The sequence below is a fragment of the Micromonospora andamanensis genome, assembly GCF_016863495.1.
In the GTDB taxonomy this organism is placed as follows: domain Bacteria; phylum Actinomycetota; class Actinomycetes; order Mycobacteriales; family Micromonosporaceae; genus Micromonospora; species Micromonospora andamanensis.
Map to the genome: position 1 here is coordinate 57,672 of NZ_BOOZ01000025.1, position 57,334 is coordinate 115,005.

Below are 57,334 nucleotides of genomic sequence, written 5' to 3' on the forward strand. Positions count from 1 at the left end.
GAACCACAGTGGCCGCCACCACTTCAGCGCCAGCGCCGGCGCGAGATGCGAGGGGAAGGTCAGCGGCACGGTGCGGAGCATAGGGCTTGTCGTCCGCGTCGTCGGCCCGAGGCGGTTCGGTACGACGCGTCGACGGCGTACACCGCGAGGAGCCGGGCGCGGACCCGGGTGGGTCCGCGCCCGGACGGGACGGTACGGATCAGCTGACGGTGCAGGCCGCGCCGTTGAGGGTGAACGAGCTGGGTCTGGCGGTGTTGCCGGTGTGGGTGGCCTGGAAGCCGATGCCCACCGACGCGTTCGGGGCGATGGTGCCGTTGTAGGAGACGTTGCGGGCCGTCACCTGCCCCGAGGTCGGTGAGTAGCTGGCGTTCCAGCCACCGGTGATGGTCTGCCCGCCGGGCAGCGTGAAGACAAGCGACCAGCCGTTGATCGTCGAGCTGCCGGTGTTGGTGATGGTGATCTGCTCGGTCAGCCCGTTGTTCCAGGCGTTGACCTCGGCGGTGACCCGGCACGCCCCACCACCGGGCGGCGGGGTGGTCGGGTTCGGGGGCGGCGTGGTCGGGTTCGGCGGCGGGGTGGTCGGGTTCGGCGGTGGGGTGGTGCCGCCGCCGAACTGGGTGAAGAACCGCCAGGTCTCGCCCGGCAGCCAGGTCCGGGAGCCACTGTCACCGGGAGCGCCGTCCTGCGGTGCGGCGATGTGTCCCTCGTCGAACGCCGCCCAGACGACCGGGTAGCCGGAGGCGCAGCCCGAGTAGGTGGTGCTGCGGTGGGTGAGGCTGCCCTGCGAGGGTTCCGGCGGGTTCTGCGCGGTGCAACCGTTGTTGCGGACGAACCGGTCCCGCAGCGACCGACCGTTGGAGATGTTGAGGACGCTGTCGCGGATGCCGTGCGCCCCGAAGTAGGCGACCGGCTGGGTGCCGCCACTGCAGCCGCTCAGCTGCGCACCACCGTAGACGGCGACGGCCCGGAAGATGTTCGGCCGGGCACAGGCGACGGCGTAGCTCATCGCGCCGCCGTAGCTGAAGCCGAGCGCGAAGCGCTGCGTGGTCTCGACGCAGAGGTCGCCCTCGATCTGCCGGAGCATGTCGTCGACGAACGTCACGTCCTCGCCACCGGAGTTGGCCCAGCCGGCGTTGAGGCCCTGCGGCGCGACGAAGATGGTGCTGTTGTTCGACAGCGGCAACAGCCCGTAGTAGGCCCAGGTGTCGCGCTGCACGGTCTGGCCGGTGGCGACGTCGGTCGCCGAGCCGTTGAGCCAGTGGAACCCGAAGACCAGCCGGTACGGGTTGTTGTTGTTGTAGTTGTCCGGCACCCGCAGGATGTAGCTGCGGTTCTTGCCGCTGCTCTGGATGGTGTGGGTACCGCTGCGCAGGGTGGGTGCCTTGCCGCAGCCGGCGGTCGCGGCCAGGATGCCCGACTGGGCGGCCGGGACACTGCCGGGGTTGGCGCTCAGGGCCGTGCCGGCGGCGGCCAGCACCATCAGGGCCGCGAGCGCGACAGGCCCGACTATCGATAGACGCCTGGACATGGTGTACTCCATTCCGCGCCCGCTGTGGACGCGCGGCGGTGCGGCGCATCACTGTGGCGGCAGCGCCGGGAACGGCCGGCGTACCGCGGTGATGTGCCTGGATACGGTGCGACACCGGCCCGGGCTGTCGGATCAGGTGGGCGACCCGGGGCGGCGAGTTTCGACGTGTGCCACGGCTCCCGCGACGTACCGTCAGCCGCCCTGGACCGGCGGCGTGACCCGTCCCGCACGGGGCCCGCAGTGCCCGTCAGCCGGCGCCGGGCGCCTCGGCTCACCCGGTCACCGACCGGGCGGGGGACGTCGGAGCGTGCCCTTCGCTCCTGCCTCCGCAACGTAACCGGTGAGCGATAACATAGCAAGGCGTAAATATGTTGTCGCCCATCGAAGGGAGACGCCCGTGCGTCGGTCCCCCCGCCTGCTGGCCATCCTCGGCATCGGTCTGTCCGGCACGTTGACGTGGCACGCGGCGCCAGCGGCGGCACGGCCCGCACCCACCACCACCCCGGGCATCGTGGTCGTCGACGGCATGACCCAACCGGTGTTCCCGTTCGCCGACGCGATCGAGGAACGGGTGTACGTGCAGACCACCGTGGACACCGACCGGGACGGCCGGCTCGACCGGGTGGCGATCGACATCTCCCGGCCCCGGGAGACCGCCACCGACGGGTTCAAGGTGCCTGTCATCTTCGAGCACAGCCCGTACCGCAAGGACGTCTGGTACGACGTGCCGTACCCGAGCGTGCTTGTGGACGAGCTGCCGCAGAACGACGTCGACAGCCGGTCCGGCCTACGGACCGGCGACGTGACCGCGCAGCGGGCGACGGGGAAGGCCAACCTGCCCGGCTCGCTCGACGACTACTACGTGCCCCGGGGATACGCTGTGGTGCTCGGGCAGAGCGTCGGCACCGGCGATTCCGACGGCTGCCCGACAAGCGGCGACCGGGCGGAGACGCTCGGCACCCGGGCGGTGATCGACTGGCTGAACGGGCGGGCGAAGGGGTACGACGCGGCCGGCGCGCCGGTCACCGCCGACTGGACCACCGGGGCGGTCGGCATGACAGGCGTCTCCTACAACGGCACGCTGCCCAACCAGGTGGCCGCCACCGGCGTCCCGGGGCTGCGGACCATCGTGCCGGTGGCCGCCATCAGCAGCTGGTACGACTACTACCGCGCCAACGGTCTGGTGGTGGCGCCGGGGACGTACCAGGGTGAGGACACCGACGTGCTGGCCGGGTTCACCGCCGGCCGGGCCCGGGCCGAGGGGCGCTGCGCCGACGAGATCGCCGAGCTCACCGCCCGGCAGGACCGGGTCACCGGCGACTACTCGGCGTTCTGGCGCGACCGCGACCACCTCGACGCCGGCCGGGTACGGGCCAGCGTGCTCGTCGTCCACGGGCTCAACGACTGGAACGTGAAGACCGAGCACTTTGCCGGCTGGTGGGACGAGTTGACCCGGCACCACGTGCCCCGTCGGATCTGGCTGCACCAGGGCGGGCACGGCGGGCCGGGCAACACGGCCTCGGTGACCCTGCCCGACGGCCGCACCTGGACCTGGAAGCAGACCGAGCACCGCTGGTTTGACCACTGGCTGTGGCAGGTGCCCAACGGGATCATGGACGAGCCGACAGCGGTGGTGCAGCGCGAGGACCGCGCCTACACGACGTACGCCAACTGGCCCGATCCGGGCAGCCGGGAGGTGCCGCTGCGGCTGGCCGCCACCGACGCCGCCGCCGTCGGCACCCTCACCTCCGTCACGGCGCCGAGGCGCGCGGTCGAGCAGAGCTTTGTCGACGAGGGTCGCACCATCCATCCGGACACCCTGGTCGCCGACCCCGACACGGCCAGCCCGCACCGGCTGGCCTACCTCTCCCCCACGCTGGCCCGGGACGTCCGGGTCTCCGGCCGACCGGAGCTACGGCTGCGGCTGGCGATCGACAACAAGCCGGACGCGAACCTCTCCGCGTACCTGGTCGACTACGGGCCGACCGGTTCGACCGCCGCCCCGACAGTGGTGACCCGGGGTTGGATGGACCCGCAGAACCGCCGAAGCCCGTCCCGCACCGACCCGTTGCGCCAGGGCAGGCTGTACGACCTGCGGTGGACCCTGGAGCCCAAGGACCACGTCTTCCCGGCAGGCCACCGGATCGGTCTGGTGATCTTCTCCAGCGACCAGGAGTACACCCTGTTACCGCTGGGCGGCACCCGGCTGCGGGTCGCACCGCACCGCAGTGAGCTGCGCCTGCCGGTGGTCGGCGGAAGGTCAGCTCTCGGCTTCTGACCCCGACGCGCGGGCCCGGGCTCAGCGCCCCGGCTCGCGCTTCGTGGTGGCGACGGGCGGGCTGGAGGCACGACCGGCACCGAAGACCCGCTCGTAGCCGACGGGCACCACGAGGAAGGCGGCGAGCAGGGCGAGGGCGACCAGGCCGGGCAGGAACCGCCCGGCCGGCAGCAGCGCCAGCGCCACCACGGGTGCGAGCAGTTGCGCGGGGGGCACCGATCCGACGCTCAGCCCCCGGAACAACACATCTCCCGCGAGATACCGGGCGACCCCGCCGAACAGCGCGGCGAAGTCCACGGCGACCGCCGCCGTCCAGAGCCACAACTGCACGTCACCGCCGAGGACGGCACCGACGACGAACGGGATCCAGGACAGCGCGGTGGTCGTGGTGTAGAGGCGCAGCGTGCGGTGCAGCCGGCGGTCGCCCTCGGCCGCCCGACGGTAGAGGGCCAGATGAACAATCCGCACCACGAGATACGACAGCACCAGGATCAGGCGCGAGCCCAGGCCCGGTCCCCAGACGTTCGGGATGACCACGGCAATGAGGAAGATGGGGCCCATCGCGGCGGTGGTGCCGGCCCGGATCAGCCCGATGTCAGCGCGGGCCTGGTTACCCAGCCAGGCGTAGATCAGCCAGGAGATCCACAGCAGCAGGACGACCAGGCCCTTGAGCAGGGTCAACGGCGAGGCGTGACCAACCATGTAGGCGGTGATCCGGGTCAGGGCGAAGACGAACACCAGATCGAAGAAGATCTCGTACCGCGTCGTCCGGTGCGTCTCCGTGGTCGGCTCCACGCGCCCTCGGAGAAACGGCCCCATGGACCCATCTTCATGGCCGCGACAGTCGCGCTCACGGCGATTGGCCGAGCTCCACCCAGCGTGGCCCCTGCCGCAGGTAGTGATCGAGGGTGGCCCGCCCGTCGGGGACGAACGGCCAGGCCGGGTCGGCGAGCCGGGCGACCAGCTCGGCCAGGTCGAGCCACCATCCGTCGGCGACCTCGCTGGGCTGATGCACCACCGGGCCGCACCTGTGCCGTTCGTAGCGGGCCTCGAAGACGTACGCGAGGTAGTTGGTGCGCGCGTCGGTGTACCAGTACCGCAGGCAGGGCCGGATCTCGCAGTTCGTGACGCCCAGTTCCTCGGTGAGTTCCCGGGCCGCCGCCTCGGTCGGGTCCTCGCCGGCCAGCACCACACCCCCGGCGAAGGCGTCGTGCATACCCGGGTAGACGTCCTTCGTGTCGGTACGACGATGGACATAGACCCGGTCCCGCTCGTCACGCAGCAGCACCGCAGTCGCGGCGTGCGGCAGGTTGCCGGCCCGTACGGCACTGCGTGGTGCGGTGCCGGTGGCGGTTCCCGAGGTGTCACCTTGCCGGTAGAGCGCCACGAGTTCGTCCATCCGCCCACCGTAGCGTCGGCCTGCTCCGGCAGCAGCACCCGTCCCGGGCACGCCGTCACGCCCGGCCGGACCTTGGCACACCTGGCCGATCCCTCACCGGGGCGGTAGGCCGGCCAGCCAGTGTTCGAGGGCCTCCGGAGAGTCGAGCAGCAGCACCGGCGGCCCGCTCGGGTCGCCGTGCCAGGCTCGCAGCCGCCGCCGCTCCCGACCGAACTCGGTGAGATGCCACATCAGGACCGACTCGGTGGACAGCACACTCCCCAGCGACTCGCGGTTGCCGTTGCAGATCTCCTCCCCCGTCGACAGCCGGCGCAGCGTGCGCCGCAGCAACCAGCGGAAGGACAACCCACGCGGATAGTCCAGGCCGACGACCAGGTCCGCGCGGGCCAACGGCACGTCCCGCCAACCGTGGTACGCCCCGTCGAGGATCCAGCGGTCCTGTCGGCAGATCGTCTCGATCCGGCTGCGTTGCAACGCCACCGACACCTCGACCCAGTTCGGTTCCCAGAGCAGGTCGTCGACCGGGTACCAGGGCAGCCCGAGCCGCTCGGACAGGCACTGCGCGAGGGTGGACTTGCCGGAGCCGTGGACCCCGTAGACCAGGATGCGAGACAACCTCTTGCTCATCGCGCGGCAGCCTAACCGGCCGGCGCCAGCAGCCCGGCGGAGGTGCCCGGGCGGCCGGTGACCGGCCGCCCGGACCGGGATCAGCGGTTGCTGGTCAGGTCGCCGCAGTCGCTCTCGTCGGGCAGCAGTGGCCGCAGGGTCACCGTCCACCGCTTGCCGTCCGAGGTCCACGGGGTGGCCGCGTTCGCCGCCGCCGCGGCGGTGAGCAACCGCTGCGCCTCGTCACCGGTCACCGTGACACAGCCCAGTCCCACGCCCTCGCCGAGTTCAGGGCCGGGCAACGCCGGCCCGGGCCAGGCCACCTCGGGCTGCTGACCGACGTCGGCGTTGGCGACCCAGGGCTCCGCGACGGCCGCGACGGCGGTCGGCGCGTACGGCTGCGGGTCCGCCTGCGCGGCAGCGAGTGGGCCGGCCTCGGCGGTCAGCGAGTCGGCGAACTCGCGTAGCTTGTCCCGGCCCGCCCGCTGGTCGGCGGTGAGACCGGTCTCCGCGCCGCCAGACTCCGCGAGGGCGTACACCTCGAACTCCTCGACCCCGTTGTCCCCGAGGACGGTGAAGCGGGTCGAGGGGGCGTCGGCGACCGGTGGTCGGCCCAGGTCCACCGCGCCGCCCACCCCTGCGGCACGGGCCGCCTTGAGCAGATCCTCCACCTGGGTGGCGCTGATCGTGCCCAGCTGAAGGTTGGGCAGCGACGGCCCGGGATAGATCATCGGCACCGGCCCCTGCGTGATCACGCGACCGTCACCGTAGACACTTATCGCGGGTAGCCGGGTGGCCAGCATGGCCGGCGTCACGAAACCGCCTGTGTGATCCATCCGGAACACCACCGCGTCGGCGGAGTAGGACCGCTCGGGCTGGTCCGCCTCTCCCGACCCGACACCACCGGCCTGCTGGCCGCAGGCCGCGGACGTCAGCAACAGCAGGGGGACGACCGCCAGCCGTCCGCTTCGACGAATGCTCATGCCGATCGGACGTCGGCGGGCGCCGTTCGGTTGCACTGGACAGGCGTCGGCGCGGTCCGCCGTAGTCCGCGAGTGAGCAGCAGCGTCGTGACCAGCGACAGTCCGGCCATCACGGCCACCGCCCGGTGGGTCGGCAGCAGGTCGGCGACCGCACCGGCCAGCGCCGCGAACACCGCCTGTCCGGCCAGCATCCCGTTCTGTTGCAGGCCCAGCACCTGGCCCCGGTTCTGCGGCGGGGAGCAGGCGATCAGCCGCTCCTGCAACGGCAGCGAGACGGCGAACCCGACCGAGGCGACAAGCGCGAGAAGCATCGCCAGCGGCAGCGACGGGTGGATCAGGAAGACCAGGTAGGGAACCGGAAGCAGCAGCCGCAGCGGCAGCACGGACCGCTGCCGCGCGGCGGCCGGCAGGAACCGTCCCACCAGCACGTCACCGGCGAGCATGCCGACGGCACCGGCGGCGAAGAGGAAACCGGCCCGGTCGCCCGCGTACGGCAGGAACAGCGCCTCGCAGCCGACGATCAGCCCGTTGGGCAGCCACAGGTTCAGGTAGAGCGATCGGCGTCCCGGGTCCGCCCACAACTCCCGGTTGACCCGCATGGTGCGGGCCGTCGAGGTACGCTCACCGGCCCGCGCCGGCCGCTCCCGCAGCCCGAGCCAGGTCACCGCCACGGCCAGCGCACGCAGCGCGGCGGCCACCAGGAACACCTGATACGGGCTCAGCCAGACCAGCAGCAACCCACCCGCCCCGAAGCCGGCGATCTGCATGACGCCGACGCTCACGTTCATCGTGGACCGGCCCAGCACGTACGCGTCGGCGGGCAGGATGTCGTTGATCAGCGCCCATCGGGCGCCACCGGTGACCGAACCGACGTAGGCCACGAGCAGGATCAGCGCGAAGCGCACCCACAGCGGCAGACCGGGAACGGCCTGGAGCACCGCGCCGGCGAGGCCGACGAGCGCGGCGAGGGTCAGCGCCCGGCGCGGCGGCAGGCTGTCAGCCGCGGAGAGCAGGGTCAGGCTGCCGAGCACGCTGGCCAGCGGCGCGCCGAACATGCTCAGCGCGGTGAGCAGCGCCGAACCCGTCACTGCGTAGGTGAGCGAACCGAGGGCCAGCGACGACGTGGTGTGCGCCGCGATGGCGGCGCAGTTGGCCACGAAAAGGTGGCGGAATTCGGTCACGGCGAACAGTTCCGAGTACGTCCTCACGTCGACGATCGTCGGCTGTCGACGCGGCACGGCGTAGAGTTACGGCTGGGGGCGAAAGATGTCGATGTGGCGGGTGCCTGTTGATCTGCTCGCGGGCAGTCGTTTCGTCATCTCGCCGATGACGGACACGGTGGCGGCGCTGAAGGCGCTGCACAACCCCCGGCACCCGTGGCAACACTCCTGGCGGCGGCCACACCTCGCGGCGTACCAGCGGATGCTGGCCCGGCGGCCGGCGCTTCCGGCGCTGCTGGCGGCGGCCTTCGCGCCCCGCTGGATGGCTGATTTCCTCACCCTGCCGCCTACGACGGCGACGCCGACCTTCGCCGAGGAACCGGCAGTCGTGGCCGCCCGTTCCGACGAGCGGATCCGCACCGACCTGCGGGTGACCCGGCCGGGGCCGCTGGCCGAGGTGCTGTGCCACGACGGTCTGACCGAGCAGGTGGTGTATCTGCTCGACTGGGTCTGGACCCACACGGTGCGCCCGGAGTGGCCGGAGCGGGAGCATCGGCTGCGGGCCGACGTGGTCGCCCGGACCGCGCGGCTGAGCGCTCAGGGCTGGGCGGGGCTCTTCGCCGACCTCAACCCAGGGATGCGGTGGCTGGGCGACGGCTGGCTCCAGGTCAACGACCACCCCGCCGCCCCGCTGCCCCTCGACCGGGCCGGACAACTGGTGTTCGTCCCGGCGCATTGTCCCCGGGGCTGGGTGGTGTGGGACCAGGACCGCTTCGGCATGGTCTACCCGGCCAGCGGCATCCTCGCCGAGATGTCCCCGCCCACCCCGGACGGGTTGGACCGGCTGATCGGCCCGAACCGCGCCGCCATCCTGGTCCGGTTGGGCACGCCGCTGAGCACCTCGCACCTGGCCGCGCTCACCGGCCTGTCCCTGGGGGCGGTCGGGGACCACCTGCGGGTGCTGCTCGACGCGGGCATGGTGACCAAGCGCCGCTCGGGGCGCGAGGTGCTCTACTGGCACACCCCCCGGGGCGCCGCCCTGGCGACAGGTGATCCGGCGACCGCGGCCTCCTCGGCGGGCGAGGACGTCAGGCCAGGTTGATCGTGAACGCCGCGGTGTGCACCTTCCCGTCGACCTGGAAGTCGAAGAACGCCCGGTAACGGCCGGTGCTAGGCGCGGTCAGCCAGAACGTGACGGCACCGTCGACCAGCTCCGGTTGCGGGTGGACGTGCAGGTAGCCCAGGTCGCCCTCGCGCACCACGACCAGATGCCCGTACGCGCCCAGGTAGCGCTCCAGCCGCGCCGGCCCGGCACGGTCGACCCGGAAGGTCAACGGAACGGTCATGCCGATGGTGGGCGTGCCGGCCATGGAGACCGCGTACGGACCTGTGGTCGCCTGCGGCTGCGGCGGGGGCAGCCCGGCCGGTTCGTAGTTGCCCGGCACCTCGTGGTCGACGCCGAGCACCAGCGGCAGTTCCCGGCCGTCGCCGGTGATGACTGTGAAGTCCGCGTAGACGCGGTAGCCGCCGGGTCTGGTGAGTTTCAGCGGCACGCTCCAGGTGCCGTCGGTCGCCATCGTCGGGTGCAGGTGTTGGTATCCGCCGAGGTCACGACCGACCACGATCAGGTGCAGCGGCTTGTCGTGCACCACCGCGAAGCGGGTCACCGGCTGCCCGTCCACAGCCACCACCCGGAACCGGTAGTCCTCGGTCGCGCCGGCCCTCTGGGCACGCAGCACCGGCTTCAGCGTGTACCCGGCGACGCTCACCGTCGTACCGCCGGCCTGGTCCTGGCCGTCACCCGGATGCGAGTGCGGGCCGGTTCCCGGCGCGTGGTCGTGCCCGTCGCCGGCCGCCACCGCCTGGGCCGCGTCCGGGGTGGCACCGCCCGCTGCCGTGCCTGACGCTGGGGCGGTGGCTGTGGGTGCGTCGGCGGTGCCGATCCGGCCGAGGGCGAAGCCGGCCAACAGCGTCAGCACAAGTCCACCGACGAGCAGCGCGAGCCGGGTGTCGCCCATCCGGTGCCACCAGCCTGTCGGGGCGGATCCGCCAGTGGGTGTCTCGGGGGTGGCGGCTGCGGCTGCCGCAGGCGCGCCTGTCGGCACCGGTGCGGTGGTAACTGACCGCTGGGCCGGGGCCTCCGCCGGTGCCGCTTTGGCGCCACGCCGGGCGGCCGGTGCCGCCGCCGGGGCGCCGCGACTCGTGGCGGTCGCCGTGGTGCGGCGTCCCTTCGTGGGTGTGGTGGGCTTGACGCGCGACCGGGCGGCACCGCCCCGGCGTACCGACTTGCGACCGCGCTCGACCCGGGCCGGCCGGCGCCGCCAGGCGAGGAAGCCGGCGACCCCGACGACGGCCGCCGCCACGGCGGCCCAGGCCAACGGACCGGTGCCGCCCGAGTCGTCAGGGGTGGGCGCGGCGGCTACCGACGGGACCGGGGTGACGGGCGTGGCTCCGACGTCGCCGGTCACCCCGGGGACCGGCTGCGATCCGGTGTTCCCGTGCTGCTCGGCGGCGGCGAGCAGGGTCGGATCCGGCTGGCCGGTGGGCGGTTGCCAGTTCGGTGGCGCGTCCGTCGGCTTTCCGGTGTACCGGAAGGTGACTGTGCCGCGTACCGGGTCACCGTCCGAGGCCACCGACAGGTAGCTCACCGAGTACTGACCGGCCGCCGGCAGGTGGGCGAGGGCCAGCACGACGGGAAATCCGGTGGTGTACTCGCGCGGCTCGAACACGCCGTCGACCAGGAAGTACTCCCGCACCGGGCGGTCCAGCTCGCGGGGTTCGCCATGCGTCCAGCCGTTGTCGACCCGGTCCCCCCCGGGCGCGGTGACCGTGAAGTACGCGTCCTCGCGGACCCGCTCGGTGAAGGTGAGCTGCACGGCCGTCACGGCCTCGTCGACGGTGGCGCCGTCGGCAGGTGTGGACGTGGCGAGGGTGCCGTGTGCCGAGGCGGGCGTGGCCGGGCCGAGGAGGACGACGCCGGCAGCGAGGGCCAGAGCCAGCAGGCCGGCGGCCACGCGGGCGCGAGCCCGAGGGAGATGACGCATCGAATCATCCTCGCGATGACGGCGCTTTCCGCAATAGGCCGTCATCTTTTTGTTCAGATGGGAAAAGTTTCGGTTGTCCCGGCCGATTCCGGAATGGAGGTCCACCGCCGCCCGCCTGCTCAGTCGGCGGCGCGCACGGACTCGCGGCCCTCGACGCGGCCCTGGTCGCGAGCCTGATCGAGCAGCCGGGCGAGCTGCCGACGACGTCGGCGGACGATCGTTCGCCAGCCGAGCAGCAGCGCGCCGATCAGGACGATGACCGCCAGCTGTGCCCAGGGCACCGTCCACACGGTGACGGTGGTGGTCGTCGGCCGGATCTCGGCACCGCCCGGGTCACCGGAGAGCACCGCCGGTGTCACCTCGACCGTGGTGGTGATCCGTCCCAGCCCCCAGACGCCGCCGACGTGGGCCTCGACCTGTCGGCCGTCACCGGGCAGCAACTCCGGCACGGCGGCGGACGCGTTCCGATCCGCCAGGCCGAACATCTCGGTCACCCGCGCGGTGCTGTCGCCGATGACCGCGACGTTGCCGGTGTTGCGCGCGGTGTAGGTCAGGTGCACTCCGCCCGCGGCGAAGGGGTTCCACGACCTCTCGTACCTGACGGCCAGTCCCTCGACCGCCACCGCGGCGGCGGCGGTGCCACTGGCCCGCAGCATGACCCGGAAGCCGACCCGACTCTGCACCGCCACCGTGCCGCCGGTGCTCGTCACAGTGGCCGCGACACCGGCCGGGTGATCCCCGGGTGTCGCGTCCGGAGGCACGGTGATGGTGAACGGCACCACTGTCGTCTGTTTCGCCCCGACGGTCACCGTCTCGGGCAGCGTGATCCAGGTACCGCCGTCCACCGACTCCTGGCCGGAGGTCAGCATGTTGAACCGGCCCTTGTCGGTCAGGTAGCCGTCGGCAGCCTGCAGGGCGAACACCACAGGCGAGTCACCGAAGTTGCGCACCGCCAGGTGCTCGGTCACCACCGCGCCCGGATCCAGCGTGTGCTCGATCCACCGACGGCCGTCCGGCCCCTGCGCGTCCGCCGGCTGGACCGCCCAGGTCACCGTCGCCCCGGTCGGCTCCGCCGACGCGGCGACAGGTGCGACCGACACGATTGTCAGCACCGCGAGCGACACAGCCGACCACCGGGACAGAAATCGGATCATCACAGCCCTTCGAGGTTGCAACGGTGCGCCCCGGGGGCCGCCGAGCGGCGACCCCCGGGCGGTGCGGTGGTCCGGCCACCGCACCGGGACTCACTCGAACAGGGACAGGGTCAACGTCGAGGTGTACGAACCAGCCGCCACGTCCGCCGGGGTCCGCAGGAACAGGTCGGCGTCGACCGAGTACGCGTCGCCGGCCACCGCGCCGGATTCGAACGTCGAGACCAGCAGTTCCTGGTCGACCAGGCCCACGTTGTTCCCCGGCTGCGACGGCTCGTCAAGCACCGTCACGACCTCTTCACCCGCGCTGACCGAGCCGGTGTCCCCGCCGTCGAGCAACCGCGGTTTCCAGCCCAGATGCCCGGCACCGATAGGTGTCTGACCAGCGCTTCCGACGAAGTCGGTGGCGCTGCCCAGCACCGCCCACGCCGCGCCCTCGGGCACCTCGTCGGCGGTCCGGGTGTCGGTGACGGTGACCGTCGGCAGCCCGCCCACGAACTGGCGTACCAGCAGGGTCGACCCGTTCTCGGTCAACGCCACCGAGTCACCGGCGATCGACATCGCCAGCACGCCCGGCTCCCGGATCTCCTCGATGTCGACTGTCACCTCCACCTCGCCGCTGTCACCCGGCTCGGCCAGGGCCGGCGACGGCACCACCGCCGACCCGGCCAGGAGGACGCCCGCGGCCCCCGCCGCGACCAACCGCTTGCGATTCCATCTGCTCATCCGTTGCTCCGTTTGTCATCTGGTGGAAGGACCGGGAGTCAGCCGCCGCAGGTGACGGCGGGGTAATCGGCGGTACGCACTGTCGTGCCCGCGACGCCGTCGACGGTGACCCGGACGGTGGCCGCACCGGCTGGCACCGCAGGCGTCCGCGCGTTGAACTGCTGGTACGCGTTGGCGCCGGGCGCCACTCCGGTCACCGACCGCTGCCCGTACGCCGTCTCCAGCACCACGTCCACAGGCGCGTCATGGTCGTTGCGCGCCTGCACCGCCACGTAGGCGTTACCGCCGACGCACCGCGACTGGGCGCTGACCGTCACCGGCACCTCGGCCCCGGCGCCGGCCTCGAAGGCCCAGGTGTCCAGTTCGAAGAGGTCGACACCGGCCGGGCCGGCGTAGGTGAAGTACACGTCGTGCACGCCCGAGACGCCGTCGAGTTCGGCTGTCAGTTCCGTCCACTCGCCCGGTGGCGCGTCGACCGGGATGGTCGCGACGACCGGCGCGGTGACCTCACCCAGTCGGATCTGGATCGACCCGCCGCTGGCGAGCGGCCGGACCTTCGCCGTCACGCTGCCGGCACCGTCACCGAAGTCCACTGACGACAACGCCGTCCAGTCTCCGTCGTCGATGTCGCGCACGACCAGGTTCGGTGCGGCGTCGCCGAACTGCGCGGACCCGCCGTCGACCTTGGCGGTCGCCACGCCCTTGCTCCAGCCGAAGGTCTCCGCCTCGAACACCCGGTACGGGTCGAAGTCGCGGACCTGGTCGACACCGGCGTAGGTGCCCACCACCTGCTGGATCGTGCCGTCCGGGTTGAAGGCCAGTTCCTGGATGTGTGGGCTGCGGTACCCCTGGGTGGTGTTGCCGTTGATGCGCTTGTTCAACGTCGGGGCGTGGTACGTGAAGTAGTACCTGCCCTCGTACTCGAATACCGACTGGTGGTTGTTGCCGCCGGTGCCGGCGCCGAAGAACTGCGACTGGTTCGGGAACAGCACACCGGCGTAGGTCTCCTTCGGCCACTCCATCGGGTCGTCGGAGATCATGTAGCCGATCTGGCCACCACCGGGATAGCCGGGCAGCGGGGTCTGGTTGCCACCGAAGTCGTTGCCGCCGAAGTGCGACGAGTACGACAGGTAGTACCTGCCGTCGCGCTTGAAGACCTGGGCCGCCTCGAAGGCCACCGGGGCGTCCACCACCGCCGCAGTGCCCTCGGTCGACACCATGTCGTCACCGAGTTTGATGGCCCGCAGGTTCTTCGGGTTGTTGAAGCGCTCGGCCGGCGGCATGCTCGTCGACGCCGGGCCACCACCGAAGTAGAGGTACGCCTCTCCGTCGGAGTCCACGAGCGGCGCGGGGTCGAACTTCCAGGCGACGTCCTCGGCACCCGGGGTACGGCCGTCGATGAGCGTGCTCGTCCGCTCGCTGGTCCACGGGCCGACCGGCGACGCACCCGTGATCACGTTGCTCGAACTGCCGTTGTTGGCGTAGTAGAGGAAGAACTTCTCCTGGCCGTCGACCACCTTCTTGGCCATGCCGGGGGCCCACGAGTTGGTGGTGAAGGGTGCCACGCCGTTCGGCCCGGCGACCTGGACCTCACCGTGGTCGGTCCAGTTGACCATGTCCGTCGTGGAGATCACGGTGATCTGGTTGATGTCGCCGTAGTTGATGCCCGGCGAGACGCCGGTGCTCGGGTTCGGCGCGTACCCCTGGGTGTCGTTCGTCAGGTACAGGTAGACCCGGCCGTCGTGGACGAAGCCGAAGCCGTCAGCGCCGAACTTGTGCCCGATCAAGGGGTTGTGCTCGCCGGGCAGCTTGCCGACCACCTCGATGGTCTTCGACGGTGCCGGCGGCGGTGCGGCACCGACCACCGACACGCCGTCCAGCTTGAAGTCCATCAGGTGCACCTCGGGGTCCGACGACGGCGTGCTCGTCCACGGCGTCTCGAAGAACAGCCGGGCGGTCGAGACGTTCTGCCCGGCCGGGATGGTGAAGGTCCCGTTGAACTGTGCCCACTGCCCCTTCGTGGCCACCACGCTCACCAGGTTCGTGTAGTTCGCCGCGCCGTAGTGCATCGTGGCGAAGAACTGCTTCGTCGCCGGTCCGTTCGGGTTCTCGTACTTGATCCGGGCGGTCAGGGAGTAGGTCTGCCCGGCCTGCACCCGGCCGCTGAGGTCCTGCATAGGGCCGGACCCGGTGGTCGCCCGGTTGGTCACGAGCACGGCTGTCGATCCCGAGTGGGCGTCCGCCGTGAGCGACAGCGTGGCGCTGTCGGTCGCGTTGCCGTTGTTGACGAACCAGCCGGTGAGCCCGTCCTCGAATCCGCCGTTGACGACGAGATCGGTGTCGTCCGCCTGGGCCGGCGACCCGGCGCCGAGCCCCGTGGCCAGCATGAGCCCGACCGTGACGATAGCGGCGGCGCGTCGTACCGCCGCCCTTCGCACGCGATGTGTCACTGACATCCTCCTTGATCACTGCGGTGGATCCGGGGGTTCGGTAGCGACGGAGGTCGTGCCGGCCGACCGTCGTCGGGAAACAGGTCAGCAGTCCGCGGCCGGATGGTTCGCGGTACGTACGGTGGTCACCGGCCGGCCGTCGACCGTGCCACTGACCCGGACTGTCACGGTGCCGGCGGGCACCGCCGCCGACCGGGTGTTGAACTGCTGGTAGGCGTGGGCACCCGGCGCGACGTCCGACACCGACCGTTGGCCGTACGCGGTCTCCAGGACGATGTCGACAGGCGCGTCGTGGTCGTTACGGGCCTGCACGGCCAGGTACCCGCGGCCACCGACGCAGCGGGCCTGCGCCTCGACGGTCACCGGCAGTTCGGCCCGGTCGATCCGGAGTACGCCGAGCCGGGCGAGCTGGTAGCTCAGCGCCCGCTCCGGCGCGTCGATCTGGTTCTGGGTGCCGAACCCGCCGGCCTGTGCCGTTCGCGCCTCGGCCAGCCGGGCGAGCATCGCGGCCCAGGCGTCGGCCGGATGTGCGGTCTCGTCGAGTGACCCGGCGTACGCGATGGCGGCTTCGAGCCGACTGGTGTCCAACGGCCGGCCCTGAGCCGTGAGCGTGTCGCTGAGCAGGAAGTGGTCGAAGTCGACATGCCCGCCGGTCTGCTGCGTCGCGTAGTTGAACAGGCCGACCCGGTGCCCCATGAAGTGGGCGAGACTGCCGTCGAGGGTCTGCGGGCCGACCCGGCTGCCCAACTGGGACCACTGGCGCCCGTCGAGGCTGTAGTGGAAGGTGGTCCAGAGCTGACCTGTCGGCGCGGCGAAGTCGAGGTCCGCCTTGAGGTGCACCTCGGTCGCCTCGCCCAGCGGTGCGGTGCTGCCGGGCAGGAAGTTCTCAAGCGTCGCCTGGTCCAGGTCGACAGCGAACGGCTGCCCCCGGTTCACCACGCCTATGGTGTTGACGCCACCGGTCCGCTTGACCGCCACGTACGAGAAGCCACGGTTGTAGGCGGCCAGACCGGCGACGTCGCCGTCCTTCATCCCGGAGATGTCCATCCTGGTCTCGACCGACTGCCGTGGCCCGAACGTCCGCTGCGACAGGGTGTTGCGGGCCTCCTCGAACCAGGCGAGTTCGGCACGGTTGGCGAGCTTGGTGTAGACGTAGTCGCCGGTGACCACCTTGCCGGCGGTGAGCCGCAGCCAGCCGGCGCGCTCGGTCAGTGACCAGTACCTGTTGTCCGGGGCGTGGTTCCACTGCCACGCCAGGTCCAGCCGCGAGCCGTTCGGCGCGATCTCCGCCTCGCCTCCCGGCGGTGCCGTCCACTGCTCGTCCAGGTACGACTTGTGTGGTGCGTCGTTGGCGAAGTCGTCGGAGACCACGATGCTCTGCTGCCGGGCGAACAGTTCCTCGGCGGGGCTGAGCCGGATCGGCTTGGCGAAGGTGCCGTCCACCGCCACGACCCCGTTGGCTCCGAAAGTCGGCCACCCGCCTGACCAGGTGGCGGGGATGAGCGCCGGGATGCGGCCGATCGGGAAGGTGTCCCGGAAGAACATGCCGTACCAGTCCGTCGCCCCGCCGTCGCGCGCGATCGGGACCAGGCTGCCCTGCGCGAAGCCGTTGGAGTTGAGCACGCCCCGTGCCTCGTAGGTGTTCACGCCGCCCGCCGCGGTGTAGCGACCGAGCAGTTCCCGGGAGCGGAACATGACGACCTGCCGGCCCTGGCCGGAGGGCCAGGTGATGATCACCGCGTAGTACCAGCCGTCGATGTGGTAGAACTGCGCGCCTTCGAACAGCCCGCCGATGAACGGCTGGCCGGCGTAGTCACCAGCGGTGAAGATGTTCGGGTAGTCCGCCGTGATCGCGGTCAGGTCGGCGTTGAGCCGCACCGCGCTGGTACCCCCGGAGCCGTGGAAGATGTACGGCGTGCCGTCGACGTCGAAGAAGAGCGACGGGTCGTGCAGGCCCCGACCGAGCGCGGTGCGCTGCCACGGGCCGTTCTCGATGTCGTCGGTGCGGTAGAGGTACGCTCCGCCGAGGTTGTTGGTGTTGAACACGACGTAGAAGACGCCGTCGTGGTAGCGCAGCGACGAGGCCCACTGGCCCTGTCCGTACGAGTTCTGCCCGTTGCGCAACGAGAACGCGTCACCGACGCTCGCCCGGTTGAACACGTAGTTGACGATCTCCCAGTTGACGAGATCGTGGGACTTCATGATCGGCGCCCCCGGGCTGAGGTGCATCGTCGTGCTGATCATGTAGTAGACGTCGCGGCCCTCGTCGTTCTCGGCCGCCGGCACCCGTTCCACGCTGATGTCCGGCACGTCGGAGCGCAGCAACGGCACGCTGTACGTGCCGTCCCCCCGGTCGGTCGAGGTGTAGGACGACGGAGGGGACCACTCGTCGGCGGCGTGCGCCACACCACCTGGGGAGATGGTGGCGGCGCAGAGCAGCATGCCGGCCGCCACCCGAGGGATCCGGCGCGATGGGCGGAGGGCGGAAGGGCCGTCAGACACCTGCATGGAGGGGCTCCAGACGCGAGTGTTACGGGGAGCCTCCATGCTGTTAGCGCTAACATAGATCGTCAAGACCTTGGCCGAGATCGATCCGAAATATTCGGGAAACAGGCCCCGGCGGCGGGCGGCCCGGAGCGGCGCCGGACCGTCCAGTGGGGACCGCTCCTTCGGTCCGCCGGGGGCCCGGACGGCTCCGTCACCGTCGAGAGCCGACCGGGCCGCACCGGCTATCCGGGTTCAGCGGGAGTAGTACTCGACGACCAACTGCTCGTCGCAGAGGACCGGCACCTCGGCGCGCTGAGGCAGCCGGGTCAGCCGCGCGGTCAACCCGGACAGGTCGACGTCCAGGTACGCGGCGGGGCGCTGCGGGGCATGGGTACCGGCGGCGGCGATCACGAAGGGCGTCTTGGCCCGGCTACCCTCGCGTACGGCGAGCACGTCTCCGGGGCCCAGCCGGGCGGACGGCCGGTCGACCCGCCGGCCGTTGACGCTGACGTGCCCGTGACTGACGGCCTGACGGGCCTGGTAGATGGTGCGGGCGAGGCCGGCGCGCAGGACGAGCGCGTCAAGTCGGCACTCCAGGTCGATCATCAATTCCTCGCCCGTCTTGCCCGGGCGCCGCACCGCCCGGTCGAACGCCCGCCGCAGCTGCCGTTCCCGCAGGTCGTACTGAGCCTTCAGGCGCTGCTTCTCCAGCAGTCGGACCTTGTAGTCGCTCTCCTTGCTGCGCGCCCGGCCGTGCACACCCGGCGGGTAGGGCCGTCGCTCGAAGTAGCGCACGCACTTGGGCGTCAGCGGGATGCCGAGCCGGCGGGAGCGCTTGATCTTAGGGCGGGACTGGTTCATCATCACCTCTCTAGTAAGGTAAGGCTAACCTAAACGGAGGTGACACGTTGGACAAGACGCTCCCGACGGTGACGGCCGGCACCCCGGCCGAGCGGCTGCGTACGCTGCTCGCGGTCACCGAGTCACTGACCCTGCGTACCCCGCTGCACCGCGCGGGCCTGGTCGGACGGCACACCGTCGCCGCCGACGGACGGTTGCGCCTGGCCCTGCCCGCCCGGGCCGCTGTGGCCCGGAACCTGCTCGACCTGGGCGAGACACCAGCGCTCGTCGACCTGACCGACCTCGCTCCCCTGCCCGTACGCGACCGGGTCCGCGCCCGTGCCACCCTGACCGGCTGGCTCGCCCTCGACGATCTCGACGGTGGCGAGGTGACGGCTCTGCTCGACCTGGCCAGCGCCGAGCTCGTCGACCCCGACGGCGATGCCAGCGTGGATCCGGACGCCCTGGCCGACGCGCGCCCCGATCCACTCGCCCGGTACGAGGCGGAACTGCTACGCCACCTGCACCGACATCCGGACGCGATGCGACGACTGAGCAGACGGGCCGTCGTCGACCTCGGCGGCCACGCCCGCGCCGTTCACCCACTCCGGCTCGACAGGTACGGGATCGTGCTGCGTCTGGAGTTGCCCACGCACCACCGGGACGTCCGGATCGCCTTCGACAGCCCGGCCACCGGGCCCCGGGAGGCGACGGCGCACCTGGTCCGGTTGACCGGCGCCCACCTGTCCTGCGTCACCTCGCACCCGTAGCGCGTCACCACGTCCCTCCGCGAACGGAGTCTCCATGCCGCCCAGCCGAATGCAGCCCAGCCGAGCAGAACTGGCCCGCACCCTGGTCAGCAGCACGACCCTGGCCACAGTCGTGGCCGGGGACCTGCCCGCCGTCACCGGCGTACGACACGGCGCCGACGCCGACGGGCGCGTCCTGCTGATCTGTCACCGGGGCGACCCGCTGACCACCGGAGCCCGCGACGTGTTCGTGGAGATCGCCGATGAACCACCGTTGCCGTTCTCGCCCGGCTGGGGCCGGGTCCGGATCGGCGGTCGGGCGATCCCGCTGAGCGGGACCGCGGCCCGGGTCGCCGCCGACGTGGTCGCCACCACCTTGCCCGATCCCGACCTGCTCGACATCGGCCACGGCACCGTCATCGTCGAGGTCGTGCCGAGCCGCGTCACGCTCCTTCCCCGCCGGTCCGAACCGCACGAGGCCCACGGATCTGAGCTGGTCATCGACCTCGCCGACTACCGCGACGCCGGCCCGGATCCGGTGGCACCCATGGAACGGCCGCTGCTTGTCGATCTGGTCGACCACCACGGTCCGCAGCTCTATCCGTTCCTTCGACGACAACTTGTCGCTTCGGGCGTCGACCTGCCCGCTGACTGCCTGCCGTGCCTACTGCGGCTCGACCGGTACGGAATGCTGGTCTCCGTGCCCGACGGCGACGGAACCGCCTGCTACCGACTCTGCTTCACGCCACCGCTGGACGGCCAGCAGGATCTGCTGGACCGGCTGCACCCGGTGCTGTTCCACGATCGCTGCGACCACACCTGACGAGCCGCCCGCGCGACCACCCGGTAGACAGACGCAGCTGCGCCCCGAAAGCCGGCGCGACTGCCGCAGCTGCGAGGCCTGCAACGCCTTTGGGCTTGTGGATGCATGGCGTAGGGTGAGCGCCGTGACGATGTTTCGCATGGGCGAGGCGGCGGACCTGCTGGGCGTCAGCGCGGACACGGTACGGCGCTGGGTCGACGCCGGCCGCCTCAGCGCCGCCCGCGACGAACAGGGACACCGGGTCATCGACGGCGTCGACCTGGCCGCTTTCGTCCGAGCGCAGGCTGACGACCCGGACGACCGGGCGGACGAGTCCTCGGCTCGTAACCGGTTGCGGGGCATCGTCACCGCCGTGGTCAAGGACGCCGTGATGGCCCAGGTGGACATCCAGGCCGGCAGGTTCCGGGTGGTGTCGCTGATGAGCCGCGAGGCCGTCGACGATCTGGGGCTCACCGTCGGCTCGGTGGCGATCGCGGTGATCAAGTCGACGACAGTCGTCGTGGAGAAACCCCCGGCCCACCCGGACATCAGGAGGAACGGCTCATGACGGCACGACTGTCGGTCCTGTTCTCCGTCATGACGATTGTCGCGTTGGTCGGCTGCGGCGGTGGCCAGCAGAGCAGCGACCCGCGCCCCGGGGCCGGTGCCGTGGCCGGCGACGTCACGGTCTTCGCCGCCGCCTCGCTCACCGAGTCGTTCACCCGGATCGGCGAGGACTTCGAGGCGGCGAATCCGGGCTTGCGGGTCTCCTTCAGCTTCGCCGGCAGTTCCGCCCTCGCGACCCAGATCAACCAGGGGGCACCGGCGGACGTGTTCGCCTCCGCCTCGCCAGCGAACATGACCACTGTCATCGACGCCGGTAACGGCGACGGCAACCCGAGTGTCTTCATCCGCAATCAGCTCGTGATCGCGGTACCCGACGGCAACCCGGACGGGGTGAACGGCCTGGCCGACCTCAACCAGCCGGACGTCAAGGTGGCGCTCTGCGCCGAACAGGTCCCCTGTGGCGCGGCGGCGCGGAAGGCCCTGGACGCCGCCGGGGTGGCACTCACCCCGGTCACCCTGGAGCGGGACGTCAAGGCGGCGCTGTCCAAGGTGCGGCTGGGCGAGGTCGACGCGGCACTTGTCTACCGCACCGACGCACGGGCCGCCGACGACGACGTCGACGGCATCGAGTTCCCCGAATCGGCCGGGGCGACAAACGACTATCCGATAGTCGTGGTGAAGAACGCCCCGAACAGACCGGCCGCCCGGGCGTTCGTCGACCATGTGCGCTCCAGCCCCGGTCAGTCGGTCCTCACCGCCGCCGGGTTCCAGGCCCCGTAGTCGATGTCCCCGCGCGACGCCGTGGCGGCGCGGCCCGACCGGCCCGCGCCACCACCACGACCCCGGCGAACCGGTCCGGTACCCGTGGCACTGCTGCTGCCCGCCACCCTCGGCCTGCTCTTCCTGGTGCTGCCGCTGGCCGGTCTGCTGATCCGGACACCGTGGAGCACGCTCCCGCAGCGCCTCACCGAGCCGGGGGTGCTCACCGCGCTGCGCCTGTCCGTGCAGGCCGCCACCCTCGCCACGCTGCTCTGCCTCGTCCTCGGGGTGCCTCTGGCCTGGTTGCTCGCCCGCGTCGACTTCCCGGGCCGTCGCCTGGTGCGTGCCCTGGTCACCGTGCCGCTGGTGCTGCCGCCGGTGGTCGGCGGCGTGGCACTGCTGCTCGTCTTCGGCCGGCGGGGCATCGTCGGCGGCTGGCTCGACAGCACCTTCGGGCTCACCCTGCCGTTCACCACCACAGGCGTGGTTCTCGCCGAGGCCTTCGTCGCGATGCCGTTCCTGGTCATCGCCGTCGAGGGCGCGCTACGCGGCGCGGACGTGCGGTACGAGGAGGCGGCGGCCACCCTCGGCGCCGGCCGGTGGACCACCTTCACCCACGTCACGCTCCCGCTCGTCGCGCCGGGTATCGCCGCCGGAGCGGTGCTGTGCTGGGCCCGGGCGCTCGGCGAGTTCGGCGCCACCATCACCTTCGCCGGTAACTTCCCCGGCCGTACCCAGACCATGCCGCTCGCGGTGTACCTCGCCCTCGAAACCGACCTGGAGGCGGCGATCGTGCTCAGTCTCGTCCTGCTCACCGTCTCGGTGGTGATTCTGGTCAGCCTCCGCGACCGCTGGCTCAGCAGCCCGTGACCGCCGACCCGAGCGTGCCCGGCGCCGACCCACGGCCCGCCGGTGCGGTGCTCGACGCCCACCTCGTCGTGGACCGTGGCACCTTCCGACTCGACCTGCCGCTGACCATCGGTCCCGGCGAGGTCGTCGCCCTCCTCGGGCCCAACGGCGCCGGCAAGACGACAGCGCTGCGTGCCCTCGCCGGCCTGATCCCCCTCACCGACGGGCACCTCAGCATCGAGGGCCGTCACCTGGACGATCCCGCCCGTCGCCTGTGGACCCCGACCGAGCAGCGGCCGATCGGTGTCGTCTTCCAGGACTACCTGCTCTTCCCGCACCTGACCGCCCTGGACAACATCGCGTTCGGGCCGCGTCGCCAGGGCCTCGACCGGCACCGGGCCCGACAGCGGGCAGCGGACTGGCTGGCCCGGGTCGGGCTCGCCGAACACGCCCGACGCAAACCTCGGCACCTCTCCGGCGGGCAGGCCCAACGGGTGGCGCTGGCTCGTGCGCTCGCCGTCGAACCTGCCCTGCTCCTGCTGGACGAGCCGCTCGCCGCCCTCGACGCCCGTACCCGACTCGACACTCGCGCCCAGCTCCAACACCACCTCGCCGGCCACTGCGGCGCCACCCTGCTGGTCACCCACGACCCGATCGACGCCGTCGTACTCGCCGACCGGCTCGTCATCATCGAGAACGGGCAGGTGGTGCAGGAGGGCGACGTCGCCACCGTCACCGCCCGGCCGCGCACCGACTACGTCGCCCGGCTAGTCGGTCTCAACCTCTACCGAGGTCATGCCGACGGACACCGGGTCCTGCTCACCGACGGATTCCACCTCGTCACCGGTGACCAGCACGCCGGTGACGTCTTCGTCGCGTTCGCGCCGTCGGCCGTGGCACTGCATCCCGGTCGTCCCGACGGCAGCCCCCGCAACACCTGGCCGGCCACCATCACCGGGATTCAACGCCACGGCGACAACCTGCGGGTGCAGCTCGGTGGCCCGGTCACTGTGGCGGCCGACATCACCCCGGCCGCCGCCGCCCAGCTGAACCTGGCCCCCGGGCGGACACTCTGGGCTGCCGTCAAGGCTGCCGAAACCCGGGTCTACCCGGCCGCGGCGGCCCCCGCCGACGTCGCGGCCGAGCCATGAGACCAACCGGTCCCCACCGCCGCGGGGACACTGTCCGCCCCGGTCACCCGGCGGCAGCCGGTCCCGGGAAGTCGTCCGGGCCGGTGCCGGGTAGCGTCGCCAGCAGTTGGCCGGCGAGACCCCGTACGGTGGGGTCGGGCTGACCGGCCAGCCGGACGAGGATCGGCCGGGTCCGGGTGTCCGCACCGTAGTGCCGGGCGAGTGCGAGCAGCGAGGTACGGCGGATCTCCCAGTCCTCGTCGTCGACCAGCCGCATCAGCAGCTCCCGCACCCCGGTCCGGTCAGCCAGGTGGGCCGCGAGTTGCTCCGCGGCCCGACGCCGCACCTCCAGCGCCGGATCGTCACGCACCAGCCCCACCAACAGCACCCGGACCTCCGGGTCGTTGCCGAAATGCTCGCCGAGCGCCGCCGCGATGCGGGCCCGGATCGCCGGATCCCGGTCGGCCAGTCGGCGCATCAACCGCAGCGTCACCGCCATCGCGGTCTCGCCCCGGGCGATCAGGCAGCACACCGCAGCGTCGAACGCCGCCGGGTCGGTGTCGGACTCGATGCGCTCCAGCAGCACGTCGGTCACCACGTCCGGGCCGCCGTACGCGCTGAGGGTCTCCACGGCGGCGAGTCGGATGCCGGCGTAGCTGTCCCGGCGGGCCCGCCGGGACAGGGTCTCCACAAGCGCCTCGGTGCCACCATGGCGGGCCAGCGCCTGCGCGGCGGCACGCAGCACGTTCGGATCGGGATCGCGGCGGACCTGTTCGGCGAGGCACTCGACAACTGCCGTGTCGAGCGGATCACCAAGGCGGGCCAGGCTGCGGGTGACCCGCAGCCGCACGATCGGGTCCCGCTCCCGGGCGGCCCGGCTGATGAGCAGCTCACGCGTGGCGTGCCCGAGCGGTGGCCGGCCGGTGAGCAGGTCGACGGCGGCGAGCCGGACGCCCGCTGTGGGATCCTGGCGGGCCCGTTCCAGCAGCAGCTCGCCGGTGCGGTGATCCGGGTACGCCTCGGCCAGCGCACGAACCGCGGCGAGCCGCACCGTGGCGTCGTCGTCGGTCCGTGCCGCCTGCGCGGCCACCACCCACCCGCTGTCGTCCACCCGGTACCTGTCGGTCAGCGCCACCACAGCGGCCGACCGCACCGAGGCGTCCTCGTCCTGCTCGATCCGGTCCACCAGCCGGTCCCGGCACCGTCCGTCCGGGTCGTTGACCAGCACCAGTCGCTGTACCGCCACCGCACGCACCCGCGCCGAGGCGTCCGAGCCGGCAAGTTTGAGCAGCAGCTCGGTGCCGTCCGTGCCGCCCGGCAGCAGTTCGCACACCAGGCAACGTCGCACCTCGTCCTCGGAATCGCCGGAGATCCGCGACAGGGCCCGGCCACGGGCCGTCTCGCTCTGCTCGGGGAGGGTGAGCAGGCACCGCAGCGCGGACTGCACCACACCGGGGTCGGTGTCGGCGGCCAGCAGGCGGTGCAGCGTCTCGGTGACGTCGGGCAGGTCGAGGCAGCGACCCGCGAGCACCGTCACGGCGGCCCGCCGGACACCTGTGTCCCGGTCGTCCGTGGCCCGCGTCAGCAGCAGTCGTCGGACGTCCTCGGCCAGCTCGGTCCGCCCGCCGAGGGACTGCACCGCCAGGGCGCGGACCGCCGCGTCGGGCGAGCCGGCGAGGTCGCGCAGCACCTCGACCAGGTCGCCGCCGGTGCCGAAGTTGGCGACGAGAGCACGCACCGCGGCCTGCCGTACCGCGGTCGAGCCTTCCGCCCGCGCCTGCGTCAGCAGCAGATCCTGACAGTGGCGGCGACTGCGCCCGGTGGTGTCCAACCTCCCGGCGGCCTCGGCCAGGCCGGCGACCAGGGCGATCCGCGCCTGCCGCTCCCGACCCTGGCCGAGCTCCCGGACCAGCAGGTCCTCCAGCTGCTCATCGGCGGTGGACAGCACCGCCGCCGCCCGGGTGGCGAACGTCGATCCGGAGCGCCAGCTGGTACGCACCCCTCGTCGGCGGTACCAGTGCAGGAAGACGGCCCGGCCGGGCCACTGCGGTCCGAGCGCCCGGATCGAGGAGAGCAGTTCCTGCTCGGTGACCTCGACGAGGTTCGGATCGTCGGCCGAGATGCCGTGCTCGACGAGCAGCACGACCTGGCGCAGCACCGCCTCGCCGGCACCGGCCAGCCCAGCCGGCTGCGGCGCCTCCGCCACGCACTGCGCGGCCAGCACCAGGTTCCACGGTGGACTGGCCAGGTTCAGCGGCGGCCACGGCCGGTTGACCTCGGTGGCCAGCAGGGTGACCAGTTCGTTGGCGACCTCGGCGGGCAGCGCGCCGGCGACCAGCCGCAACACCTCCCGCCAGGACGGATCTGCCCAGTTCTCCCGGAACAGCGCACGCAACTGGTCGATCCCCCAGGTCTCCGGGTCGTGATCGAACCTGTCCACGATCTCCTCGGCACAGAAGAACTCCAGAAACGTACGGTGCACGAACCCGAACAGGCGCAGCCCGTACCGTTCCAGGATGAAACTGCGCTGGCGCAATTTGTCGATCATCGAGTACGCCATGGCGTGTGCGCGTTCGTTCTCGAAACCGTAGAACTCGACCAGATGGTCCCGGAAGATCCGCGACAGTTCATCCGCCTCGATGTAATTGCCGGCCGGCCCCGACTCCCGGCACTGCATCCAGAACGCCAGGTGGCGCAGCAGTCGCAGCTTCGCCTGCGGGTCCAGCGGCGGCACGTCGCCGTGGCTCTCCCGCAGTTGCTTGGTCACGTCCCATTCCGAGATCAGCACATCTGTGACGTGTGCGTAGAGGCGGCGACGGTTCCGGGGCAACGGGCGGTCCCGACCGACGATCGCCATGAGCATCAGCAGCAACGGGTTGCCGGCGATCTCGTGCATCGCCCTGGACCTTCGCACCACGTCGAGGATCTGCCGCCGTTGCCGGTCCGCCTCGACCGACGGGGTCGGCATCACGTACTCGTACCAGTTGCCGAGGAAGCGGGCGATCCGCTCGTCGTCGAGATCCTCCAGGGTGAAGTGGTCGAATCCGGCGTTGGCGAAGGTGTGCCGCAGGTACCCGGCCGCCCGCGAGGTCACCACGGTACGCACCCCGGGGTACTCGTTGGCGAAGGTGGCGATCTGCGCCGCCATCTCCTCCCGCTGCGCCGGGTCGAACACCTCGTCCAGCCCGTCGAAGAGGAACAGCGCCTGGCCGCCCTGCCGCAGGTACGCCTCCAGCACGTCCCGGTCGATGCCGGCCAGCCCCTGCTGGTGGCGGTGGCCTACGTAGTCGAGCAGGCCGTCGCAGCGGCCGTCACCGCGATGCGCCGCGTACGACCGGAGTTCGACGAGGACGGGAAGGTATCTGTCCAGCGCCGCCAGCCTGGGCTCCTCGCAGACCCCGGCCAGCGCGAGGGCGAGGTAGCGGGCGGCAGCCGACTTGCCGGAACCGGGATCGCCGAGCAGCACGATGGCCCGGCGGGCCGGGTCGCAGACCACGTCGAACAGTGGCGACGCCTCCTTGGCCGCGTACTCCTCCCAGAGCCGCTCGACGTCCCTCGGGTCCACCACACCGGGCAGCGCGCCCCCGTCACCGTCCGGGCCGGATCCGGCCCAGCGCCACCAGGCCAGCGGCATCTCCGGCCGGGCGTCCTCGTGCACCCTCGGCTCGACGAAGACGTTGGACAACCCGACGGTGAGGTAGCCGATGGTGGGCCGTGGCGCCACCGCGTCCAGCGGCACCGCCTGGTACCGCAGCCGGAGTTGCTTGTGGTACTGGCTGCGGGCCGCCTCCGGCAGGTGGGTGTCGGGGTCGCCCGGCTCACGCGCGGGTGACCGACCGCTGCGCACATCGGCAAGCGCCACGGTGACCTTCGCCGACAGATCGTCCACGCTGGAGAAGAAGGCGCACAGGTGGCGTTCCTTCAGCTCGTGCCGCAGGGCCACGATCTGCTGCCAGTCGCCGTTACGGTCGATCATGTCGACCGGCCACGGCGTCTCCTCGGCGAGCAGAAAGATCAGGCACGGTTTGCCGGCGGCGAGTGCCTCCCGGTATTCCAGCTCGGTGATGGAGGACTCCTGGCCGGCCGGCCGGTAACCGTAGCGCCAGGCGAAGAGACCCACATAGAGGTCACATCGGCGTACGTCGGTCAAACAGCGTTCCAGAGGTGGGCGGACGTCGGCCCCGTACGCCTCCATGGCGACGTCCTCGATCTCCAGGCGACGCGCCACCGCGTGCACGGCCGCGCGGTATTCCAGCAGGTCCTTTTGGGTGGCCGAAATGTATACCTTCATCGACGGCAAACTCCAGGGGTGGCTGGCGACCGCATTCTTCAAAATATCAGCCGTTGTCACATCCATCGGTCCCGTGAGTCCGCACCCGAGGGCACATATCGGCTTTCCCACCACGGATGGGCCTATGATGACCGCGGGACGGATTCGATCCGGTCACCGGCCGCAGGCCCATGCCCGCCGGTGTCCCCCGTGGTGCCGATGCGGAGGAACCATGCTCACGGTGGGCGAGGTGCACACCAGCCTGCTGCAGCACAGCACGGCGCTGGCGCAGGACCAGAGCGCCGAGGTGCTCAACCTGGTGGAGGGCGAGGCCGTGCTGACCTCGCGGCGTCCGTCGCTGTACGCGGTCTCGCCCGATGTCCGTACCGGTGTGGACTGCTGGCTGCCGAGCGCGAAGAACCGCCAACTGCGTGGGGTCGGTGCGGTGGTCACCCGGGCGGTCATCACCGGCGGGCGGATCGTGCAGGCCTCCTCCATCATCCAGGTGGTCGCCGGGGAGCGCCGCCGACCGTGGTCGCACTACCTGGCCAACTCGGGTGTGCTGGAGACGGTCGGCAAGCTGGACGCCGACGACCTGACAAACGGCTTCCTGCACGGCAACGCCGCCGACGTGCTGAACCTGGACGCGATCACCGGTCGGGTGCTCGACAGTGTCCAGATGTCCGACCTGCTGGACCGGCGTCCGCCGCTGCGTGCGGCGCGTACCCGGCTGCGCTGGACCGCGCAGGTGCACCGGCAACCGGGCGAGCACGCCACGGCTGACGTCGCGGTGGACTCACCGACGTTGCGCACCGTACGGCTCACGGTGAGCCCGCAGGACGTGCCGGCGGCGGTCGCCGGCCTCTGCGAGGATCTCGCCCTGCACGACTGGCTGCTCACCATGCTGTCCGCCCTGGTGGAAGCCGCGGTGACCCGCGCCGGCTCGACGCAGGAGCACATCGAACGGCTGCGGCCGGTGCTGGAGCACCTGCTGCACCTGTGGCTGCCAGGTGCCCGGGTCGACCCGCGACTGCGGCCGATCTGGGACCGGCTGGAGCAGGTTCCGGGGTTCAGCCGGCAGTGGCAGTCCTCGGTCAACTGGATCCGGGATCAGATCACCGTCGGCAACATGGCCATCCTGCGCGACCTGGCCGCCCGGGCGGCGAGTCAGTCGTACGGGTCGGCCACGCTCACCGAACCCTTCTCGACCGCCGGCAGCGGCCCGTCGGACCGCAGGGTCGGGCGCGGTGCGCAGGCACCACGCGGCTGATCACTCGCCGATGAACACGTAGCTCAGCCGGTCGACAAGTTCGTCGGGCAACTCCAGGCCCTCGCTGCCGGCCCGCTTGGCTACCTGCTTCGCGACAGCGGGTGGCACCGCCACCTGCCCGAGGATGGTCCGTACGGCCAACTCGACCGGGAGATAGCGGGTGTCCATGAGCGTCACCGTGCGGTACCCGCAGAACGGCGTGGCGTCCGGGTTCAACTGGACGATCGCGGGCAGCCGGTCCCAGTCGGTCGGCAGCGGCTCGTCGGGAGGCAGCCGGTACGGCTGGGTGATCGTCTGTCCCCGGTGCCGCAGGACGCCCAGCCGGGTCATCTGCCACACCGAGGCGAGCAGCGCGCACGCCCACACCCGACGGTCCGGCTCGTCGGACCACAGTTCGATGTCGACGAAAATCGAGTGCGGCGCGTCGCCGGACTGCAACGGCGGGGACCACGGCACCGGCAGCGTCATCGCGGGCGCATCGGCATGACCCGGGGTCCGCTTGCCGTTGGACAGCCAGCCCGACTCACTCAGCGGTGGGCGACTCCCCGTGGTGTGCCGTGGCGGTTCCACCACGAGCGTGTCCACCACCAGCCGGGCCAGTTCGACGTCGTCGTAGCGGGCGAAGCTGGACTCGCGCGCCACGTAGTCGAGCACCAGCCCGTGCTCCGCTGCGGCCTGCTGCACCTGCGGGATCACCTCGCGCGGTGTGGCGAACCGGTGGAAGTAGTCGTCGACGAGGAAGCAGGTGCTGATCCTGGGTTGCCGGTGGGGGCGCAGCCCTCGACGGGCGAGCGCCGGGACCGCCTGCGCCCAGTCGGCGATCCGGGCGAACTTGCGCCGCAGATCCCGGCACCCGTCGCCGAAGTCCTCGGCGTAGACGTGCCCCAACTCGACCGACAGATGCGAGTACGGCACGCTCTCCGTACGACGCACCGCAGCTGCCTCCTGAAACCTGACATCCACGCTCATCACACGGTCTCCCATGCGGTCTCGTCGAAGAGCTTCTCGGTCAGCCCCACGAAGGCGTCCACGGTCCGGGCATTGGCGATCTTGGCCTGGACGTCGTTGTCGGAGATGAGCTGCTCGCGCCATTGCAGCAGCGGATCCAACGGCACCGCGCCGAGCAGCGTGGTCCGGCCGGTGCCCCGCCTGCGAGCCAGCTCCGCCAGTTCCGCGTCACACCTGCGCAGGAACGCCTGCTGCGCCAGGTCGAGATGGCCAACCTCGGGACCGCGTGCATCGATCACGGCGGTCCGCACGAACCGCAGCGACTCCCGTAGCCGGTCCGGCTCGTGGCCGTACTCCTTGCCCATGGCCAGGATCCCGCCGGACTCGAAGGCGAGGTCGGCCGCCGCCATCACGTGCTGCGGCGTCCAGCGATGAAAGACCAGCCACCGCACCGTCACCTTGCGCAGGGTCCGGTTGGCGGTGGCGGCAAGCGCGATCTGGCTGGCGTACGAGCGACCGGCGCTCAGATCCACAAGGGTCAGGTCGAACTCCTCCTCCAGCCGGAGGAACAGCTCGGCGCAGCGTCGGCCGATGTCGTCGGTGAAGCCGAACTCGCTGCCGCTGCGCTGCCCGGGCAGCAGCACCAACGAACCCGAGCCGGTCGGCCGTTGGCGCAGGCTGACCCGTTCCGAGGTGCCCCACACGTCCAGCTGCTCCGGTGACGGGATCTCACCGCGCAGGTACCGGTGCAGGCCGCCGCCGTTCGGACCGGCGCCCTCGATGCCGTTCGTCGCCTGGGGGATCTGGAAGGTGATGCCGGCCGTCGGCGAGCCGAAGTCGTAGTCCAGATAGCAGGTGGAGCGGCCGGAGAGCGCACTGCGATAGGCGATGTTCGCCGCGGTCACCGAGCGCCCGGTGCCACCCTTGTGCGACGTGACGAAGACCAGCATTCAGATCCCCTCGCTGGCCTTCTGTTGGCCGGTGGTGATGTCGTTGAGCTGGAGCAGCAGGGTGCTCGCCAGCGCGGCGGCCGTACCCGGCTGGTCGTCCACAAGCGACTGCGCACGGCGCAGCGTAGCCCGGATGCTGCGCATGCTGCGCTGCATGGGCTCACCGGCGAACGTGCCGCTCATCAGCTCACGGTCGAACACGTACTCGGCCTCGTCGATGAGGTCCTGGGCGTAGGTGGCAAGGTTCACCGCCCGGGGGAACTGCCGCTCCCAGAGCAGCTGACCGGCGTTGACCAGGGCCTGGACGACGCGCTCGGTCAGGTACCAGGAGGGTGCCTCGGGCAGCGGGGCCAACTCGGGGAACGCGCCGCCGGCATGGTCCCACAGCCCTCGGTGCCGGCCCTCGGGGATGCGCCGCAGCAGGAGGTGCTCCCACACCTCGTCGGCGAGTTCGAGCAGCTCGCTGCGGCGTCGGGCATTGTTCAGCAGGCCGGCGACGGTGGTCGCCCGTTGGAGCAGCACAGTGGAGAACTCGTTGACGTTCCACGTCATGATCGGCTTCGACGTGGCGTCGTTCAGGGTCACCTGCTTGCCGGGGGCGTGCACGACCAGGGCGGCCTCGTTGGGCGAGGCTCGGCGGGTGATCCGGCCCCGCTGCGCCAGCTCGACGAGCACGTTCGCGATCCGCCCGAACTCCTCGTCGCCGCCGCGCCCGCTGGCGACGAGCCCTTTGACCGCCAGCGAGGTGGCCTGCAACGTGTAGTAGTCCGTCCGGTCGCCGTCGGTGGTACGCCAGGGAATGTCCTCGATCGGCCACCGCCGCCGGTTGCCGAATGTCGCCACCGTCGCCCAGTAACGCCGGGTCAACTCCCACCGCAGTTGCAGAATCCGGAACAGCCGCTGCTGTTCCTCGTTGAGCAGACCGAGCAGCCGGGTACGTTCGGAGTTGAGATCGTCGATGGCGTCGACCGCGATCACCGTGAAGTAGAGATACGGGGCGTTCTCCGCGGTGCCCTCGCGCTGCCGGCCGATCGGGTCGGTCGTCGCGACCTCGTCGGCACCGGCGATGGTCCCCCACGACCAGCCACACTCGAAGAGCATCTCGCTGTTGTCCAGGTCCTCGGTGACCTGACCGGACCCGACCACCACGTTGCGCAGGCTCGCCATGGTGTCCCGCAACTGCGTACGCAACGCGGCCACCACCTCGCGGCGCGGCACCTCGTCCTGGTTGACCATGTCGCACAGCCGGATGCCGAACTCGTCGGTCGCGGCGAAGACCGAGGTGCTGAAGCTACGGAGCAGGCCGACCATGGCCGCGGTGAGGCGTACGCTCGCCATCTCCTCCAACGTGTCCAGTTGGGCGCGCAGGTCGGCCCGCTGGGTGGAGGGACGATAGATCTTGACGAAACCGATTGTCGCCAGGGTGAGCGTGACCGACACCGCGAAGGAGTCGACCACATCCATGGAGCGCTGCTCCTCGGTGAGATCCGGCCCACCCTCGACAGGGGTGAGGTAGCTGCCACCACCGAAGGTCGGCGCGCCGGTGTCGTCCGTGTAGCGGACGAAGTACTCGCTCATGATCCGGACCAGTCGGCGGGGAATCTCTATCGCGCCACCGATCGTGCCGAGGGCCTCGATGACCTCTTCGTCGATCCGGTCCGGGTCGTCCAGGGACAACACCGGGATCTTGGTCGCCGGCAGCAGCAGAGTCAGCAGTTGCTCCGCGTCGCTGATGGAATTGGAGCCGCTCCGGCCGCCCCAATCCCATTCACCGTCGCGTAGGCAGCTGCGCACCGTGGCTCGCCAGATGTCGAGAATCTCCTGGCGCGGCTGCATCCGCATGGTCCACCACCGTCTGCTGTAGTCGTCGAAACGGAGCTGCTGATGTTGCCTGGCTCACGATGATCCACGATGACGTGCACCCATCATCGTATCCCTGTCGGTGCGTGACCTGAACGGCCGTGCGTACCGATGTCCTGGGGAAACCAGGTGAGCCAAGCGTCCAGGTGAGAGCGATGCGGGGATCCCCGGCGGACAATGTGCGACGTCAGCCGCGACTACGTCCGGTGACCAGCAACATGCCCTGATAGCCGTCCCGCAGCGACGGCGTGGGTCGCACCTCGTGCATGTCCACGTCGTACGCTCCGGCCGCGATGCTCACCACCACTTCCGCACGGTGCAGTTGCACGGCCGGGAACCAGTGCTGTCCGACGCGGTAACCGTTCGAGCCCAGCATGAAGGCCGCGGCGAACGGCGAACCGGGGTGCAGGGCCCCCAGGAACCGGCCGATCGCGTGCTCGGCCTCGCTGCGGTCAGCCGAGATCGAGCAGGCCACGAAGAACATGGTGCCCGCGCCCCAGGCCCGTCTGGGCAGGTCGAAGACGCTGAGCTGGGACACGTGACCCACCCGGGCCAGGTGACTGCGGGGGTCGGCCAACGCCGCGTACGCCGGGTGCTCCGCGCACACCTGCCAGTACGCATCCCAGCACTCGTCATAGCCACTGATCTGGTGACGCAACCAGCGCACATTCGCCGTGGAATATTCGCACAGTTCGACGCTGCGCGCGAATGGCAGAAGGGACAGCGCCGGGTAGAGGTTCGCGCCCGATCCCACATCGACGCAGTGCGCGCCAGTAATCTTCGCTTCCGCGAAAAAGTCTCTGATCCGACAGAGAATTTCGCGATCATCGTCGCGCAGGACCGAGTAGTTGTGCTGGACGTAGGCGCGCGGGTCGAAGCCGTCCCACTCGACCTCGGAATTGACCGTTCCGGGGGACTCGACTCGTGGCGGTGGGGTCGACGGCCCACTACAACCTGCACCAGCCGCCGGAATCAATGCCATGGAGGTGCCTCCATTGAAGTCGGCAGATCACTTTTGGTACTTGCCCCGACGCGCTCAGCCCGTCGCCCATTATGCATCGGATGCGATACCGATTCGCAAGTGCCGACGCAGCTGCGAACGCGATCATCCGGTCAGGACGGTCTCGTCGACGACGATGACCTGTCGATAGGACGCGCTGATTCCGGTGGCCGGTAAAGTGGATCAGCCGGGAGGCGGGTGGTCAGCCGCCGGTGCCCTCGGCCGAGCCGTCCGGACCGAGCGCACCGTCCACCTCGCCCACATCGAGGTGGACGTGCTTGTGGCCCTGGCCGGCGTCGATGTTGATCTGGTCGAGCTGGGTCGCGGCGACCGACCATGTGGTGACGGCGAGGGTCGCCTGGCGCCCCGCCAGTTCCATCGCCTCCGCGCGCCCGGCACTCGGTCCGGCCAGCGCGAGAACGACCGAGTCGACAGCCACGGCCGCCTGGTCGACGGCGCTCCGCAGGCCGCCCCGGGCGACGTTGGTGGCGGTCATACCCGACGGCGGGTCGGCGAACTGGGCGGTCAGCCGCCGCATGGTCTGCTGCCACGTGTCGACCTGGGCCTGCTCAGGCGTACGTCCCGCCTCGGCATCCTGCCGCACCGCCCGGATGATCGGCGCGAGTTCCTCGCCCGTGCGTTGGGCCATCTCGGTGAGCTCGACGATCTGCTGCGCGTCCCGCTCGGCGTCCGCCTGGCGCAACTGCGCCACTGTCGCCTCGGTCGGATCCGGTCGACCGACAGCATGCCCGACCAGACCGCCGACCGGAGCCGCCACCAGGACCGCTGCCGCCGCGACCGCGACGATCCACGTCCTCGAGCGGTTCTGCCGCGCAGGCGGAGTGACCAGGTATGAGGGCTTTCCGGTTCGACGGGACATGACACCCCTCGCATCGACGGCTGTTGCCTGGGAGCGTAGCCCTTGCAACCAGCGACGTCGATAGTTTCAGAACCGTGGACCGAACTTTCGCCTGGAGCAACGAAAGCCGGTCAGGATGTGCCGCGGACGACACCGGGTGGGAAGCTGACCCGGTCGGCCTCGGTGTCGAGGTCGCCGCCGACGGCGACGTCGTCGCACGGTACGACCCGCAGTTCCGCCGCCCGCCGCCGCAGATAGCCACGGGCTCCGGTGTCGCCGACGGCCGAGGCCGCCACCTCCGTCCAGTGCGTCCGGCCGAGCAGGACCGGATGACCGCGCCCGGCACCGTAGCCCGCCACGGCGAGCGCGTCCGGGGCGGCGAACGCGGCCAGCCGGCGTACCGCCGCCGCGGTGACACCCGGCATGTCGACAAGCAGAACCACCACGGCGACCGCCTCGGTCGCCCGCAGCGCGGCGAGACCTGCCCGCAACGACGAGCCCATGCCGCTCGCCCAGTCGGGATTGTCGACAGGCACGGCGGCGGCGAGGTCGGCCCGGGCACGCACCACCGGCGCCTGCGCACCGAGGACCACCTGAACCGGCCGACAGCCGGCCGCGCGGGCAGTGTCGACAGCCCGCTCCACGAGCAGCCGGCCGCCGAACTCCAGCAGGGCCTTGGGGCGTCCGTAGCGACGGCCGGCACCGGCGGCGAGGATCAGCGCCGCCGGCTGTCCCACGTCCACCGTCGCACGCTAACACCGCCGCTGAGGGTGACCAGCACGATCCTGACGTCCGGCGGGACCGGAGCGGGAAGGTCGGGCGTGGCGGATGTCGACGCCCGGGTGAGCCGGCGGTCGGCTACCCGTCGACCGGCGCGCCCAGCCGGGCGAGCGCGCCTCGGGCACGAGCCTGCTCCTCGGGTCTGTCGATCTCCGTGGCCAGGGCCAGCGCCTCGACGTGCCGGGCGACCGCCTCGTCCCGTACACCCTGCCCGGTGAGCGCCCGCCCCAGTCCGTTGAGTACGCACGCCTCGCCGTACCGTTCGCCGATGTCCCGGAAGAGGGCGAGGGCCGGTTCGTAACACTCGACGGCGTCCGCGAACCTGCCAAGTGCCACGTAGGTGTCGCCCAGGTTGTTCAGTGCGGTCGCCTCTCCGCCGAGATGCCGCAGCTCACGGAAGATCGCCAGGGCGCGGCTGTTCTGTTCGACAGCGGTGCCGGGGCGGCCCAACCGTTCGTGCACGGCGCCCAGATTCGTCAGGGTGTTGGCCTCGCCGACCCGGTCGCCGATCTGGACGAAGCGGTCGAGCGCCAGCTCGTGGTACCCACCGGCACGCTCCCAGTACCCGGCCGCACTGTGCACGACGCCGAGGTTGCCCAGCACCCGGGCCTCACCACGCCCGTCACCTGCCGCGCGGAACAGCGGCAGCGCGCGTTCCAGATGCCCGATCCCCTCCGGATAGCGACCCAGCTGCCAGCACACCACGCCCAGGTTGGTCAGGGCGGTGGCCTCGGCGACGGTGTCGCCGAGCAGCCGGGCAGCGCGCTCGGCCTCGGTGTGCACCGTGATCGCGTCGGCCGGGTACCCACCGTTGTCGAGGTAGACGTACAGGGTGCCGGCGAGCCACACGGCGTGCTGCGGCCAGCCGTTACGCGCCGCGTGTACGCACACCGCGACGAGGGTCGCCCGCTCCGCGTCCAGCCAACGCAGTGCGGTCCTGGGCTTGTCGAGCAGCGGACCGGCCGGGGGGCGCGGTGGCAGCGGTGGCCGGCGGTGTCGCTCGGCGGGGTACAGCGCCTCCATGGCCGCCGCCGCGCTGTACAGGTAGTGATCGAGCAGACGGGTCAGGGCGGCCCGCCGGTCCGCCGGCCGGTCCTCCTCCCGGCCCCGCTCCCCCGCGTAGGCGCGGACGAGGTCGTGCAGCGCGTACCGGCTGAGGACGGGCTGCTGGACCAGATACTCGGCGGCGAGATGACGCAGGTCGACGGCGGCGGTGGCCGGTTCGCTGTCCAGCAGGGCGGCGGCACCGTGCTCGTCCAGATCCGCGCCGGGATGCGCGGCCATCCGGCGCAGCAGCGTCTGCCGGCGCTCCGGCAGATGCTGGTACGACAGGTGCAGCGCCAGCTCGACACCGCTGTCGAGCCGGCGGTGCCGGTGACGCTCGTCCAGCCGGTCCGCGTGGTCGGTGACCGTCCATCCGGGCCTGGTCGCCATCTGCCCGACAACCACGCTCAGCGCCAGCGGCAGGTAACCGCAGCGCAGCGCGACCCGCGCGGGTGCCGACGGGTCGCTGCCCACCGGCACGCCGGGGTTCGACCTGACGAGCAGCCGCGCCGCCTCCTCCGGGCTGAACAGGTCGAGGTCGAGATGGACCGCCTCATCCAGGTCGGCGAGCCGACGACGGGAGGTGACGAGGGTCAGGGTGCCGGCCGACCGGGCCAGGAGCGGACGCACCTGCTCCGCACCGGCCGCGTTGTCGAGCACCACGAGCACCCGCCGGCCCGCCAGCCGCTCCCGGAACGCCGTCGCACGCTCCACCAGGCCGTACGGGATCTCGTGGCCGGACATGCCGAGCAGACGCAGGAAGCCGTCGAGCACCGCGCCCGGCTCGGCCGGCGGCTGCCCCGGATCCGGATGGTAGCCACGCAGGTCGACGAAGAGAGTCGTGTCGAAACGACTGTCGTCGACAAGCGACTGGCCGGCGTGGACCGCGAGGTGGGTCTTGCCGACCCCGGCCATGCCGGCGATCACGCAGACCTGCGCGCCGTGCCCGGTCCCGGAGGTGGCGGTGTCCGGCGCCGCGGTCAGCGCGGCAAGTTCCCGCAGCCGGGTCAGCTCCGCCTGGCGGCCCGTGAAGGCGCCCGCGTCGTCGGGCAGCCGGTCGAGCACTCGCACCTGGGCGGCCGCGGTCGTCTCGGCGAGGCTCACCCGCAGCGCCTGTCGCCAGTGCGCGAGGTAACCCGTCTCGTCGTGCAACGCTTGCACGACGGCGAGCACCAGGTCGACGTTGATCCTCCGGCGCCCGGTCTTGAAGCAGTCCACGACGGTGCCTCGGCGGGCCAACTCGTCGGTGGGCCGACGGTCGGCCTGCCACCGCTCGTTCACCCGCCGGGTGATCGTCTCGAACGAGGGATCACCGGCCCAGAGTTTGAGTGCGCGCAGGCAGCCGATCAACTCGTCGAGGCTGTGGGCCGTGCCCGGGTCGGGTGGCCCATCGGACACGGCAGCCTTCATGACACCCACGAGTTGCGACGATAACAATCGATGCCACGCCACCCCGTACGGGATCGTTTGGACTTCACCTGGCGGACAGACCGTCGTGCTGGGATCAGGCGGGGTGACGGCCGCCACGGGGTACGGGGGCGTGGCGGCCAGCCGTCGTCCGGCCGCCGTCGGCGCGGCCGGACGGCCCCGCCGGAACCTCAGGCGAAACGGGCCGGGTCACCAGCGCCCACCCGGACGATCTCCGGCTCTCCGTCGGAGAAGTCGACGACAGTTGTCGGTTCGGTACCGCAGTCGCCCGCGTCGACCACCGCGTCAACGGCGTGGTCGAGACGCTCCTTGATCTCCCAACCCTGGGTCATCGGCTCCTCGTCGTCGGGCAGCAGCAGCGTGCTCGACAGCAGCGGCTCACCGAGCGCGTCGAGCAGCGCGCGGGTGACCGGATGCGCGGGGATGCGTACCCCGACTGTCTTCTTGCGGGGGTGCCACAGCCGCCGGGGCACCTCCTTGGTGGCGGGTAGGATGAAGGTGTAGCGCCCGGGGGTGGCCGCCTTCACCGCCCGGAACACCGCGTTGTCCAGCTGCACGAACTGCCCGAGCTGGGCGAAGTCGCGGCAGACGAGCGTGAAGTGGTGGCCGCTGTCGAGCTGGCGGATCTCCCGGATCCGGTCCATGCCTTCCTTGTTGCCCAGCCGGCTGCCCAGGGCGTAGCAGGAGTCGGTGGGGTAGGCGATCAACCCGTCGCCACGGATGATCTCGACCAGCTGGCCGATGATGCGCGGTTGCGGGTTGTCCGGGTGCACGTCGAAGTACCTCGCCATGGGCCGAAGCTTAGGCCGCCCGGGTCCGGTGTCGCGTTGCCGACAGTGACACCCCCGGGCGGACGTAGACGTCCATCGTTGTCTTTATGGTCGTACGCGCACCCGGCGGCGGCTACGGGGACATGCTCCGACCCCCCACGACGCCGACCCCGGTACGGGTAACCGTGCTCGCCTTCGCCCTGCTGTCACTACTGTTCGCCCTGGCGACCGCGCACCGGGCGCTGGCCGCGACCGGCTCCCTCGGCGCGGTCGCCTTCTTCGCCGTGATGGCCGCCGCGTGCGCGCTTGTCGCGGTGGGCCTGGCCACCCGCCGCCGCTGGTCGCCCTACCCCGCGTACGCCCTGGCGGGCCTGTTGGCCGCCGCCTCGCTCGGCCTTTTCGGCGCGATCACGATCGTCGGCCTGGGCCTGCTGGCCTGGGTGGTCGTGGCGCTGAACACCCGCGTCTCGCGGGACTGGTTCAGCGGGCGTCGTCGACTGCGCTGACCTCCTCGCTCCGTCACCGGCTCAGAGCGGTCGGCCCTGCGTGTCACGCGCCGAGATGCCGTCCAGCCGCCGCCCCGGCTTCACCGTCTGCGGGTCGAACCAGAAGATCACCACGTCGGTGTCCATGCTCCACCGCGCCAGTCGGGCCGTGACCCGGCGACCGTCGACGGTACCGATGATCCCGTCGGCGGGCCCCACGAAGTAGCCGAAGGTCGGCACCGGGGCGTACGTCGGAGCGGCCGGGGACGATTCATAGCCGATCTCGTGGAAGCCGGGCCGGCGATCCGAGCCCGCGACATCGTTGACCAGATAGTCCGCGATCAACGTGCCGTCGGCCAGTCGGCGGCCGGCGACCAGCCCGATCGTGACGTCCGGCACCGCGGGCAGGTCCACCGGCACGAAGTAGAAGACCCGTTCCTCGGTGCCGTACCTGATTCCGCTCGACACCACCTCGCCGATCGGTTTCCGGCTCTCGGTGCCGGGAATCGGGGTGGACGTCACGGGAGCGGAGGTCGTCGGCGCGCTGACCGCCGGAGCCGGCGGTGGAAGCTGCCCGGGTGGACGAGCGAACCGGACGCCGACCGTGACGCCGACGACGACGAGCGCCGCCGACAACACCACAGCTCCGCCGGCCGCGGCCCGGCGACGGCGACGCAACGACCGGCCCTGACGCATCACCGCGTCGAGGTCCAGCGATTCCCACAGGTCAGGTTCCGTCGCCCGCATGGCCGCGCGCAGCCGCTCCACCTCGTTCACCTGCGCCTCCCCTCGACGGTCTGCGGCTGTCCGCCAGCGGTACGCAGCTTCTCGAGGGCCCGGGAGCTGGTGCTCTTCACGGTGCCCAGGGAGACATCGAGTTCCCGGGCGACCTGCGCCTCCGGGAGGTCGAAGTAATACCGCAGCACCACGATGGCCCGTTCCCGGGGCGACAGGGCGCCGAGGACACCGAGCAACCAGCGCCGGGTGGTCACCTCGTCGGCGACGTCGCCACGGCGCTGCTCCGGAATGTCGTCGCTCGGGTACTCCCTGATCGGACGTCGCCAGCCGTCGACGAGGTGGTTGACGAGCACGGTGCGGGCGTACCCGTAGGCATCGTCGTCGCGTACCCGTGACCATGCCGCGTAGGTGCGTACCAGGGCGGTCTGCGCGGCGTCCTCGGCCTGATGGTGGTCGCCGGTCATCAGGAACGCCGCGTGCACCAGCCGTCCGGACGCCACCCGGGCGAACTCCGCGAACTCCGTGTCACCCCGGGCCATGGCCACCTCTTGCGCACCTCACGCCGGACAGGACGGGTGAGACGACGAAAAGGTTGAGCGCTCGGTAGATCAACTCTTCGGACCTGTCGGCCGTCCTTCCTCCTGCGTGCCACCGGTCGGCGGCGCGTGCCGAGGGAGGAATCATGTCGCGGAACCCTACGCGGGCCCGGGCCGGCGGCTGGCGGGCCCGGCCGCTGGCGGCGGTGCTGCTCACCGGACTGTTCGCCGGTTGCGCCCCACCGGCCACCGCCGAGTCGAACCCGCCGTCGGCCGGCGCGACGAGGAGCGGGTCGGTCGCGTCGACCCCGGCCGGGCCGGTGCGGTCGTCCCCGGTCGCGCCGCCGCCGGTGAGCTATCCCGCCGATGGCGGTGGCCGCTGGGCGGTCGCCGACGGCGAGCCGCCGACCGCGGCTGGTCCGGGGCGTCTGTTGCGCTACCGGGTCGCCGTGGAACGCGACATCCGCGGCCTGCCGGTGGCCGATTTCGCCGCCGAGGTCACCCGGACGCTCGCCGATCCTCAGGGTTGGACCGCCGGTGGGGCCTGGCGGCTGCGCCGGGTCGGGCCGCGCCAGCCTGCGGATTTCACCGTCTACCTGGCAACCCCCGGCACCCGGGACGTGCTGTGCCAGGACACCCCGGACGGCTACACCTCCTGCCGCAACGGCGATCGGGTGGTGATCAACGTGGCTCGCTGGGTCAAGGGGGTGCCGGACTACGGCGCGAGCCTTGCCGTCTACCGGCGGTACGTGATCAACCACGAGGTCGGGCACCGGCTCGGCCTGGGCCACGAGCGCTGCCCGGGGCGGGGCAGACCCGCACCGGTGATGCAGCAGCAGACCCTCGGGTTGCACGGCTGCACCGCCAACGCGATGCCGTACCTGGACGGCAGGCGACACTCCGGACCTCCCGGTTCCTACGCCGACCCGATCCCGCCCCGGGAGCGCGGCCGGCCCGGCTGACCTTGGATGGTGACGTCACACTTGACGGCGGACTTTAGGTCAACAATAGTTGAGTCTATGGAGGTTGAGCTTTCTTCGTTGGCCGCGCGGGCCCGCGTCCACGCGGCGCTCGGCGATCCGGCGCGCCTGGCGATCGTGGACGCGCTCACCCTCGGTGACGCCTCTCCCGGCGAGGTCGCAGGCCGCCTCGACATGCCGACAAACCTGGTCGCCCATCACGTCAAGGTCCTCACCCAGGCGGGCCTGGTGGCAAAGGTCCGTTCCGAGGGTGACAGGCGTCGCACCTACCTCCAGCTGCTCCCCGACACACTCGCCGCGCTCGCCACTCCCCGGCTGACCGGAGTCGGCCGGGTGGTCTTCGTCTGCACCCACAACTCGGCCCGCTCGCAGCTGGCCGCCGCGCTGTGGCGACACCGCACCCGGGGTGCCGCCGCCTCGGCCGGCACCCAGCCCGCGGCCCGGGTCCACCCCCGCGCGATCGCCGTCGCCCACCGTCACCAGCTCGACCTCGACCCGGCCGGCACCGCCCACGTCGCCGATGTCGTACGCAGCGACGACCTCGTCATCGCCGTCTGCGACAACGCCCACGAGGGGCTGACCGACCAGCTACGCCCCCGGTTGCACTGGTCGGTTCCGGACCCGGCCCGGGTGGACACCGACGAGGCGTTCGAGTCCGCCTACGCCGACCTCGCCGACCGGGTCGCCCGGCTCGCTCCCGCCGTCCTACCCGGAGACCAACGATGACCCACCTCGCCCGTAGCCCCCGCCCCGACCTCTCGGTCGATCAACGTCTCGCCCTGCGTACCGCCGCGACCCGGCTCGCCGGGGAATTCCACGGCACGTACGGCACCGAGACGATCGAGCGCTTCCTGCACAGCAGCTACGACCAGTTCGCCGTCGACGGCCGGATCCCCCACTACCTGCCCCTGCTCGCCGAACGCTTCGCCCGTCAGCGGTTACAGGCGCTGGCCCGGGTCGAGGGCCACCACCGTGACGGCCGGCCGGTCGTCCTGTTCCTGTGCACCCACAACGCCGGCCGCTCGCAGATGGCCCTCGGGTTCCTCACCCACCTGGCCGGCGACCGGGCCGTGGCCTGGTCCGGCGGCAGCGAGCCGGGCACCGAGATCAATCCCGCCGCCGTGGCGGCCATGGCCGAACGCGGCATCGACATCTCCGACGAGTTCCCCAAGCCCTGGACCGACGAGGTGGTCCGAGCGGCAGACGTGGTGGTCACCATGGGCTGCGGTGACGCCTGCCCGGTCTTCCCCGGCACCCGCTACGAGAACTGGGATCTCGCCGACCCGGCCGGCCGCGACGTCGACGACGTCCGGCCGATCCGGGACGAGATCGAACGGCGGGTACGGCGTCTCCTCGACGAGTTGAACGTCCCCACCCGATAGCCATCGAGGAGAAGCACAACCGATGACCATCGCACTTCCACGGCGCCTGCTGGCCGAGTTCGCCGGCACCGCCCTGCTGGTCACCGCCGTGGTCGGCTCCGGCATCATGGCCGCCACCCTGTCCCCGGGCGACGTCGGCCTGCAACTGCTGGAAAACTCGATCGCCACGGCCTTCGCGCTGGGCGTGCTGATCCTGATGTTCGGACCGGTCTCCGGCGCGCACTTCAACCCGGTCGTCTCCGTCGCCGACTGGTGGCTCGGCCGACGTTCGGGCACCGGTCTCACCGCCGCCGACCTGGCCGGCTACGTCGCGGCGCAGGTGCTGGGCGGCATCGCCGGGGCGGTCCTGGCGAACCTGATGTTCGGCCTCAGCGCCGTCAACTTCGCCGGCACGGACCGTACCGGCGGGCACCTGTGGCTCGGTGAGGTCGTCGCCACGGCCGGCCTGGTGCTGCTGATCTTTGCGCTGGCCCGGTCCGGCCGCGCCACGGTGGCACCGGCCGCCGTGGGCGCCTACATCGGAGCGGCGTACTGGTTCACCTCGTCCACCTCGTTCGCCAACCCGGCGGTCACCGTCGGCCGCGCCTTCACCGACACCTTCGCCGGCATCGCTCCCGGCTCCGTGCCGGGCTTCGTGGTGGCACAGGTTGTCGGTCTCGCCGTCGGAGTCGGCCTGTTGGCGGCCCTCTACGCCGACGCCGGTGCCGCCGCCGACCAGGTGGTCGTGCCCGCCGACGACCAGGCGACCGGAAGCCGGCGCCCATGATCTGCCCGCACGCTCGACAGTCAGCCGCCACCCCCGTACCGCAGAGAGGCATCTCATGACCGACAAGCCCAGCGTCCTGTTCGTCTGCGTCCACAACGCCGGCCGCTCCCAGATGGCTGCCGGCTGGCTGCGCCACCTGGCCGGCGACGCCGTCGAGGTCCGCTCCGCCGGCTCCGCTCCCGCCGAGGCGGTCAACCCGGCCGCCGTCGAGGCCATGCGGGAGGTCGGCATCGACATCACCGATCAGACCCCCAAGCTCCTGGAGTACGCCACCGCCGAGTCCTCCGACGTGATCGTCACCATGGGCTGCGGCGACGCCTGCCCCGTCTTTCCCGGCAAGCGCTACGAGGACTGGAAACTCGCGGACCCGGCCGGCAAGGGCGTCGAGGCGGTGCGCCCGATCCGCGACGAGATCCGCCACCGGGTCGAACGGCTGCTCACCGAGCTGCCGGTGACCGCCTGACGGCTCCGTCGGCCTCAGCCACTGTGGCAGCCGCCCACCTACCGGTCAGCATCCGTCTGGTGTCCGCACACCGCGGACCATGCGGATCTCCCGTACCCCGTCCTCGACCTGGACCACTCCGTCGGCGATGAACCCGTGCTTACGGTAGAACGCCTGGGCCCGAGGGTTGGGATCGGCGACCCACAGCGCCGCCGACTCCGTCGGGTCGATGACGGCCCGCAACAGTGCCGGCCCCGCACCCGTACCGTGGTCGGCCGCCCGCACGTAGAGCAGATGGAGCTGCCGCACCCACTCGGCGGCGGCATCCGGCGGCGGGCCCGACATCGCGATTCCGATCACCTTGCCGTCCCGCTCGGCCACAGCCGCCCGGTTCCGGCGATATCGCTCATCGGAAAGTGCGACGGTCCAGAACCGCTCCCGCGCGGCCGGCAAACTCGGATCGTCGAGCACCGCATCCGACATGAGTCCGCGGTACGTCTCCTGCCAGCAACGAACATGCACCCACGCCATCTGGGCGGCGTCCTCGACTCGGGCCAACCGAACTGTCAGCGGGGATCCCACCACCGGAGCGTAGGCCGCGATCAGCTGCTCGCCGAACCTGACCCGTGGCGGCCGGTCGCCGCCGGGCCAGGTGGCGTGTCGGCCGACACCGCGAACGTACCCTGGTCGCCGCGGTTCCGTCGGCGCGTTCACGTGGCGTCCTGTCGTTGACCGTCGTCGGCGGTCGGCGCCGGAACACCGGAGGCGGTCGTCACGGCAGCCGGCTCGGTGTTCGCCTCGGCGAAGTACTCAAGCATGGCCAGGAGCAGGAACGCTCTCGTGAGCAATGCGAACGTCACGACGTACAGCACTGCGAAAAGGCCGTCGTAGAGGGCAATGCCGATCGCGCTGTCGGGACTTTCGGTGATCAGTACCCGGTACAGGCCACTGGGTGCCAGAACGTAGCCGGCGAGCGCGGCGAGCGCCCCGGCGAAACAGATCCGCGCGGACCGGGCGTAGCGTCCGCGATATCTCGGACCGGTGAACCGGTCCCGGCGGCTGAATGTGGCAAACGTCAGGAAGATGCAGGTCAGCATCGTCACCGCACTCACCACAGCCGGCGGAAGATCCTGGAAGGGCCGGCCGCCGTCGTCGACCGGGATGACGGCGAGGAATGCGTTCGACAGCGGGAACAGCACCGAAATTCCCGCGAGAACGCCCCAGAGACTCCGCAGGAACTGGAGGAAATCGCGCAGGTCCTTGAGGAACGTGTGTTCGGGCTCCACGTTGGTCCCCTACCTCGTGTCCGTGCTGTCGAGAATAGCCCCGCACAGGCGGGAACGGAGCACACGTTCCCGGGGCCTGGCGGTCGGTCCCTGGCGAGGCCGGGTCCGGGGACTTGCCCGACCGACGTCCTCCTGGTTAGGTATGCCTAACCAAACTAACGGGGAGGGCGCGATGGCGTCGCCTGTCGCCACGGCCATGACCATCAGCGGCCTGGCCAGCACTGTCGTCGTCACCGACCAGGTCGACGTCGAGCAGCTCGCCGAGGTCTACCGGCAGGTGCACGCGGCAGATCTGCACCTGCCCGACCACCAGGTGCCGAGCGTGCAGGATCGTCTCCGGTGGACCGTGGCAGCCCCGGGCTTCCAGGCGGCGCTCGGCTACGTCGACGGCCGTCTGGCGGGAGCGGTGCTGGGTTGTCCACTACCACCCGAGACCGTGTGGTGGCGTGACCTGTCGTCGACCGACGATCCCGACCTGGCCGTCGAGTGGGTCGGACGCACGTTCGCGGTGTGCGAGGCGTTCGTGCTGCCCGAGCACCGCCGGCACCGCCTCGGCCTGCGGATGACCACCCAACTGTTGGACGGGCGCGGCGAGGAACGGGTCGCCCTGGCGGTCGCCGAGACGAACACCCGGGTCTGGCACGCGCTGCAACGAATCCGGTTCGACCATGTCGGCGACCTCGTCCCGTTTCCGGGCTGGCGTACGCACCGGATGCTGGTGCGGTCGCTGCCGCTGAGCCCCACGGCGTGAGCACAGAGATCAACGCGACAGGCGTCGACCGGCACGGGGCACCGACCATCCGGCTCGTCGTCACCGGGACGCGCACACAGTGGAGGCACACGTGAAAAGGAACTGGGAAGCTCTCGTCCTCAAGGCGTTCGGGGGCCGGAGTTTCCAGCTGACCGTCCTGGAGAACGAACCCGTCGGCGACTGCTACCAACGGCTGCTCGTCGACGGGGGCGACCTCCTACGCGACTGCGGCGTCCACCCCACCATGTGGATCCGGTTGTGGTTCGACAACGAGGGCCGACCTCACCAGCGGGCCTACACGCTCGTCGACCCGGACGCCGGCAGCGGACGCTTCCACCTCGTGTTCGCCCTGCACGACGGCTGTGCGGCGCGCTGGGCCACGACCGCTCGGCCGGGAGACACCATCGAGGCGACCGTGCAGGGCAGCTCGTTCGCGCTGCCCGAGCCGACACCCGGGCGGCTCTACCTGGTCGGCGACGCGGCGTCGCTGCCGGCGGTCAACAGCCTGCTCGACGCCGCCGGGCCCGCGTCGGCGAAGATCTGGCTCGAGTACGCCCACGACGGTGAGCGCAATCTGCCGCTGCGTATCCGCCCGCACGACGAGGTGGTGTGGGTGCCGCGCCGCGACGAGGGTCAGCACCTGGTGGACACCGTCACCGCCGCCTTGACCACAGGGCGGGAGGACGGGCTGTACTGGGTGGCCTGCGAGGCGGCCAGCACCCGCAGCATCGTCAAGCACCTGCGACGCGGCCTGGGCGTCGGCAAGGAACAGGTGGCCTCGCTCGCCTACTGGCGCGCCCGGTGACGGCCCACCGCCGGGCCGGCTCGTGATGCTGTACCTGACCGCCCTCAATCCGACCGACTCCGTCCTTGACGGTCTGCTGCCGGCCGCCGACGCCCTCGGCGTGCCGGTGACCGTCCTGACCGACCGGCCCGACGACTGGCCCGGCACAGTGCCGGTGCGGGGCTGCCCGGTGCGGGACCCGCGCGCCGTCACCGAGGTGGTCCGGGACGGGCCTGCCGCGGCGGGGCTGTTCTCCAACAGCGATCACCTCCAGGCCGCCACGGCGCTCGCCGCCCGCCGCCTCGGCCTGCCCGGTAAGAACCCCGAGTCGGCCCGGCGCTGCAAGGACAAGGCCGCCACCCGGCGAGCTGTCGCCGACGCCGGTCTCGACGTGGTCCACGCCCGGGTGCTCGCCCCGGAGCAACCACCGACGTTCGACATCTTTCCGGCGGTGGTGAAGCCCCGGGACGGTGTCGCCAGCGAGGATGCCTACCTGGTGACCGACGAGGCCGACCTGGCCCGTCGGGTGACCGAGATCCGCCGTCGCCGACCGGACGCGCCGCTGGTGGTGGAGGAGTACCTGCCCGGCGACGTCCGCACCCACGACACCCTCGGTGACGCCGACACGCTCGCCGTGCTCGGCGGCTGGCGTACCACGCTCGGCCCACCACCCACCTTCACCGAGCTGCGCCTGGAATGGGCACCGGCCGACCCGGCGACTGTCGACGGGCTGCGGGCCCAACTGGACGCGCTCGGCGTACGGTTCGGCGCGTGCCACACCGAGTTCGTCGCGCACCGGGAACGGCCCCGCCTCATCGAGGTCAACGACCGGCTGATCGGTGACCGGATGGACCTCATCCTCGCCGAACTGCTCGGGGTGCCGCTGTTCGAGTACGTCATCCGGCTGCACCTCGGCGAGCCCGTGGCCACCCTCGGTCTGCCCAACCCGACCACTGTCGGTCAGACCGCCCGGGTCGAGTACGTCTGCGCCGACCGCGGCGGCACTCTGGTCGCCGCCCCCGGGCCCGTCGACGCGGTACGCGACGGGGTGCGACTCGGCTGCCGCCCGCTGCGGGCGGTCGGGACCACCGCCGAGCAGACCGGCACCAACCGCGACTACCTGGCCGTCCTGCACGCCATCGGGCCGGACCCGGTCACCGTCGGCCGCGCGCTCGTCGAGTTCCGCGCCGGACTCGACTGGGTGATCGCCAGGTGACCGACCCGGTAGAGCAGGACCTGTTCCGCCGGGTGCTGGACGCCCTGCTGCGCGAGGACCACCTCGGCCTGAGCAGCGGTGGCGGCCTCGTCGGCCCCGGCTGGTGGCAGGTGCCGCACCGCGCCGGCCGGTTACGCCTTCCGGTGCGTCCCGACGGCTTCCAGCACGCCGTCCGCCTCGCCCGCGCCGAGTTGCACGTGCAGCCGTCCGGTCCGGCGGAGGCCCGTCGGGTGGGCACCCTGGCGGAGCTGTTGGACCTGCTCGCGCCGCACGACGACGCCGACGCCGAGCAGGGATGGCACGCCTTCACCGACGAATGCCGGCAGGACCTGCTCGCCCGCCTCCTGGCCACGACCACCCGGTCGCACACCTACGCCCGGGTCGCCGCCGCCCGGGTCAGCACGCCCACCGGCTTCGGCGGCGCCCTCCTCGACGACGTACTCGCCGCCCACGCCGGCCACGCCGTGTACCCCACCGACAGGTGCCGGCACGGTCTGGACGCAGACGACCTGCTCCGGTACGCACCGGAGCACGCCCCCGCGTTCACCCTCCGGTGGCTGCCCGTCCCGGCCCGGACGCTGGAGCTGAACGGCCGACTGCCCAGCTGGTGGCCGACATCCCGCCGGGCCGGCGAGGTGCTGCTGCCGGTGCATCCGTTCACCGCCGACCGCTCGGCCCTGCCGGCGCTCGACCGGCCGGAGATCGTCGTGCGGCCCACGTTGTCGATGCGGACCGTCGCCCTGGACGGCGATACGACGACGCACCTGAAGCTGCCGCTGTCGACCGCGACCCTGGGTGCCCGCAACCGCCGTACCCTCACGCCCGACTCGCTCGGCGACGGCGCGGCGGTGGCGGCGCTGCTCGGCCGGATCGCCGCGGAGCAGCCGCGCTTCGCCGACCGGATCACGCACGCCGACGAGCGCACCTTCGGACACTGCGGCGACGACGAGCTGCGGTCCTTTCTGCTGCGCCGACTGCCCGCCGGGCTGGACCGGGCGACAGTGGTGCCGGTGGCCGCGCTCGCCGCCACGGATCCCACCGCCGGCACTGTCGCCCAGCGGGTCGGCGGCGACAACCCGACCCGGCTGCTGGGGTCCTATCTGGATCTCCTGCTCGACTGGCACGTGTGCCTGTGGTTACGGTACGGAGTGGCGTTGGAAGCACATCCGCAGAACATTCATCTGGTCCTGCCGGTCGACGGTCCGGTCGGACTGCTGTACAAGGACAACGACGGTGCCCGGCTCGACCCTCGGCACGCCGACCTGGTCCGGCTGCGTGACAAGCGGATGTGGATCCGCCACCCCGGGGAGTTGGCCGACATGTTCGTCACGATCACTCTCCACCTGGCGGCGGCGGCACCCCTGCTCGCCCTGGCGGAGCAGGGCGTCGCCGTGCCCTCCCCCGCCGAGGCGCTGGTGCCCCGGCTGCGCGCCGCCCGCGACAGGTGGGGCGACACACCCGACGCGCGACGGCTCGTCGACCGGCTCCTGACCGCTGACCGGTTGCCGGTGAAGGCGATGCTCACCGCCGGCACGCTGCTGCCCAAACAGCGGATCGGCTGCACCGACGTGAACAAGTTCTACCACCGCACCGGACCCAACTACCTGCGGAGCGCCTCGTGACGCCGCGCACGGCCGAGACCACCGCCCATCCGGCGGAACGCGCCGCCGACCGTGCCGCCGCGCACACCCTGCTCTCCTGCTACCTGCGGGAGGTCGCCGCGCCCGACGGTGCAGCCGACACCCTGGGTGGGCGTCTCCGGATCCGGTTGCCGCATCTCGGACTGACGCTCTCCTGCCGACTGGCGCGGGTCTCCCCCGTGCTGGCGCACCGCTACGTCGGGCCGGTCCACTGTCGGCAGACGGCGGGGTCCACCCCCCGCCGCCATCCGGCCCTCCCGGAACCGCCGGCCACCGACACACCTGTCGACGGCGGGCAGCTCGCCCGGCTGCTCGCCGCCGAGCTGGCCGCCCGCACCGGGCTGGCCAACGACGAGTTCGTCGAGCAGGTGCTCGGTAGCCGGGACGCACTGGCCGCCCTGCTGCGGCGACGCCCGCCGAGCGACCCCACCCCGACCGGTGACCCGGTGGTGGACAGCTACGTCGACTCCGAACAGTCCCTGGTGCACGGGCACCCGCACCATCCCAGTCCGAAGTGGCGCAGTGGTGATCCGGCGAGCTGGGGTCGCTACGCGCCGGAGCTGCGCAGCACCTTCCGGCTGAGCTGGCTGGCCGTGCCCGCCGAGCTGGTGGCCGGCGACGGGCCTGTCGACGAGCTGATCGCGCCGCTGGATCCGCCGGCCGCGCCACCCGGGCACCACCTGCTGCCGGTGCACCCGTGGCAGCTGACCCTGATGCCACCGGCCGACCCGAGGTTGCGCCAGCTCGGTGCGGGCGGCGTGCCGATCCGCCCGACCGCCAGTGTGCGGACGCTCTACGCCCCCTCGGTGGACCTGTTCCTCAAGACCAGCTTGCACGTACGCATCACCAACTGTCTGCGGAAGAACGCCAGGTACGAGTTGGCCGGGGCGGTGGCGCTCACCCGTTTCCTGGCCACAGTGCCGCTGCCGGGACGGGTCGGACTGCTCCGCGAGCCCGGCTACCGCACCGTCGACCTGCCCGGAGCTGACGAGGCGTACGGCACCATCCTGCGGACCGGGGTGTGCGAGCATCTGCGGCCGGGCGAACGGGTGGTGCTGGCGGCGGCGTTGGCCGCCGCGCCGCTGACCGTGCCGGATCCGTTCGACTGGTGGCGGGACTACGTCGAGCTGCTGGTCCCCACAGTTCTGCGACTGTGGCTCGACCATGGCGTGATTCACGAGGCGCACCTGCAGAACGTGCTCGTGGTCCTGGACCCGGACGGCCGCCCGGTGCGCCTGATCCTGCGTGACCTGGAGGGACTGAAGCTGGATCTCGGCCGGTTGGCGGCCTGGCCCGAGCGCGTGCCCCGGCAGGCCGCCTACACGCCCGCGCAGGCGGCCCGGCGCGTCATCTACTGCCTGTTCGTCAACCATCTCGCCGGGCTCGCCGGTGCGCTCGCCGACGGTCACCCCGGCGCCGAACCCCGGCTGTGGCAGACGGTCCGGCGCGCCGTGGAGACGGCGTACACGCAGCTGGATGAGCCGGCCGAGCTGACCCCGCTGCTCGACGGCACGCCGCTGGCCGCGAAGGCAAACCTGCTGGTCCGCTGGCACCGGGCGGCTGACCAGCAGGCACCCTACGTGGCGGTGCCCAACCCGCTGGGCGGTGCCGGTTGACCCGACCGACGTACGTCTACGATCTCGCCGCCCTGGCCACGCACGCCGCCGCCGTCCGGGCGGCGCTGCCGGACCGGGTCGAGCTGCTCTACGCGGTAAAGGCCAATCCCGACCCGGGGATGCTGCGCACCCTCGCGGCCACTGTCGACGGTTTCGAGGCGGCCAGCCGGGGCGAGCTGCGGCATCTGGCTGCCGTGCTGCCCGACCGGCGGGTGGCCGCCTTCGCCGGACCGGGCAAGACCGACGCGGATCTCGTGGCCGCGTTGGCCGCCGACGTGCACCGGGTGCACGTCGAGTCCGCCGCCGAACTGCACCGGCTGGCCGCCCTGGCCCGGGCCGCGGGGCGTACCGTCGAGGTGCTGTTGCGGGTGAACCTGCCGGTCGCCACACCCGGCGCGGTCCTGGTGATGGGCGGGCGACCGAGCCCGTTCGGGATGGACCCGCAGGAGGCGGTCCGGCTCGCCGCCGACCCGCCGGCCGGGGTCCGGATCCGGGGCGTGCACGCCCACCTGGCCAGCGGGCTCGACGCGGCGAGCGCCGCCGCGGTGGCGCGCGAGGTGACCGACTGGGCGGTGCGGCAGGTACGCGCCGAGGAGGTGAACGTCGGCGGCGGCATGGCCGTCGACTACGACCGTCCGGAGCGCCGGTTCGACTGGCCGGGCTACGGTCGGCTGCTCGGCGAGGTGTCGGACGCCCACCCGACGGTCCGGCTCCGGATCGAACCCGGCCGGGCCGTGGCCGTCTACTGCGGGTCGTACGTGACCGAGGTGATCGACGTGAAGCGGTCCCAGGGACGGTGGTTCGTGATCGTGGCCGGCGGCACCCACCATCTGCGTACCCCGGCGGCCAAGGGACACTCGCAGCCGTACGCGGTGGTGCCCCGGGGTGGCGACGGGCCGCGCACCGACGGCGGGCCGGTCACGGTGGTCGGTCAGCTCTGCACCCCGAAGGACGTCCTCGCGTACGCCACCGACGGCCCCGCCATCGCGGTCGGCGACGTCCTGGTGTTCGCGATGGCCGGCGCCTACGCCTGGAACATCAGCCACCGCGACTTCCTCCTGCACGAGCCACCCGAGTTCCGGGCCGGAGATCCACTCGCCGTCGCGCATGACTGGGGTCGTTGATCACCGTGATCCGGTGACGCCCTCAGCTCGACAGGGCCGACACCCGGTGTGACGACCCTCGGCGTCACCACGTCCAAGCGGCCACGTGCCACGCCGACCAGGTGGTGAACAACGACTCATCCGCTTTCCGCTGCCCTGATCTTGCTGGTAGCTTTTGCCAATACTTTGCAAGAGCCAAGTTAGTGCAGATGGAGGTGCGGTGACCACCACCGCCCTGCCCGAGAGCCGGGCGGACCTGCTCGGCGTCGCGGCGCAGCGCCGCCGCACCGGGATCTGGCTGCTCGCGCTGACGGTCGGGCTGATCGTCACCGGGGTGATAGCGGTCGGGTCCGGCGCGATCGGCATCCCGCCGATCACGGTGGCCCGGATCATCGGGCATCAGCTCGTCGGCCTGCCCGGCCAGGTGACCTGGACCCCGGCGCAGGAAGCCATCGTCTGGCAGGTACGGCTGCCCCGGGTGCTGCTCGGCATGCTTGTCGGTGCCGGCCTGGCCGCCTGCGGGGTGGCGTTGCAGGCCATGGTGCGCAACGTGCTGGCCGACCCGTACCTGCTGGGGATCAACTCCGGGGCCTCCAGCGGCGCCGCCGCCGCGATCCTGTTCGGCGCGGGCGCCGGCTTCGGACAGTACGCCCTGTCCAGCAGCGCCTTCCTCGGCGCGCTCGGCGCGTCGCTGCTGGTCTTCCTGATCGCCCGCAGCGGCGGACGGGTGACCTCGATCCGGCTGCTGTTGTCCGGCGTCGCCGTCGGATACGCCCTCTACGCCACCACCAGCTTCCTGATCTTCGCCTCGGGCTCCGCCGAGGGGGCCCGTTCGGTGATGTTCTGGCTCCTCGGCTCCCTGGGCCTGGCCCGGTGGAACGTCCTGCTGCTGGTCGCCGCGGTCGTGCTGGGCGGCATGATCTGCTACCTGACCGTCGTCGGCCGTCGCCTCGACGTGCTGGCCATCGGCGACGAGACCGCGCAGACCCTGGGCGTGTCACCCGACCGGTTCCGGCTCCGGCTGCTCGTGCTGGTGTCGCTGAGCGTCGGCGTGCTGGTTTCCGCCGCCGGCAGCATCGGCTTCGTCGGCCTCGTCGTGCCGCACCTGGCGCGCCGCATCGTCGGCGCCCCGCACGTCCGGGTGGTGCCGGTGGCCGCCCTGCTCGGCGCCATCCTGCTGGTCTGGGCCGACGTGCTCGCCCGGGTGCTGCTGGCCCCGCAGGAGATCCCGATCGGCATCATCACCGCCCTGCTCGGCGCCCCCTTCCTGCTCGTCCTGATCCGCCGTCTGCACGCCACCGGCGCCTGAGCGCCAGTTGAGCCGAGGAGCACCGATGAAGGCAACACGTCTCGCCGTCACCGCGACCACGTCCGCCCTGGCGTTGCTGGTCGCCGCCTGCGGCGGCGGCACCGACGAGCCGACGGCGGCCGGCCCGGGGTACCCGGTCACCGTCACCAACTGCGGCGTCGACGTGACATTCGACGCCGCGCCGGAGCGGGTCGTACTGCTCAAGAGCGCTGCGGTGCCGTACCTGCACGCGCTCGGGGTGATGGACCGGGTGACCGCCCGCGCCGGGCAGTACCCCAGGGACTACTACGACGCCGCGACCCTCACCGAATTGGACCGGATCCCGCTGCTGACCGACAAGACCGACACCAGCGGCCACCTGCAGATCTCCAAGGAGGTGGTGATCAGCCAGGAGCCTGACCTGGTGCTCGGGGAGGTCGACAACCTGTCCCGCGACACCCTCTCGGCTGTGGACATCCCGCTGCTGGAGGAGCCCGCCATGTGCCCGGGCAACACCGCCACCCCCAGCTTCGACGACATCTACCGGCAGATGGAAACCTACGGTCGGGTGTTCGGCCGCGAGGCGCAGGCGGCCACGGCGGTAGGCGCGCTCAAGGACCGGATGACTGCGGTCCAGACCGCAGCGGGTACGGCGTCGGGCCGTACCGCCGCCGTGCTGTACCCGACAATCGGCGGCGGCACCACGTACGCGTACGGCTCCGCCAGCATGGCCCACCCGCAACTGGAGGCGGCCGGCTTCCGCAACGTCTTTGGCGACACGTCGGAGCGCGTCTTCGAGGTCACCGTCGAGGAACTGCTCGGCCGTAACCCCGACGTGCTGATCCTGCTGTACAGCGACGGCGACCCCGCCGCGGTCGAGCAGGGTCTGACCGGACTTCCCGGCGCGGAGAAGCTCAACGCGGTCCGCAACGGCGCGGTGATGACCCAGCTGTTCAACTTCACCGAGCCGCCGACCCCGCTGTCGATCGACGGTCTGGAGCGGATCGTGCAGCGGTTCCGGGACGACTCGTGATCCAGGCGACCCAGGTTTCCTGGCGCTCTGGCACCAACCCGGTGATCGACGGGGTCAGCGTGACAGCGCGACCCGGCCGGGTCCTCGGCCTGATCGGCCCCAACGGCAGTGGCAAGACGACGTTGCTGCGGCTGCTCTACGGCGCGCTGCGCAGCGGCACCGGTCGGGTCGCCGTCGACGGTGACGACCTGACCACGCTGCCGTCGCGGGAGGCCGCGCGCCGGCTGGCCGTGGTGGTGCAGGAGACCGGCGGCGAGACCGCCCTCACCGTGGCGGAGCTGGTGCTGCTCGGGCGTGGTCCGCACCTGAACACCTTCCAGCGCACCGGGCCGGCCGATCACCGGATCGCGGCGGAGTGCCTGACCCGGGTCGGTGCCGCCCACCTGGGGTCACGCCCGTTCGCCGGCCTCTCCGGCGGTGAACGGCAACGCGTGCTGATCGCCCGGGCGCTGGCCCAGCAGGCCACCCACCTGCTGCTCGACGAACCCACGAACCACCTCGACATCCGCTACCAGCACGAGATCCTGCGGCTGGTGCGGGACCTCGGCACCTGTGCCGTCGTCGTCCTGCACGATCTGAACCTCGCCGCCCGCTACTGCGACGACCTGGTGCTGCTCGGCCAGGGCGGCGTCGCCGCCGCCGGCACCGTCGCCGAGGTGCTGGACCCCGCGATACTCGAAACCGTCTACGGCATCGGCATCCAGCGTCTCGACCTCGACGGCGCGATTCACCTGCTGTACCACCCGCACGATCAGCCCGCCGTCCAAAGGAGCGCCGCATGAGCCAAAGTCAGGAAAGTGCCGTCATGGGCGCACAGGAACGCATCAACACGTACTGGACCGGCCGGGCACCCGGTTACGACGAATACCAGCAGCGTCCCGACCGCCTGGCCGACGACACCCGGGCCTGGTCGAAGATCTGGGCCGAGGCGCTGCCCACGGCGCCACTGGAGGTGCTCGACGTCGGCACCGGCACCGGGCAGGTCGCCATGGTGCTGGCCGGACTCGGCCACCGGGTCACCGGTATCGACCTCGCCGAGGGCATGCTCGACCAGGCCCGCCGGCACGCCGCCGCGATCACGAACGGTCCGGTCATCCGGCACGGCGACGCCGTGCACCCGGACTTCCCACCCGCCAGCTTCGACGCCGTGGTCAGCCGCTACCTGATGTGGACGCTGCGCGAGCCGGAAACCGCGGTGGCGAACTGGGTCCGCCTGCTGCGCCCCGGCGGCACCGTCGCGGTGGTCGACAGCACCTGGTTTCCCGACGGCCTGGACAACGCCTCGGAGAACTTCGCCGACCACTACGACAGCCAGGTACGGGCGGCGTTGCCGCTGGCCGCCGCGACCTCCATCGACCAGACCGTGGCGGTGCTCGAACGGGCGGGGCTCACCGGCGTCACCGCCACGCCGCTGACATCGATCTTCGAGCTGGACCGGCGGTTCGGTGTCGCACCGAACCACGAACACCGGATGCAGTACCTGGTCAGCGGCTGGGTCTGACCGTCTCCTGGCTCGCGAAGATGACAGGTGCGTCGAAGGCAGCCCGCTGGCCGGCCACCACCTGGTCAGTCATCCGGGTGGACGGCCCGGCAACAACCGATCCGCGCCTCGACTCGCCCGGTGTCGCCAGAACCTGTTAGCCGGCCGGCCGGGAACCGTCCAGGCACCCGCCCGACTATCTGCGGTGAGTGGCAGTTTCCCGCCGTGCTGCGGCTGGCCGACTGTCTCGGGCGACACTGATCGGAAGAACATGACAATCGCGCCCCTTGCCGCCGATCCGGTCCCGGTGAGCCTCACCATCGCCGGACTGCTGGCGACGGTCGTCGCCCTGGTCTGCGTGATGCGGCAGTTCCGCCGACGCTCCGTGAGGTCTTCATTCACGCGGCGGGCGGACGGGAGCGGCGGGCTGTCGACCTGCTCAACAGGCTGCTGTCCCGTCAGCGGATCCGGCCGGCGATCGTCGGAACCTCCTCGACCGACAGGCAGCTGCGCCTCGGCACCGACCCCACCCACACCTGCGCCGGCTATCTCGCGGCGGTGGTGTGGGGACTGGCGACGTGGTCGTGTGAACGGGGGTTCGACCGACTCGGGGTCTGCCCCGAGGACGGGTGCCAGGCGGTGTTCCTGGACGAGGGCAGCAGCCGACGACGCCAGTTCTGCTCCGATCGCTGTGGCACACGCTCCCACGTCCGGGCGTATCGGGCCCGGCGTCGAGCGGCGTCGCTGACCGCCGCCGGGCAGTTGAGTCGGGCGGGCGGCCCGGCAAGATGAGAGGTGGACAGATGCCGGAGGAGCACAGGTGAGCAAGGCAGCCGCCACCCGGACAGTGTCGGCTCGTGCCGGTGCCGACTCCGTGGCTGATCCACCCTTCGCCGTTCGCGCTGTCAGCTGGGTACTGGCCGTCGGCGGCGGGATGGGACTGCTCGCCGCGCTCACCCTCACCATCGAGAAGATCAATCTGCTCGCCGACCCCGGCTACCGGCCGACGTGCAGCATCAACCCCATCCTCTCCTGCGGTTCGGTCATGACCACCCCGCAGGCGGCAGCCTTCGGCTTCCCCAACCCGCTGATCGGCATCGCCGGGTTCAGCGTGGTGACCA

At 71.4% G+C, this 57,334-nt stretch carries 53 protein-coding genes (2 of these 53 only partly in view); 27 read left to right on the forward strand and 26 right to left on the reverse strand.

Annotation, left to right across the window (positions count from 1 at the left end; translation table 11 throughout):
• A protein-coding gene (locus tag Van01_RS20525; RefSeq protein ID WP_204009963.1) for a DUF4184 family protein crosses the window boundary here: on the reverse strand, positions 1-69 show its 5' end (the start). Its footprint begins 690 nt before the window's first position; 69 of the gene's 759 nt are visible here — the first part of the coding sequence; its start codon is at positions 67-69; the stop codon falls past the left edge of the window.
• Between the two features lie 130 nt (positions 70-199).
• Complete coding sequence (locus Van01_RS20530) at positions 200-1,528, reverse strand: CE1 family esterase (protein ID WP_204009975.1); 1,329 nt, start codon at positions 1,526-1,528, stop codon at positions 200-202.
• A 397-nt stretch (positions 1,529-1,925) separates the two neighbouring features.
• Between Van01_RS20530 and Van01_RS20535 the strand changes: the two genes are divergently transcribed.
• Positions 1,926-3,806: a Xaa-Pro dipeptidyl-peptidase gene (locus tag Van01_RS20535; RefSeq protein ID WP_239099190.1), complete on the forward strand. Its 1,881-nt coding sequence runs from the start codon at positions 1,926-1,928 to the stop codon at positions 3,804-3,806.
• A 21-nt stretch (positions 3,807-3,827) separates the two neighbouring features.
• On the opposite strand, the gene Van01_RS20540 is transcribed toward Van01_RS20535, so the two are convergent.
• The 5 genes from Van01_RS20540 to Van01_RS20560 form a co-directional block, all read right to left on the reverse strand.
• The gene (locus tag Van01_RS20540; protein WP_204009977.1) at positions 3,828-4,601 is read right to left on the reverse strand and encodes a low temperature requirement protein A; all 774 of its coding nucleotides are present in this window, start codon (positions 4,599-4,601) and stop codon (positions 3,828-3,830) included.
• Between the two features lie 55 nt (positions 4,602-4,656).
• Positions 4,657-5,205: an NUDIX hydrolase gene (locus tag Van01_RS20545; RefSeq protein WP_204009979.1), complete on the reverse strand. Its 549-nt coding sequence runs from the start codon at positions 5,203-5,205 to the stop codon at positions 4,657-4,659.
• 93 nt (positions 5,206-5,298) lie between these two features.
• Entirely contained in the window at positions 5,299-5,832 is a 534-nt protein-coding gene (locus Van01_RS20550; RefSeq protein WP_204009982.1) for an AAA family ATPase, read from the reverse strand.
• Positions 5,833-5,912: 80 nt separating this feature from the next.
• Positions 5,913-6,794: a hypothetical protein gene (locus Van01_RS20555; protein WP_204009985.1), complete on the reverse strand. Its 882-nt coding sequence runs from the start codon at positions 6,792-6,794 to the stop codon at positions 5,913-5,915.
• Positions 6,791-8,002, reverse strand: a complete 1,212-nt coding sequence (locus Van01_RS20560; protein WP_204009988.1) for an MFS transporter — start codon at positions 8,000-8,002, stop codon at positions 6,791-6,793. The genes Van01_RS20555 and Van01_RS20560 overlap by 4 nt, the downstream gene beginning before the upstream one ends.
• A gap of 64 nt (positions 8,003-8,066) precedes the next feature.
• On the opposite strand from Van01_RS20560, the gene Van01_RS20565 reads away from it, so the two are divergent.
• Positions 8,067-9,056 (forward strand): ArsR/SmtB family transcription factor, encoded by a 990-nt coding sequence (locus tag Van01_RS20565; protein WP_239099197.1) that lies wholly within the window; start codon positions 8,067-8,069, stop codon positions 9,054-9,056.
• Here Van01_RS20565 and Van01_RS20570 read toward each other — a convergent pair.
• The 6 genes from Van01_RS20570 to rpsD form a co-directional block, all read right to left on the reverse strand.
• Entirely contained in the window at positions 9,043-10,998 is a 1,956-nt protein-coding gene (locus Van01_RS20570) for a copper resistance CopC family protein (RefSeq protein ID WP_204009994.1), read from the reverse strand. The two genes, Van01_RS20565 and Van01_RS20570, sit on opposite strands and share 14 nt — an antisense overlap.
• A gap of 119 nt (positions 10,999-11,117) precedes the next feature.
• Positions 11,118-12,152, reverse strand: coding sequence for a hypothetical protein (locus Van01_RS20575; RefSeq protein ID WP_204009996.1), 1,035 nt, complete (start codon positions 12,150-12,152; stop codon positions 11,118-11,120).
• 90 nt (positions 12,153-12,242) lie between these two features.
• Positions 12,243-12,875, reverse strand: coding sequence for a hypothetical protein (locus tag Van01_RS20580; protein WP_204009998.1), 633 nt, complete (start codon positions 12,873-12,875; stop codon positions 12,243-12,245).
• A gap of 38 nt (positions 12,876-12,913) precedes the next feature.
• On the reverse strand, positions 12,914-15,325 hold the full coding sequence (locus tag Van01_RS20585) for a family 43 glycosylhydrolase (protein WP_204010010.1): 2,412 nt from the start codon (positions 15,323-15,325) through the stop codon (positions 12,914-12,916).
• 84 nt (positions 15,326-15,409) lie between these two features.
• Positions 15,410-17,779, reverse strand: coding sequence for a glycoside hydrolase family 43 protein (locus Van01_RS20590; protein WP_239099191.1), 2,370 nt, complete (start codon positions 17,777-17,779; stop codon positions 15,410-15,412).
• 285 nt (positions 17,780-18,064) lie between these two features.
• A complete protein-coding gene (rpsD, locus tag Van01_RS20595; RefSeq protein WP_204010031.1) occupies positions 18,065-18,673 on the reverse strand; it encodes a 30S ribosomal protein S4 in 609 nt (202 codons plus the stop codon).
• A 47-nt stretch (positions 18,674-18,720) separates the two neighbouring features.
• Here rpsD and Van01_RS20600 point away from each other — a divergent pair, with 47 nt between their 5' ends.
• The 6 genes from Van01_RS20600 to Van01_RS20625 all read left to right on the forward strand — a co-directional run bounded on the left by Van01_RS20600 (position 18,721) and on the right by Van01_RS20625 (position 23,529).
• Positions 18,721-19,422: a DUF2470 domain-containing protein gene (locus Van01_RS20600; RefSeq protein WP_204010034.1), complete on the forward strand. Its 702-nt coding sequence runs from the start codon at positions 18,721-18,723 to the stop codon at positions 19,420-19,422.
• 34 nt (positions 19,423-19,456) lie between these two features.
• The gene (locus Van01_RS20605) at positions 19,457-20,224 is read left to right on the forward strand and encodes a hypothetical protein (protein ID WP_204010037.1); all 768 of its coding nucleotides are present in this window, start codon (positions 19,457-19,459) and stop codon (positions 20,222-20,224) included.
• A gap of 124 nt (positions 20,225-20,348) precedes the next feature.
• On the forward strand, positions 20,349-20,771 hold the full coding sequence (locus Van01_RS20610) for a TOBE domain-containing protein (protein ID WP_204010041.1): 423 nt from the start codon (positions 20,349-20,351) through the stop codon (positions 20,769-20,771).
• A complete protein-coding gene (gene modA / locus Van01_RS20615) occupies positions 20,768-21,550 on the forward strand; it encodes a molybdate ABC transporter substrate-binding protein (RefSeq protein WP_204010044.1) in 783 nt (260 codons plus the stop codon). The genes Van01_RS20610 and modA overlap by 4 nt, the downstream gene beginning before the upstream one ends.
• Positions 21,551-21,553: 3 nt before the next feature.
• Positions 21,554-22,399, forward strand: a complete 846-nt coding sequence (locus Van01_RS20620; protein ID WP_204010058.1) for an ABC transporter permease — start codon at positions 21,554-21,556, stop codon at positions 22,397-22,399.
• Positions 22,396-23,529: an ABC transporter ATP-binding protein gene (locus Van01_RS20625; protein WP_239099192.1), complete on the forward strand. Its 1,134-nt coding sequence runs from the start codon at positions 22,396-22,398 to the stop codon at positions 23,527-23,529. Before Van01_RS20620 ends, Van01_RS20625 begins: the two co-directional genes overlap by 4 nt.
• Before the next feature lie 43 nt (positions 23,530-23,572).
• On the opposite strand, the gene Van01_RS20630 is transcribed toward Van01_RS20625, so the two are convergent.
• A complete protein-coding gene (locus Van01_RS20630; protein ID WP_204010061.1) occupies positions 23,573-27,799 on the reverse strand; it encodes a HEAT repeat domain-containing protein in 4,227 nt (1,408 codons plus the stop codon).
• Positions 27,800-28,010: 211 nt separating this feature from the next.
• Between Van01_RS20630 and Van01_RS20635 the strand changes: the two genes are divergently transcribed.
• Positions 28,011-29,048, forward strand: coding sequence for an SCO2521 family protein (locus Van01_RS20635; RefSeq protein WP_204010064.1), 1,038 nt, complete (start codon positions 28,011-28,013; stop codon positions 29,046-29,048).
• On the opposite strand, the gene Van01_RS20640 is transcribed toward Van01_RS20635, so the two are convergent.
• From Van01_RS20640 to Van01_RS20675, 8 genes are all read right to left on the reverse strand, one after another.
• Positions 29,049-30,017: an SCO2522 family protein gene (locus tag Van01_RS20640; protein WP_239093118.1), complete on the reverse strand. Its 969-nt coding sequence runs from the start codon at positions 30,015-30,017 to the stop codon at positions 29,049-29,051.
• Positions 30,017-30,946: an SCO2523 family variant P-loop protein gene (locus Van01_RS20645; protein WP_204010067.1), complete on the reverse strand. Its 930-nt coding sequence runs from the start codon at positions 30,944-30,946 to the stop codon at positions 30,017-30,019. Before Van01_RS20645 ends, Van01_RS20640 begins: the two co-directional genes overlap by 1 nt.
• Positions 30,947-32,788: an SCO2524 family protein gene (locus Van01_RS20650; RefSeq protein WP_204010070.1), complete on the reverse strand. Its 1,842-nt coding sequence runs from the start codon at positions 32,786-32,788 to the stop codon at positions 30,947-30,949.
• A gap of 205 nt (positions 32,789-32,993) precedes the next feature.
• Positions 32,994-33,788, reverse strand: coding sequence for an SCO2525 family SAM-dependent methyltransferase (locus Van01_RS20655; RefSeq protein WP_204010073.1), 795 nt, complete (start codon positions 33,786-33,788; stop codon positions 32,994-32,996).
• 220 nt (positions 33,789-34,008) lie between these two features.
• The gene (locus tag Van01_RS20660) at positions 34,009-34,686 is read right to left on the reverse strand and encodes a hypothetical protein (protein ID WP_204010076.1); all 678 of its coding nucleotides are present in this window, start codon (positions 34,684-34,686) and stop codon (positions 34,009-34,011) included.
• Between the two features lie 110 nt (positions 34,687-34,796).
• Positions 34,797-35,402, reverse strand: a complete 606-nt coding sequence (locus Van01_RS20665; RefSeq protein ID WP_239099198.1) for a nucleotidyltransferase family protein — start codon at positions 35,400-35,402, stop codon at positions 34,797-34,799.
• Positions 35,403-35,523: 121 nt separating this feature from the next.
• Positions 35,524-37,899: a tetratricopeptide repeat protein gene (locus Van01_RS20670; RefSeq protein WP_239099199.1), complete on the reverse strand. Its 2,376-nt coding sequence runs from the start codon at positions 37,897-37,899 to the stop codon at positions 35,524-35,526.
• 188 nt (positions 37,900-38,087) lie between these two features.
• Positions 38,088-38,708, reverse strand: coding sequence for an L-threonylcarbamoyladenylate synthase (locus Van01_RS20675; protein ID WP_204010083.1), 621 nt, complete (start codon positions 38,706-38,708; stop codon positions 38,088-38,090).
• 86 nt (positions 38,709-38,794) lie between these two features.
• Here Van01_RS20675 and Van01_RS20680 point away from each other — a divergent pair, with 86 nt between their 5' ends.
• A complete protein-coding gene (locus tag Van01_RS20680; protein WP_204010086.1) occupies positions 38,795-39,193 on the forward strand; it encodes a hypothetical protein in 399 nt (132 codons plus the stop codon).
• 21 nt (positions 39,194-39,214) lie between these two features.
• On the opposite strand, the gene Van01_RS20685 is transcribed toward Van01_RS20680, so the two are convergent.
• On the reverse strand, positions 39,215-39,949 hold the full coding sequence (locus Van01_RS20685; RefSeq protein ID WP_204010088.1) for a hypothetical protein: 735 nt from the start codon (positions 39,947-39,949) through the stop codon (positions 39,215-39,217).
• Entirely contained in the window at positions 39,946-40,449 is a 504-nt protein-coding gene (locus Van01_RS20690; RefSeq protein ID WP_204010212.1) for a SigE family RNA polymerase sigma factor, read from the reverse strand. Before Van01_RS20690 ends, Van01_RS20685 begins: the two co-directional genes overlap by 4 nt.
• Positions 40,450-40,592: 143 nt before the next feature.
• Here Van01_RS20690 and Van01_RS20695 point away from each other — a divergent pair, with 143 nt between their 5' ends.
• The 5 genes from Van01_RS20695 to Van01_RS20715 are packed head-to-tail and all read left to right on the forward strand — an operon-like array spanning position 40,593 to position 44,037.
• On the forward strand, positions 40,593-41,408 hold the full coding sequence (locus tag Van01_RS20695) for a DUF3152 domain-containing protein (protein ID WP_204010091.1): 816 nt from the start codon (positions 40,593-40,595) through the stop codon (positions 41,406-41,408).
• A 57-nt stretch (positions 41,409-41,465) separates the two neighbouring features.
• Positions 41,466-42,152 carry an arsenate reductase/protein-tyrosine-phosphatase family protein gene (locus Van01_RS20700; RefSeq protein WP_204010094.1) on the forward strand — a complete coding sequence of 229 codons (687 nt, stop codon included), beginning with the start codon at positions 41,466-41,468 and terminating at the stop codon, positions 42,150-42,152.
• Positions 42,149-42,808, forward strand: coding sequence for an arsenate reductase ArsC (locus Van01_RS33165; protein WP_204010096.1), 660 nt, complete (start codon positions 42,149-42,151; stop codon positions 42,806-42,808). The genes Van01_RS20700 and Van01_RS33165 overlap by 4 nt, the downstream gene beginning before the upstream one ends.
• A 22-nt stretch (positions 42,809-42,830) precedes the next feature.
• The gene (locus Van01_RS20710; RefSeq protein WP_204010099.1) at positions 42,831-43,574 is read left to right on the forward strand and encodes an aquaporin; all 744 of its coding nucleotides are present in this window, start codon (positions 42,831-42,833) and stop codon (positions 43,572-43,574) included.
• Between the two features lie 55 nt (positions 43,575-43,629).
• Complete coding sequence (locus Van01_RS20715; protein WP_204010102.1) at positions 43,630-44,037, forward strand: arsenate reductase ArsC; 408 nt, start codon at positions 43,630-43,632, stop codon at positions 44,035-44,037.
• A gap of 45 nt (positions 44,038-44,082) precedes the next feature.
• Here Van01_RS20715 and Van01_RS20720 read toward each other — a convergent pair whose 3' ends face one another.
• Both Van01_RS20720 and Van01_RS20725 read right to left on the reverse strand, forming a co-directional pair.
• Positions 44,083-44,598: a GNAT family N-acetyltransferase gene (locus Van01_RS20720; protein ID WP_239099193.1), complete on the reverse strand. Its 516-nt coding sequence runs from the start codon at positions 44,596-44,598 to the stop codon at positions 44,083-44,085.
• Positions 44,599-44,726: 128 nt separating this feature from the next.
• Positions 44,727-45,302, reverse strand: a complete 576-nt coding sequence (locus Van01_RS20725; protein ID WP_204010105.1) for a hypothetical protein — start codon at positions 45,300-45,302, stop codon at positions 44,727-44,729.
• Between the two features lie 172 nt (positions 45,303-45,474).
• On the opposite strand from Van01_RS20725, the gene Van01_RS20730 reads away from it, so the two are divergent.
• From Van01_RS20730 to Van01_RS20785, 12 genes are all read left to right on the forward strand, one after another.
• Complete coding sequence (locus tag Van01_RS20730; protein WP_204010107.1) at positions 45,475-46,053, forward strand: GNAT family N-acetyltransferase; 579 nt, start codon at positions 45,475-45,477, stop codon at positions 46,051-46,053.
• Positions 46,054-46,144: 91 nt separating this feature from the next.
• Positions 46,145-46,858: a siderophore-interacting protein gene (locus tag Van01_RS20735; protein ID WP_204010109.1), complete on the forward strand. Its 714-nt coding sequence runs from the start codon at positions 46,145-46,147 to the stop codon at positions 46,856-46,858.
• A gap of 25 nt (positions 46,859-46,883) precedes the next feature.
• Positions 46,884-48,053: an ATP-grasp domain-containing protein gene (locus Van01_RS20740; RefSeq protein WP_239099194.1), complete on the forward strand. Its 1,170-nt coding sequence runs from the start codon at positions 46,884-46,886 to the stop codon at positions 48,051-48,053.
• Positions 48,050-49,675, forward strand: coding sequence for an IucA/IucC family protein (locus tag Van01_RS20745; RefSeq protein WP_204010113.1), 1,626 nt, complete (start codon positions 48,050-48,052; stop codon positions 49,673-49,675). Before Van01_RS20740 ends, Van01_RS20745 begins: the two co-directional genes overlap by 4 nt.
• Positions 49,672-51,309 (forward strand): IucA/IucC family protein, encoded by a 1,638-nt coding sequence (locus Van01_RS20750; RefSeq protein ID WP_204010114.1) that lies wholly within the window; start codon positions 49,672-49,674, stop codon positions 51,307-51,309. The genes Van01_RS20745 and Van01_RS20750 overlap by 4 nt, the downstream gene beginning before the upstream one ends.
• Positions 51,306-52,433 (forward strand): alanine racemase, encoded by a 1,128-nt coding sequence (locus tag Van01_RS20755; RefSeq protein WP_204010116.1) that lies wholly within the window; start codon positions 51,306-51,308, stop codon positions 52,431-52,433. The genes Van01_RS20750 and Van01_RS20755 overlap by 4 nt, the downstream gene beginning before the upstream one ends.
• A 199-nt stretch (positions 52,434-52,632) precedes the next feature.
• On the forward strand, positions 52,633-53,721 hold the full coding sequence (locus Van01_RS20760) for a FecCD family ABC transporter permease (RefSeq protein WP_239099195.1): 1,089 nt from the start codon (positions 52,633-52,635) through the stop codon (positions 53,719-53,721).
• 25 nt (positions 53,722-53,746) lie between these two features.
• Entirely contained in the window at positions 53,747-54,733 is a 987-nt protein-coding gene (locus Van01_RS20765) for an ABC transporter substrate-binding protein (protein WP_204010118.1), read from the forward strand.
• Positions 54,730-55,515, forward strand: coding sequence for an ABC transporter ATP-binding protein (locus Van01_RS20770; RefSeq protein ID WP_204010120.1), 786 nt, complete (start codon positions 54,730-54,732; stop codon positions 55,513-55,515). The genes Van01_RS20765 and Van01_RS20770 overlap by 4 nt, the downstream gene beginning before the upstream one ends.
• Entirely contained in the window at positions 55,512-56,234 is a 723-nt protein-coding gene (locus Van01_RS20775; protein ID WP_204010122.1) for a class I SAM-dependent methyltransferase, read from the forward strand. Before Van01_RS20770 ends, Van01_RS20775 begins: the two co-directional genes overlap by 4 nt.
• 540 nt (positions 56,235-56,774) lie before the next feature.
• Positions 56,775-57,005: a CGNR zinc finger domain-containing protein gene (locus tag Van01_RS33810; protein ID WP_373306274.1), complete on the forward strand. Its 231-nt coding sequence runs from the start codon at positions 56,775-56,777 to the stop codon at positions 57,003-57,005.
• 28 nt (positions 57,006-57,033) lie between these two features.
• Positions 57,034-57,334: the 5' end (the start) of a vitamin K epoxide reductase family protein gene (locus Van01_RS20785; protein ID WP_204010128.1), read on the forward strand. The gene runs 344 nt beyond the window's last position; 301 of the gene's 645 nt are visible here — the first part of the coding sequence; its start codon is at positions 57,034-57,036; its stop codon lies beyond the right edge, outside the window.

Excerpts from the sequence above, each read along its gene's own strand:
- Van01_RS20740 (WP_239099194.1), top strand. The coding sequence starts at position 46,884 with ATGCTGTACCTGACCGCCCTCAATCCGACCGACTCCGTCCTTGACGGT.
- Van01_RS20660 (WP_204010076.1), bottom strand. The coding sequence starts at position 34,686 with ATGTCCCGTCGAACCGGAAAGCCCTCATACCTGGTCACTCCGCCTGCG.
- Van01_RS20570 (WP_204009994.1), bottom strand. The coding sequence starts at position 10,998 with ATGCGTCATCTCCCTCGGGCTCGCGCCCGCGTGGCCGCCGGCCTGCTG.
- Van01_RS20530 (WP_204009975.1), bottom strand. The coding sequence starts at position 1,528 with ATGTCCAGGCGTCTATCGATAGTCGGGCCTGTCGCGCTCGCGGCCCTG.
- Van01_RS20550 (WP_204009982.1), bottom strand. The coding sequence starts at position 5,832 with ATGAGCAAGAGGTTGTCTCGCATCCTGGTCTACGGGGTCCACGGCTCC.
- Van01_RS20580 (WP_204009998.1), bottom strand. The coding sequence starts at position 12,875 with ATGAGCAGATGGAATCGCAAGCGGTTGGTCGCGGCGGGGGCCGCGGGC.
- Van01_RS20575 (WP_204009996.1), bottom strand. The coding sequence starts at position 12,152 with ATGATCCGATTTCTGTCCCGGTGGTCGGCTGTGTCGCTCGCGGTGCTG.
- modA (WP_204010044.1), top strand. The coding sequence starts at position 20,768 with ATGACGGCACGACTGTCGGTCCTGTTCTCCGTCATGACGATTGTCGCG.
- Van01_RS20645 (WP_204010067.1), bottom strand. The coding sequence starts at position 30,946 with ATGCTGGTCTTCGTCACGTCGCACAAGGGTGGCACCGGGCGCTCGGTG.
- Van01_RS20730 (WP_204010107.1), top strand. The coding sequence starts at position 45,475 with ATGGCGTCGCCTGTCGCCACGGCCATGACCATCAGCGGCCTGGCCAGC.
- rpsD (WP_204010031.1), bottom strand. The coding sequence starts at position 18,673 with ATGAACCAGTCCCGCCCTAAGATCAAGCGCTCCCGCCGGCTCGGCATC.
- Van01_RS20650 (WP_204010070.1), bottom strand. The coding sequence starts at position 32,788 with ATGCGGATGCAGCCGCGCCAGGAGATTCTCGACATCTGGCGAGCCACG.
- Van01_RS20690 (WP_204010212.1), bottom strand. The coding sequence starts at position 40,449 with ATGGCCCGGGGTGACACGGAGTTCGCGGAGTTCGCCCGGGTGGCGTCC.
- Van01_RS20630 (WP_204010061.1), bottom strand. The coding sequence starts at position 27,799 with ATGAAGGTATACATTTCGGCCACCCAAAAGGACCTGCTGGAATACCGC.
- Van01_RS20565 (WP_239099197.1), top strand. The coding sequence starts at position 8,067 with ATGTGGCGGGTGCCTGTTGATCTGCTCGCGGGCAGTCGTTTCGTCATC.
- Van01_RS20700 (WP_204010094.1), top strand. The coding sequence starts at position 41,466 with ATGGAGGTTGAGCTTTCTTCGTTGGCCGCGCGGGCCCGCGTCCACGCG.
- Van01_RS20675 (WP_204010083.1), bottom strand. The coding sequence starts at position 38,708 with ATGGCGAGGTACTTCGACGTGCACCCGGACAACCCGCAACCGCGCATC.
- Van01_RS20765 (WP_204010118.1), top strand. The coding sequence starts at position 53,747 with ATGAAGGCAACACGTCTCGCCGTCACCGCGACCACGTCCGCCCTGGCG.
- Van01_RS20555 (WP_204009985.1), bottom strand. The coding sequence starts at position 6,794 with ATGAGCATTCGTCGAAGCGGACGGCTGGCGGTCGTCCCCCTGCTGTTG.
- Van01_RS20775 (WP_204010122.1), top strand. The coding sequence starts at position 55,512 with ATGAGCCAAAGTCAGGAAAGTGCCGTCATGGGCGCACAGGAACGCATC.
- Van01_RS20545 (WP_204009979.1), bottom strand. The coding sequence starts at position 5,205 with ATGGACGAACTCGTGGCGCTCTACCGGCAAGGTGACACCTCGGGAACC.
- Van01_RS20695 (WP_204010091.1), top strand. The coding sequence starts at position 40,593 with ATGTCGCGGAACCCTACGCGGGCCCGGGCCGGCGGCTGGCGGGCCCGG.
- Van01_RS20655 (WP_204010073.1), bottom strand. The coding sequence starts at position 33,788 with ATGGCATTGATTCCGGCGGCTGGTGCAGGTTGTAGTGGGCCGTCGACC.
- Van01_RS20680 (WP_204010086.1), top strand. The coding sequence starts at position 38,795 with ATGGTCGTACGCGCACCCGGCGGCGGCTACGGGGACATGCTCCGACCC.
- Van01_RS20715 (WP_204010102.1), top strand. The coding sequence starts at position 43,630 with ATGACCGACAAGCCCAGCGTCCTGTTCGTCTGCGTCCACAACGCCGGC.
- Van01_RS20640 (WP_239093118.1), bottom strand. The coding sequence starts at position 30,017 with ATGAGCGTGGATGTCAGGTTTCAGGAGGCAGCTGCGGTGCGTCGTACG.
- Van01_RS20710 (WP_204010099.1), top strand. The coding sequence starts at position 42,831 with ATGACCATCGCACTTCCACGGCGCCTGCTGGCCGAGTTCGCCGGCACC.
- Van01_RS20605 (WP_204010037.1), top strand. The coding sequence starts at position 19,457 with ATGCCGCCCAGCCGAATGCAGCCCAGCCGAGCAGAACTGGCCCGCACC.
- Van01_RS33165 (WP_204010096.1), top strand. The coding sequence starts at position 42,149 with ATGACCCACCTCGCCCGTAGCCCCCGCCCCGACCTCTCGGTCGATCAA.
- Van01_RS20620 (WP_204010058.1), top strand. The coding sequence starts at position 21,554 with ATGTCCCCGCGCGACGCCGTGGCGGCGCGGCCCGACCGGCCCGCGCCA.
- Van01_RS20670 (WP_239099199.1), bottom strand. The coding sequence starts at position 37,899 with ATGAAGGCTGCCGTGTCCGATGGGCCACCCGACCCGGGCACGGCCCAC.
- Van01_RS20635 (WP_204010064.1), top strand. The coding sequence starts at position 28,011 with ATGCTCACGGTGGGCGAGGTGCACACCAGCCTGCTGCAGCACAGCACG.